54 protein-coding genes and 1 other annotated feature (1 of these 55 only partly in view) are annotated in these 57,671 nt (G+C 55.9%); of the genes, 9 read left to right on the forward strand and 45 right to left on the reverse strand.

The window, feature by feature from the left end; all coding sequences use genetic code 11:
* Positions 1 to 208: 208 nt before the first annotated feature.
* The 3 genes from J4772_RS18160 to gpr form a co-directional block, all read right to left on the reverse strand.
* Positions 209 to 604, reverse strand: a complete 396-nt coding sequence (locus tag J4772_RS18160) for a hypothetical protein (protein WP_116063524.1) — start codon at positions 602 to 604, stop codon at positions 209 to 211.
* Positions 605 to 619: 15 nt separating this feature from the next.
* Positions 620 to 1,864 carry a stage II sporulation protein P gene (locus J4772_RS18165; protein ID WP_116063525.1) on the reverse strand — a complete coding sequence of 415 codons (1,245 nt, stop codon included), beginning with the start codon at positions 1,862 to 1,864 and terminating at the stop codon, positions 620 to 622.
* 346 nt (positions 1,865 to 2,210) lie between these two features.
* Positions 2,211 to 3,215: a GPR endopeptidase gene (gpr, locus tag J4772_RS18170; protein WP_209076516.1), complete on the reverse strand. Its 1,005-nt coding sequence runs from the start codon at positions 3,213 to 3,215 to the stop codon at positions 2,211 to 2,213.
* A gap of 130 nt (positions 3,216 to 3,345) precedes the next feature.
* Between gpr and rpsT the strand changes: the two genes are divergently transcribed.
* Positions 3,346 to 3,618 (forward strand): 30S ribosomal protein S20, encoded by a 273-nt coding sequence (gene rpsT / locus J4772_RS18175; protein ID WP_116063527.1) that lies wholly within the window; start codon positions 3,346 to 3,348, stop codon positions 3,616 to 3,618.
* Between the two features lie 165 nt (positions 3,619 to 3,783).
* On the opposite strand, the gene holA is transcribed toward rpsT, so the two are convergent.
* The 7 genes from holA to J4772_RS18210 all read right to left on the reverse strand — a co-directional run bounded on the left by holA (position 3,784) and on the right by J4772_RS18210 (position 12,105).
* Positions 3,784 to 4,815, reverse strand: a complete 1,032-nt coding sequence (gene holA / locus J4772_RS18180; RefSeq protein WP_209076518.1) for a DNA polymerase III subunit delta — start codon at positions 4,813 to 4,815, stop codon at positions 3,784 to 3,786.
* 258 nt (positions 4,816 to 5,073) lie between these two features.
* On the reverse strand, positions 5,074 to 6,084 hold the full coding sequence (locus tag J4772_RS18185; RefSeq protein ID WP_209076520.1) for an anti-sigma factor family protein: 1,011 nt from the start codon (positions 6,082 to 6,084) through the stop codon (positions 5,074 to 5,076).
* A complete protein-coding gene (locus J4772_RS18190; RefSeq protein WP_116063530.1) occupies positions 6,081 to 6,629 on the reverse strand; it encodes an RNA polymerase sigma factor in 549 nt (182 codons plus the stop codon). The genes J4772_RS18185 and J4772_RS18190 overlap by 4 nt, the downstream gene beginning before the upstream one ends.
* Positions 6,630 to 6,840: 211 nt before the next feature.
* Positions 6,841 to 9,525 carry a ComEC/Rec2 family competence protein gene (locus tag J4772_RS18195; protein ID WP_209076522.1) on the reverse strand — a complete coding sequence of 895 codons (2,685 nt, stop codon included), beginning with the start codon at positions 9,523 to 9,525 and terminating at the stop codon, positions 6,841 to 6,843.
* 95 nt (positions 9,526 to 9,620) lie between these two features.
* Entirely contained in the window at positions 9,621 to 10,133 is a 513-nt protein-coding gene (locus tag J4772_RS18200) for a deoxycytidylate deaminase (protein WP_256442727.1), read from the reverse strand.
* 29 nt (positions 10,134 to 10,162) lie between these two features.
* Complete coding sequence (locus J4772_RS18205) at positions 10,163 to 11,452, reverse strand: homocysteine synthase (protein WP_209076524.1); 1,290 nt, start codon at positions 11,450 to 11,452, stop codon at positions 10,163 to 10,165.
* A gap of 95 nt (positions 11,453 to 11,547) precedes the next feature.
* Positions 11,548 to 12,105: a ComEA family DNA-binding protein gene (locus J4772_RS18210; RefSeq protein ID WP_209076526.1), complete on the reverse strand. Its 558-nt coding sequence runs from the start codon at positions 12,103 to 12,105 to the stop codon at positions 11,548 to 11,550.
* Between the two features lie 180 nt (positions 12,106 to 12,285).
* On the opposite strand from J4772_RS18210, the gene comER reads away from it, so the two are divergent.
* On the forward strand, positions 12,286 to 13,119 hold the full coding sequence (gene comER, locus J4772_RS18215; RefSeq protein ID WP_116063535.1) for a late competence protein ComER: 834 nt from the start codon (positions 12,286 to 12,288) through the stop codon (positions 13,117 to 13,119).
* 141 nt (positions 13,120 to 13,260) lie between these two features.
* Here the strand turns inward: comER and leuS are convergent, their stop codons facing one another.
* The gene (gene leuS, locus J4772_RS18220) at positions 13,261 to 15,696 is read right to left on the reverse strand and encodes a leucine--tRNA ligase (RefSeq protein ID WP_209076528.1); all 2,436 of its coding nucleotides are present in this window, start codon (positions 15,694 to 15,696) and stop codon (positions 13,261 to 13,263) included.
* A 56-nt stretch (positions 15,697 to 15,752) separates the two neighbouring features.
* Positions 15,753 to 16,003 (reverse strand) — a binding site (T-box leader).
* Positions 16,004 to 16,103: 100 nt separating this feature from the next.
* On the reverse strand, positions 16,104 to 16,727 hold the full coding sequence (locus J4772_RS18225; RefSeq protein ID WP_209076529.1) for a TetR/AcrR family transcriptional regulator: 624 nt from the start codon (positions 16,725 to 16,727) through the stop codon (positions 16,104 to 16,106).
* 152 nt (positions 16,728 to 16,879) lie between these two features.
* Here J4772_RS18225 and J4772_RS18230 point away from each other — a divergent pair, with 152 nt between their 5' ends.
* A complete protein-coding gene (locus tag J4772_RS18230) occupies positions 16,880 to 19,102 on the forward strand; it encodes an MMPL family transporter (protein ID WP_209076531.1) in 2,223 nt (740 codons plus the stop codon).
* Between the two features lie 50 nt (positions 19,103 to 19,152).
* On the opposite strand, the gene J4772_RS18235 is transcribed toward J4772_RS18230, so the two are convergent.
* On the reverse strand, positions 19,153 to 20,433 hold the full coding sequence (locus J4772_RS18235; protein WP_209076533.1) for an adenylosuccinate synthase: 1,281 nt from the start codon (positions 20,431 to 20,433) through the stop codon (positions 19,153 to 19,155).
* 110 nt (positions 20,434 to 20,543) lie between these two features.
* On the opposite strand from J4772_RS18235, the gene J4772_RS18240 reads away from it, so the two are divergent.
* Positions 20,544 to 21,470, forward strand: coding sequence for a LysR family transcriptional regulator (locus J4772_RS18240; protein WP_209076534.1), 927 nt, complete (start codon positions 20,544 to 20,546; stop codon positions 21,468 to 21,470).
* 24 nt (positions 21,471 to 21,494) lie between these two features.
* Here J4772_RS18240 and J4772_RS18245 read toward each other — a convergent pair whose 3' ends face one another.
* From J4772_RS18245 to spoVAC, 15 genes are all read right to left on the reverse strand, one after another.
* Complete coding sequence (locus J4772_RS18245) at positions 21,495 to 22,286, reverse strand: class I SAM-dependent DNA methyltransferase (RefSeq protein ID WP_209076536.1); 792 nt, start codon at positions 22,284 to 22,286, stop codon at positions 21,495 to 21,497.
* 63 nt (positions 22,287 to 22,349) lie between these two features.
* Positions 22,350 to 23,273, reverse strand: a complete 924-nt coding sequence (locus J4772_RS18250; RefSeq protein ID WP_209076538.1) for a CvfB family protein — start codon at positions 23,271 to 23,273, stop codon at positions 22,350 to 22,352.
* Positions 23,270 to 23,614, reverse strand: a complete 345-nt coding sequence (rsfS, locus tag J4772_RS18255) for a ribosome silencing factor (RefSeq protein ID WP_116063542.1) — start codon at positions 23,612 to 23,614, stop codon at positions 23,270 to 23,272. Before rsfS ends, J4772_RS18250 begins: the two co-directional genes overlap by 4 nt.
* Positions 23,615 to 23,617: 3 nt before the next feature.
* Positions 23,618 to 24,199 (reverse strand): bis(5'-nucleosyl)-tetraphosphatase (symmetrical) YqeK, encoded by a 582-nt coding sequence (gene yqeK, locus J4772_RS18260; protein ID WP_209076540.1) that lies wholly within the window; start codon positions 24,197 to 24,199, stop codon positions 23,618 to 23,620.
* Complete coding sequence (gene nadD / locus J4772_RS18265; protein WP_209076542.1) at positions 24,189 to 24,776, reverse strand: nicotinate-nucleotide adenylyltransferase; 588 nt, start codon at positions 24,774 to 24,776, stop codon at positions 24,189 to 24,191. Before nadD ends, yqeK begins: the two co-directional genes overlap by 11 nt.
* Positions 24,777 to 24,808: 32 nt before the next feature.
* Positions 24,809 to 25,102 carry a ribosome assembly RNA-binding protein YhbY gene (gene yhbY / locus J4772_RS18270; protein ID WP_116063545.1) on the reverse strand — a complete coding sequence of 98 codons (294 nt, stop codon included), beginning with the start codon at positions 25,100 to 25,102 and terminating at the stop codon, positions 24,809 to 24,811.
* Between the two features lie 23 nt (positions 25,103 to 25,125).
* Complete coding sequence (aroE, locus tag J4772_RS18275) at positions 25,126 to 25,965, reverse strand: shikimate dehydrogenase (protein WP_209077245.1); 840 nt, start codon at positions 25,963 to 25,965, stop codon at positions 25,126 to 25,128.
* Positions 25,966 to 26,023: 58 nt separating this feature from the next.
* Positions 26,024 to 27,145 (reverse strand): ribosome biogenesis GTPase YqeH, encoded by a 1,122-nt coding sequence (gene yqeH / locus J4772_RS18280; protein ID WP_209076544.1) that lies wholly within the window; start codon positions 27,143 to 27,145, stop codon positions 26,024 to 26,026.
* Positions 27,135 to 27,671: a YqeG family HAD IIIA-type phosphatase gene (locus J4772_RS18285; RefSeq protein ID WP_116063548.1), complete on the reverse strand. Its 537-nt coding sequence runs from the start codon at positions 27,669 to 27,671 to the stop codon at positions 27,135 to 27,137. Before J4772_RS18285 ends, yqeH begins: the two co-directional genes overlap by 11 nt.
* 143 nt (positions 27,672 to 27,814) lie before the next feature.
* Entirely contained in the window at positions 27,815 to 30,040 is a 2,226-nt protein-coding gene (locus J4772_RS18290; RefSeq protein WP_209076546.1) for a transglutaminase TgpA family protein, read from the reverse strand.
* A complete protein-coding gene (locus J4772_RS18295) occupies positions 30,037 to 31,278 on the reverse strand; it encodes a DUF58 domain-containing protein (protein ID WP_116063550.1) in 1,242 nt (413 codons plus the stop codon). Before J4772_RS18295 ends, J4772_RS18290 begins: the two co-directional genes overlap by 4 nt.
* 2 nt (positions 31,279 to 31,280) lie before the next feature.
* Complete coding sequence (locus tag J4772_RS18300; protein ID WP_116063551.1) at positions 31,281 to 32,234, reverse strand: AAA family ATPase; 954 nt, start codon at positions 32,232 to 32,234, stop codon at positions 31,281 to 31,283.
* A 225-nt stretch (positions 32,235 to 32,459) separates the two neighbouring features.
* Positions 32,460 to 32,810 (reverse strand): stage V sporulation protein AE, encoded by a 351-nt coding sequence (gene spoVAE / locus J4772_RS18305; RefSeq protein WP_116063576.1) that lies wholly within the window; start codon positions 32,808 to 32,810, stop codon positions 32,460 to 32,462.
* On the reverse strand, positions 32,810 to 33,844 hold the full coding sequence (gene spoVAD / locus J4772_RS18310; RefSeq protein ID WP_209077247.1) for a stage V sporulation protein AD: 1,035 nt from the start codon (positions 33,842 to 33,844) through the stop codon (positions 32,810 to 32,812). The genes spoVAE and spoVAD overlap by 1 nt, the downstream gene beginning before the upstream one ends.
* Positions 33,831 to 34,343: a stage V sporulation protein AC gene (gene spoVAC, locus J4772_RS18315; protein WP_116063553.1), complete on the reverse strand. Its 513-nt coding sequence runs from the start codon at positions 34,341 to 34,343 to the stop codon at positions 33,831 to 33,833. Before spoVAC ends, spoVAD begins: the two co-directional genes overlap by 14 nt.
* A gap of 187 nt (positions 34,344 to 34,530) precedes the next feature.
* On the opposite strand from spoVAC, the gene sigK reads away from it, so the two are divergent.
* Both sigK and J4772_RS18325 read left to right on the forward strand, forming a co-directional pair.
* Positions 34,531 to 35,232: an RNA polymerase sporulation sigma factor SigK gene (gene sigK / locus J4772_RS18320; RefSeq protein WP_116063554.1), complete on the forward strand. Its 702-nt coding sequence runs from the start codon at positions 34,531 to 34,533 to the stop codon at positions 35,230 to 35,232.
* A gap of 224 nt (positions 35,233 to 35,456) precedes the next feature.
* Entirely contained in the window at positions 35,457 to 37,337 is a 1,881-nt protein-coding gene (locus tag J4772_RS18325) for a methyl-accepting chemotaxis protein (RefSeq protein WP_209076548.1), read from the forward strand.
* Positions 37,338 to 37,400: 63 nt separating this feature from the next.
* Here J4772_RS18325 and J4772_RS18330 read toward each other — a convergent pair whose 3' ends face one another.
* The 6 genes from J4772_RS18330 to J4772_RS18350 all read right to left on the reverse strand — a co-directional run bounded on the left by J4772_RS18330 (position 37,401) and on the right by J4772_RS18350 (position 41,403).
* Positions 37,401 to 38,210: an alpha/beta fold hydrolase gene (locus J4772_RS18330; RefSeq protein WP_209076550.1), complete on the reverse strand. Its 810-nt coding sequence runs from the start codon at positions 38,208 to 38,210 to the stop codon at positions 37,401 to 37,403.
* 165 nt (positions 38,211 to 38,375) lie between these two features.
* Positions 38,376 to 38,717: a DUF1801 domain-containing protein gene (locus J4772_RS18335; RefSeq protein WP_209076552.1), complete on the reverse strand. Its 342-nt coding sequence runs from the start codon at positions 38,715 to 38,717 to the stop codon at positions 38,376 to 38,378.
* A 27-nt stretch (positions 38,718 to 38,744) separates the two neighbouring features.
* Entirely contained in the window at positions 38,745 to 40,001 is a 1,257-nt protein-coding gene (locus J4772_RS18340; protein ID WP_209076553.1) for an RNA polymerase sigma factor, read from the reverse strand.
* The gene (locus J4772_RS18345; protein ID WP_209076555.1) at positions 39,998 to 40,432 is read right to left on the reverse strand and encodes a YciI family protein; all 435 of its coding nucleotides are present in this window, start codon (positions 40,430 to 40,432) and stop codon (positions 39,998 to 40,000) included. Before J4772_RS18345 ends, J4772_RS18340 begins: the two co-directional genes overlap by 4 nt.
* 229 nt (positions 40,433 to 40,661) lie before the next feature.
* Positions 40,662 to 40,790: a hypothetical protein gene (locus J4772_RS37355; RefSeq protein WP_256442728.1), complete on the reverse strand. Its 129-nt coding sequence runs from the start codon at positions 40,788 to 40,790 to the stop codon at positions 40,662 to 40,664.
* A 166-nt stretch (positions 40,791 to 40,956) separates the two neighbouring features.
* Complete coding sequence (locus J4772_RS18350; RefSeq protein WP_116063560.1) at positions 40,957 to 41,403, reverse strand: tellurite resistance TerB family protein; 447 nt, start codon at positions 41,401 to 41,403, stop codon at positions 40,957 to 40,959.
* Positions 41,404 to 41,597: 194 nt separating this feature from the next.
* On the opposite strand from J4772_RS18350, the gene J4772_RS18355 reads away from it, so the two are divergent.
* Both J4772_RS18355 and ilvD read left to right on the forward strand, forming a co-directional pair.
* The gene (locus tag J4772_RS18355) at positions 41,598 to 42,260 is read left to right on the forward strand and encodes a 3'-5' exonuclease (protein ID WP_209076556.1); all 663 of its coding nucleotides are present in this window, start codon (positions 41,598 to 41,600) and stop codon (positions 42,258 to 42,260) included.
* 169 nt (positions 42,261 to 42,429) lie between these two features.
* Positions 42,430 to 44,100 (forward strand): dihydroxy-acid dehydratase, encoded by a 1,671-nt coding sequence (gene ilvD, locus J4772_RS18360; RefSeq protein WP_116063577.1) that lies wholly within the window; start codon positions 42,430 to 42,432, stop codon positions 44,098 to 44,100.
* A 353-nt stretch (positions 44,101 to 44,453) separates the two neighbouring features.
* Here ilvD and J4772_RS18365 read toward each other — a convergent pair whose 3' ends face one another.
* A complete protein-coding gene (locus tag J4772_RS18365) occupies positions 44,454 to 45,926 on the reverse strand; it encodes a polysaccharide deacetylase family protein (protein ID WP_209076558.1) in 1,473 nt (490 codons plus the stop codon).
* Between the two features lie 183 nt (positions 45,927 to 46,109).
* Between J4772_RS18365 and J4772_RS18370 the strand changes: the two genes are divergently transcribed.
* Positions 46,110 to 47,255 carry an AI-2E family transporter gene (locus tag J4772_RS18370; RefSeq protein ID WP_116060518.1) on the forward strand — a complete coding sequence of 382 codons (1,146 nt, stop codon included), beginning with the start codon at positions 46,110 to 46,112 and terminating at the stop codon, positions 47,253 to 47,255.
* Here J4772_RS18370 and J4772_RS18375 read toward each other — a convergent pair.
* The 10 genes from J4772_RS18375 to alaS form a co-directional block, all read right to left on the reverse strand.
* Positions 47,188 to 49,023: a peptidoglycan D,D-transpeptidase FtsI family protein gene (locus J4772_RS18375; RefSeq protein WP_209076560.1), complete on the reverse strand. Its 1,836-nt coding sequence runs from the start codon at positions 49,021 to 49,023 to the stop codon at positions 47,188 to 47,190. The genes J4772_RS18370 and J4772_RS18375 overlap by 68 nt on opposite strands.
* A 124-nt stretch (positions 49,024 to 49,147) precedes the next feature.
* Entirely contained in the window at positions 49,148 to 51,259 is a 2,112-nt protein-coding gene (locus J4772_RS18380) for a methyl-accepting chemotaxis protein (protein ID WP_247741136.1), read from the reverse strand.
* Between the two features lie 266 nt (positions 51,260 to 51,525).
* A complete protein-coding gene (locus J4772_RS18385) occupies positions 51,526 to 52,788 on the reverse strand; it encodes a peptidase U32 family protein (RefSeq protein ID WP_371822875.1) in 1,263 nt (420 codons plus the stop codon).
* 18 nt (positions 52,789 to 52,806) lie between these two features.
* Positions 52,807 to 53,721, reverse strand: coding sequence for a peptidase U32 family protein (locus tag J4772_RS18390; protein WP_209076563.1), 915 nt, complete (start codon positions 53,719 to 53,721; stop codon positions 52,807 to 52,809).
* A 130-nt stretch (positions 53,722 to 53,851) separates the two neighbouring features.
* Positions 53,852 to 55,174: an endolytic transglycosylase MltG gene (gene mltG / locus J4772_RS18395; RefSeq protein WP_209076564.1), complete on the reverse strand. Its 1,323-nt coding sequence runs from the start codon at positions 55,172 to 55,174 to the stop codon at positions 53,852 to 53,854.
* Between the two features lie 71 nt (positions 55,175 to 55,245).
* A complete protein-coding gene (locus J4772_RS18400; protein ID WP_209076566.1) occupies positions 55,246 to 55,557 on the reverse strand; it encodes a DUF1292 domain-containing protein in 312 nt (103 codons plus the stop codon).
* Positions 55,550 to 55,855: a DUF1292 domain-containing protein gene (locus tag J4772_RS18405; protein WP_116060512.1), complete on the reverse strand. Its 306-nt coding sequence runs from the start codon at positions 55,853 to 55,855 to the stop codon at positions 55,550 to 55,552. Before J4772_RS18405 ends, J4772_RS18400 begins: the two co-directional genes overlap by 8 nt.
* Positions 55,836 to 56,282, reverse strand: coding sequence for a Holliday junction resolvase RuvX (gene ruvX, locus J4772_RS18410; protein WP_116060511.1), 447 nt, complete (start codon positions 56,280 to 56,282; stop codon positions 55,836 to 55,838). Before ruvX ends, J4772_RS18405 begins: the two co-directional genes overlap by 20 nt.
* A 2-nt stretch (positions 56,283 to 56,284) precedes the next feature.
* Positions 56,285 to 56,560 (reverse strand): IreB family regulatory phosphoprotein, encoded by a 276-nt coding sequence (locus J4772_RS18415; RefSeq protein ID WP_116060510.1) that lies wholly within the window; start codon positions 56,558 to 56,560, stop codon positions 56,285 to 56,287.
* 81 nt (positions 56,561 to 56,641) lie between these two features.
* Positions 56,642 to 57,671 carry the 3' portion of an alanine--tRNA ligase gene (alaS, locus tag J4772_RS18420; protein ID WP_305827881.1) on the reverse strand. Its footprint extends 1,598 nt past the window's final position, so only the last 1,030 of its 2,628 coding nucleotides appear in the window; the start codon falls outside the window, past its right edge; it ends in the stop codon at positions 56,642 to 56,644.

Genomic DNA, 57,671 nt, shown 5'->3' on the forward strand with positions numbered 1-57,671 from the left:
TTCCTCACTGGTTATCCCGGTCGCACGCGCCATCCGTCAACAAACAAACCTTCGTCATTCAAGGCTCGTTGCTTCTTGTATGGACCGTTAGCGACCTATTGAATAATTCAGTTCAGAACCAATACCAACATTAAAATTTCCCCTTTGAAACGGAATTACTTTTATCATAGTCTACAGTCTGCTCCGAGTCAACCCGTGCGCCGAAGCCTTATCCGAGCACTTTGTCAAACAAGGAAACGACCATGCGAATGCCGTTGCGGGACAGGTCGTGCAGCACCTCGGCCGTTCTGCCCGACATCCGGTCGACGATGGGCTCGCGATCCGCTCGCGGGATGCCGGACTGTGCTCCGTCTTCCCCCTCTGCCTGTCCCTCATTGGCCGCCGAAGACGGGGTGCTTTGCTCCCGGGATTTCTCGCCTTGCCGAGGCTCCTTCACGGGCAGCGTCCAGTCTTCGTCGCCGACAGGCTGCTCGACCGTTGCGCCCTCCGTCTCCCACGGGCCCTTGACATTCTCGATCCCTTTGGACGACAGCTCCATGCCGTACAGAACGGCGAATCCGAGAATTCCGGCCAAAATCAGCAATCTGAAAAAATCTCTGCGCATCCAGGCGCCCTCCTTTTATTTTTGCGGCTTGTCCGCTTTAATTGCCTTCTCGTCGTTCCAATACATTTCCGCAATGATTTTCGCCAGCGCATCCGCGGTGCGGTAGCACTCCTCAAGCGTATTGTCTACGCCGCCAATCTCGATCAGGACGCTGCCGGGAGACACGGATTGGTTGTATTCGCCGTTGCCGTTGGCCGCCGTCTTGCCCCACACCCCCCTGGACAAGCCCGGGTACTGCTTCTCCAGCCGTTCGTGAATGCGATTGGCGAAGTCTTCGTTCTCGCGCCAATTCGAATTGCGGTGTCCGATAATAAAGTACACCTGAGCGTAATCCTTGCCTTTGATCGTCGCCGTCGTCTTCGAGCGCCTCTGCGAATCGCGGTGGATGTCGAAGAAAAATTGCAGGCTGTCATTATCCGCCATCGCCTGACGCACGGTCTGCAAAGAATATTTATACGAATAATTCCAATTATAGCCCTGAATCGAGGTCGGATAATCCTTCGGCGAGTGAACCGCTCCGATTCCGCGCTTTTCCAGCTGGCTAGTAAGCCGTTTGCCGACCAAAGTGACGTTGATTTTCCCCGAGTTCGGATCCTTCGTCCCTTTCTTAAGCTCCGGGTAATAGGATTCGCGGTTATGAGAATGGTAGATGAAGGCGATTTTGCGCCCATCCGTCGTTGGCGCTCCTTCCTCCGGCGGCTTACTCTCGGTCGGCTGGGGAGAAGCCGTGGGCTCCTGATCGGGAACCGTCTCCGGAAAATTGTCGGGATCGTGCGGATCGGTGGCCGGCTCTCCATGCTCCCCGTCCGGCTCTTCCTCTCCAAGCGGGCCGTGATCCTCCGGCGCTTCCGGCACTCCCGAGCCCGGTCGAAGCAGCACGGAGCGATCTCTGTCCATGCCCGGAAGCTCCAATGAAAGCAAGCTCTTCGGATTGTCGGGATTGATGTCGGTCATGAATCGCAGCAGGAACGAGGCCATTCGTCCACTCTCGAACGGCGAATCCGCCGTAGTTTCCATATGGGGCAACTCCATTGCAATCAACGATTGAAAAAATTGTCCAGACAACGAAGCCGCCATACCCTTCATCGATTGCAGCGGCGAGACGGCGAGCTTGTTTTGCAACATGCCCCCGAGTCCCAATAAAATAAACAACACCATTGAGCTTGCACTCAGCAAAATAAAAGCGCGTCCCGTGATCAGAATTTTGCGCCACTTCGCGCGCAGAAGCGACCAATCCGTCGCTGCGTTCATCCGTTTCATGTTGCTCTACCTCCCGGTGCCTTCGTCTTGCGAAAACGCCTTCTCTTTTTTCCCAGGTACCTTATCCTATGAGATAGCCGGGAATGCTAGAACCGGGAGATTGATAGAGACTGGTAGAATAAGAGAAGAGGCTGTCCCCTAAGCAGAGTTGTACAAGATGATCGATCAGAAAAAGTGCATGCATCTCCTGAGACTGCCTCATACGTTCCTGAAATGACCTCTTAACGGGTTTACCCATTCCCATTTCGGGCTCGTATAGCATCGGAAGGAGATACATGCACGGCAACATTCTCAAACGATCATCTTTTCGTACGACTCTTTTTACTTATGGGACAGCCTCTGGCTGTCAGTGCGTATAAGCGGCCACATTGTCGGTGTCGACAGCTTCGTGAAGGGCGGCGTTCAGCCCGCTGGCGATGACATTGGCGATATCCTCGATAAACTTGTCGATCTCCTTGGGCGTCACGAGCAAATCGTGACCAAGCGGATGAAGTACCTCCCGCACGAGCTGCAGCCGTTCATTATCGGCCATCTTGCCGAAAATGCCGAACATCGGATCGGTGTTGTCCGTATGCTGCTTCATATGCTCGAGCACCATGTCCATCGTATTGTTCACAATTGTCGACGCGTACACGACGGTCGGAACGCCGATTCCGATGCAGGGCACGCCGAGAATATCCTTGGTCAACCCTTTGCGCTTGTTGCCGATGCCCGAGCCGGGGTGAATGCCCGTATCGGCAATCTGAATCGTCGTATTGACCCGCTCAAGGGATTTGGAGGCAAGGGCGTCAATGGCGATGACCAGATCGGGCTTCGCCTTCTCCACTATACCCAGCACGATGTCGCTCGATTCGATGCCCGTCGTGCCCAGCACCCCCGGCGCCACGGCGCTGACCGCCCGATAACCCGGACTTACCTGGTCCGGCATCAGCTCGAAAAAGTGCCGCGTCACCATCATATTTTCCACGACGATCGGTCCGAGGGCGTCCGGCGTAACGTTCCAGTTGCCCAACCCGACGACGAGCACGCTATGCTTGGGGGTCACCCCGATTCGCTGCAGAAAAGCTTCGAATTCCTTCGCCATCGAGGTGGCCACCTTATCCTGAAGCTCGGTGTCGCCTTGCCGCATTCCGGGCACTTCCAGCGTGACGTAGTGTCCAACCATTTTGCCGATCCGTTGCGCGGCTTGATTATCCTTGATTTCCATCCGGGTAACGGTGATGCCGTCCCTGCTCTCCGCCTCCGACCACAGGCCCGGAATATCGGGCGTCTCCTGCCCTTGAGCGGCGATTTCCTTCGCTTCCAGCGCCAGATCGGTACGTATGCTGTACATCGATAAATCCTTGTCCATCGGGTGTATCGAAGCCCCTTTCGTTTGCGGATTGTGGTGGGAAAACAGCCTTGCTTTTTACCCCCTTGCATGATAGAATGTTACAAGTTGTGTGGAGAAATACTTTCTGTTTGATCTGGAGGTGAAAAGAATGCCAAACATCAAATCCGCAATCAAACGTACCAAAACGAACGAAGCTCGCCGCCTGCGCAACGCTTCGGCTAAATCCGCTCTTCGTACGGCTGTTAAACAAGCCGACGCAGCGGTAATTGGAACGGACGTGAACGCTGCTCAAGCAGCATACGGCGCGGCTCAGAAGAAGCTGGACAAAGCGGCAACCAAAGGCCTCATTCACAAAAATGCAGCCGCTCGCAAAAAGTCCCGTCTCGCCAAAAAGCTCAACGCATTGTCCGCGCAAGCTTAAGGCTGCGCCTGACGCATATGCGGCCGGCCGCCCCTCGGCGGCAGCCATGAAGAAGCCATCCTCGGCAGGTTTGTCCTGCTTATAGGATGGCTTTTTTGGTTTGATTTCATGTTATGTCCGGATGTGGAACGCAACAACGGCAATCAGGCAGAGATTGGAAAGTACTCAGCTCGCTCCACGCGAACCGGTACGCAGCAGAAACAGTTCGAGGCCCAGCGTCTTATCGATTTTGCCCGACTTCATCGCATAGTCCAAATCCGCAAGCTCGCCGAGCAGCGCAGCCAACCGCTCCATGCTGAACTTGCGCGCCTGCTCGGCCGTAATTTTCGCTGCATACGGATGCAGGCCGATCTGGGAGGCCATCTGCTGCGAGGAGTAGCCTTGGCCACCCAGCTCCTTCACGTAGAGCATGTTGCGGAATTGGCGGACGAGCAGCGCCATTAGCTTAATCGGCTCCTCCCGCTGCTTCAGCAGTTCGTGATACAGCGAGATCGCCTCAGCGGTTCGGAGCGCGGCCAACTCCTCCGTCAGCTTAAACACATTCTGCTCCGTCGCCATCGGCACGAGCTCCCGGATCGCCGAGGATGAGACTGTCCCTCCCTGTCCCGCATGCAGACACAGCTTGTCCGTCTCCGCCGCCAGTGCGCGCATATCGGTGCCTACGCGGCGCAGAAGCTCGTCTGCGGCGTCAGCTTCCATTGTGCGCCCTTGACTAGCCGCCCGCTTGACAATCCAGCGCAGAAGCTCTTCAGGCTGCAGCGCGGCGAACGGAACGACGCAATCTTTCGCCTTGGCCGTCTTGACCGTTTTTTTGCGTTCGTCCAGCTTCTCCAGCGGCACGGTAAAAACAAGCACCGTCGATTCTAACGGCTGCTCCATATAAGCGATAAGCCGCTCGGGGCGATGCTCGATCTTGGCGGATTCCTTGCCCGCGGCGAACAGAACCTGATCCCGTACGAGCACGATTTTGCTCGGTACGAGAAACGGCAGCGTCTCGGCCTCGTCGATCACCGTATCGACGGGTGTCTCCCCGGTATCGAAGCGAACGATCGCCATCTCCCTATGCTCCGGCTGTACGAGCTTCTCCTGCAGACGTTCGATAAATTCGTTCATAATATAGGATTCGGTTCCGTAACAAACGTACACCGACGAAATTTGGCCCTGATTAATCGCGCGAAAAGCTTGCTTGGCGTCCATGCTGCCGCTCCTTGCTTCTTTGTTTCCTCTCATTGTACTACAAAGGCGCGGGAGTTCACACCTCGTCGTCGCAAGACAAGGGGACAGTGCCTTATGCAGGCGCGATCCCCTTGTTCTCGGACATCTATATCAACGTCCGCCGGCCGGCCCATGGTACCGGCGCGAACGAGCGTGACGATAGTCCGGAGACGATCGTCGGCTTCTACCGTATACTATACGCGGCCGCACCCTAAAGGGTGACAGCCGCGCAGCCGATCGTTATTTTTGGGATTCCGTTAACGTCTCCGTGTCGAACTGCCATTCCGTCGCATTGCCGTCGGCATCGATCACCGTAAAGCTCAGAACGGTCCCTTCCTCGTTCCAGGTCAGTTGACCGATGCTGCCTTCTCTGGGCTCCGAGTGGTATAGCAATTCGCCGTTCTCGATTTTGTATACCTCGAACGTCCCGCTTCCCGTTACGGAGACGGCCTTCCACTTGGCGTCCGGGGAATCGGCCTGTTCCGCAGGAATGGCCGCCAGCCCCGCCATCTCGGGATCTTCTTCTCCCGTTAAGGTTTGCCGCTGTGTCACTTCAACCTCCACGGGCTCTTTATCTTGCACATTCCCAGAGCCTCCCGTAACGTCCTCATCGTTCGACATGTTGTTGTTACGCATCTCTGCCGACGGTTGCGGAACATCTTCCTTGGACGAGGGCGATATGCTCTTAGGCTGGATCTCGGCGCCGTACTGGTCCTGTGCCTGTGCGCCGCCCGACGTTTCCGACATGGAATATAAACCGGCCTCCGGCGCGGAAGCCGCTTCCTGACGCGCTTCCGGAGCCGACGCCAAATCCGGCATTGCAGCTTGGTCCTGACTGCCTCCGGACTTCAGCCACTCTCCTGGAGAGCTGAATAGAAGAAAGCCTACGACAATCCCCGCGGCGACGACGCCCGATATTTTGCGATAAAAATTCCGGCTTGGCCGTTGCGAACGGGCAGACGTCGGCGCCGGCGATGCGGCGGCTGGATCAACTGCAGCTTCGTTCGCTCCGGATGTCGCGCCCTCCGCATGGAGTCGCTCAAGCTCGGGAAGAATCGAATCCACGATGCTGAACTTCGGCACGACGCGTGGCAGCTGCTCAAGCTCGCTGGATAGTTTGCGGAGCCTGGACAGCATGGCGGCGCAGTCCGAGCAGCGATCGGCATGATCGATCATGAGCGATATTTCATGCTGCTCCAGATCGCCGTCAATGTGGCGCTGCATGAGTTCCATCACCTCTTCGCATTTCATCCCCGGACACCACCTTTCTGATAATCATGGAGTAAAATTTGCAATTGCTGCCGGGCTCTAAATAAGTAGGATTTAACAGTATTAAGCGGCAAATTCAAAGAATCGGCAATTTCGTTATAAGAAAAATCTTGAAGATACCTGAGAACGACAACGGTACGATGGTGCTCGGGAAGTTTACCGATGGCTTCTCTGATTTCTTCCGCGGCATAGGCGGACAGCACTTCAGTCTCCACGTTATCCCCCGCCTGGAAAACCATCTCGTGTTCCTCGATGGATACGGACGGCTTTTTGCGCCGAAACTTGTCGATGCAGATATTCGTAACGATTCGCTGCACCCAGGTGCGAAACTGCGCCTTTTCCTCATAGGATCCGATTTTCGTATATATTCGAATCAACGCATCCTGCGACGCATCAAGCGCATCCTGCTCGTTATTCAGCAAATAATAGGCGGTGCGATACACTTGATTCTCGATTTCGCGGAGTAGCGTAACGAGAGCTTCCCGGTCGCCCGCTTGTGCGGCTTTGATCAGAGCCGGCTCCACCACAGAAGATCCTCCTCCCCTGCACCTCTACAGACGCAAGCGTCCGAATAAAGGTTGCAATCCCTCAATGGAAATTTTCAGCAAATAATGATACATACTCTCTAAGTCTAGCAAAAATACGTGGAAAGTCACAATGTTTTATGTTGGATAAATGGAACTTGCGTGCAAATCGATCGGTCTAATAGGGTGGAGGCGATCCCACGAGGCTCGATAGCTAGCGTTCGGGTGCAGAGGAGACCATCATTCTTCGCCGCATCGCTCCGTCCGAAGAGATTCGATACTGAACCTCTCCGTCGGTATCGGTTCTCCAGATCAGGCTTCCCGCGCTTTCAAGGCGCTGCAGCACCGCCGGACTCGGATGCCCGTAAAAATTGTTGCGTCCGACGGAAATGACCGTCTCCCTCGGCTTCCAGTAATCGACCCACAAGCCGGTCGTCGAGGTTTTGCTTCCGTGATGACCGGCTTTGAGCACGTCGATGGCGATACGACGACGGCCTTGAGCGTTTACGGCCTTCTGCCCGGCGGCATGGCCCGCTTTCATGATCGGGCTCCCGTTGGCGGCCCCCTCCGAATCTACGATCGCACTGCCTAGGGCAGCGTACTCCGCATCCACGATCGCCATCTCTCCCCCCGCCTCTAGATCCCCGGGAAGCAGAAATTGACGTCCGTACAGCGTTGCCAGAATAACGACACTCCGGTCATTCTGTTCGTCTCTAATCTCTACCCAAGCGTCAGAGTCGGCGTCCCTAGACTCAGAGGAAAGAATTCGAAGGACGGCGGAAGCATCGATCTGCCATTCGCCCGGTTTATTGGCGGCATAGACGGGAATGCTCTTGTTTGCCGCCATTTGCATAAGCGCCAAAGCGCCGGGCGAATCTTTCAACGTACCGTTGAACAGTAGCCCGCGTACCGGAATATTGTCAAGCACCGCAGTCGCGCCTCCGATATGGTCCGCATCCATATGAGTGAGCACAAGCGCGTCGAGCTGTCCGACTCCTCTGCGAAGCAGCAGCGGAACGAGCAGTTTCCTTCCGACCTCATACGGATCGCTCCGTTCCCGCCATTCCTCTCCGGGCTTGCGGAAGCTGACCGTTCCTCCGGCGTCGATCAGAATATGCTTGCCGTAGCCCGTCCGAATAAGAATACTGTCGCCCTGCCCAACGTTAAGGAAAGACACTTGAGCTTCGCGGTCCAGCCAGGCCGGTTGCGCTCCCCATACGAGCCATGCGGCGAGAGCCGCTCCAAACCCGGCGCGCCTTAGCAAGGATCGGACTTTTTCCGCGCGATTCGCGCCAGGCAAAGAACGATCCAGCGGTATAGTTGCCTCCCCCTCCGACAATCTCTCCTGCCCGCTCCACCACTCGCGCTCCCGAAGTCGACGAGAACGGCGCCTCATCCCCGCAAGGGCAACTCCCATTAGCGCGTATGCGCATACGACCCAAGCCAGCGAGGGCTGCGGCCATACCGTCCTCCATCTGGAAAAGCCGCTTAGCCAGTCCACGGCCACAAACGTCAAATCGTTGCCCAGCGTCGCCAGCTTAGCCGGCCATATTCCGAGCGGATACCAGATCGCGCCTAATACGATTGAGGCCATACCCAAGGGCATTACGATAACGCTTATAAAAGGAACTAACGCAAAGTTAGCCGGAAGAGACAGCAAATGCATCGAGTGGAAATAGTAGACCGAAACCGGAAAGGAAACGATTTGCGCCGTCACGGTAACGGAAATCGCTCCCTTCAGCCAGCCCCAATTAATCGAAATTAGCTCGGATACCGCCGGCACGAACAAGATCAATCCCCCCGTAACGATAAAGGACAGCTGAAAGCTTACGTCTTCGATCAGCAGCGGATTCCAGATCAGCATGACCATCGCCGCGGCGAACAGCAGATGAAGACCGTCCTTCAATGCGTTGCGTCGAGCCAGAGTAAGCGCGATCATCGCCATCAGACAGGCACGTACGACAGACGGCGACGCTCCTGTCAGCAGCATGTAAACCGGAATCATCGCAATGGTCAATTCAAGCGACCGTTCGCGAGTCAGTCTCAACAAGCCGCCGATTTGCAGCAGCAAATAAACAATAACAGCTACATGCAGCCCTGATATAGCGAGAATATGCGTCAGCCCGAGCCGCGCGAATTGATCGAACTGGATCGGATCAAGATCGGAGCGGATGCCAACGACCAGGCCCTTCATATATCCCGCATCCCCGTTAGGAAATAGGCGATCGGTCAGTTTGCCGATCTGTTCTCTCACGTCGTCCAGCAGACGCAGCGGCTTTATCCAGAGGGGAGGCGGCCCGTTGTCGATCTCGACCCTATCGGCACCTTTAACGGAAAGCTGCCAGAAGACGCCTTGTTTCATTAGATAACGGCGATAATCGAATGCTCCGAAATTGCCGGCCTCTCCGGGAAGCTCCATTATACCGGACACTTGAACGCTGTCTCCCCGCTTCCATGCGGCTGCCGTTTGCTGCTCCGACAGTGCGGCCAGCTTCACTCGGACGATGACTTCCAGTTTCACTCGTCTCTCCTCAAACCCGTCTCCTTTGATCGTTGCAGCTTTTAATCTGAATGTCGCCAAATCGCCGTCCACTTCCACAACGGAGACGAGCCTGCCCGCAAGCTCGACCGCTCCGCCGCTTTTCGCAACCTCGTTATCAACTCGAACGTCCGGAAGCAAACGCTGATCCGTCCACGCGCGCTCTCCATAAGCAAGCACCAATGCCGCTGCGCAAATAAGCGCAAGCTTGGGCGTCGCCATCCCGGCAACAGCCAGACCCAGCAAGGCTATCAGCAGCGCTGCCAATGCCCATACGGCCTCTTTTTCGGAGAACAAGGATAGTAGCGCAGTTCCTGCGATCCAACAGCTGGCGACCGCAATCAACGGCCTTTGATTCATTTTCGCACCTCCTCCTTGAACACAAAAAACACCTCCCCGCAGAGCATTACGCTCGGCGAAGAGGTGCTTCCTCTCCTGCTGTTCGCTATTGTAAACTATGAACCGTCTTGAACCTCGGTGTCCGCTGGAGGAGTGTAGTTGTCCAGCTTGCGGAAAATCAGCCCCCGCTGCTCCATCAGCGCGGCGACCTTGTCATAATCCTTCGGATACGGCCTGTAGTAGACGATTTCCGCAATGCCGCTGTTCGCGAGCATGTTCGCGCACGTCCAGCAAGGCTGATCCGTCACGTATACGACGGAGCCTTCCCGATCGACGCGGTCGGTGAACAACAGCAGGTTTTGCTCCGCATGAATCGTCCGAATGCAGCGCTGCTTCTTGATCATTTCCGTGGAGCCCGCCGGAGCGGGCTCGAACTCTTCCACGATCATGCAGCCTGCTTCCGAGCAATCCTGCACGCCCATCGGAGCGCCGTTGTAAGCTGTACCCAGCAGCTTTTTGCCCTGCACGAGCACCGTGCCCACATGGCGTCTTGGACAGCGCGAACGGGTCGAAACCATAAAAGCGATGTCCATAAAATACGTATCCCAGTCTTTGCGCAAGTCTGTCACCTTCCTGCTTGCGCTCCGGCGCTTGCCAATTATTGCTGACTTGCAGCCAGAGCCTGTTCCAGATCGTTAATAATGTCTTTGATTCCTTCCGTACCGACCGACAAGCGGATCATTCCCGGCTGTACGCCGGCCGCAAGTTGCTCATCCTCGCTCAGCTGCTGGTGAGTCGTGCTCGCCGGGTGAATGATCAGCGACTTGGAATCGCCCACGTTTGCCAGATGCGAGAACAGCTTCACTGCGTTGATTACTTTTTTGCCCGCTTCGATGCCACCTTTGATGCCGAAGGTCATAATCGCGCCTTGGCCGTTAGGCAGGTAGCGTTTAGCCAGCTCATAAGAGGCATGGCTTTCCAAACCTGCGTAGTTTACCCATTCCACTGCAGGGTGGGCTTCGAGGAACTTCGCAACGGCGAGCGTATTGCTGCTGTGGCGCTCCATACGAAGATGCAAAGTTTCCAAGCCTTGAAGAAGCAGGAAGGAGTTGAACGGCGACAGCGCCGCCCCCATGTCTCGCAGCAGTTGTACGCGCATTTTGATAATATATGCAATCGGACCTACCGCATCCGCATATACGACGCCATGGTAGCTCGGATCCGGCTCGGTCAAGCCGGGAAACTTCCCGCTGGCCTTCCAGTCGAACTTGCCGCCGTCGACGACGATACCGCCGATCGAGGTGCCATGGCCGCCCATAAACTTCGTAGCGGAGTGAAGCACGATATCCGCGCCATGATCAAGCGGACGAAGCAGGAAAGGCGTAGTGAACGTGCTGTCGATAATCAGCGGAACGCCGTTCTCGTGCGCGATATCCGCAACTGCCGCGATATCCAGAACGTCTCCCCGCGGGTTGCCGATCGTCTCGGCAAATACCGCTTTGGTTTTCGACGTGATGGCTGCACGGAAATTTTCCGGATTAGACGGATCTACGAACTTGACTGTAATGCCCAGCTTCGGCAGCGTGATCGCGAACAGGTTGTACGTGCCGCCGTACAGGCTGGCCGACGAGACGATCTCGTCTCCGGCACCGGCGATATTCAAGATGGAATACGTGATCGCAGCTTGTCCGGAGCTTACTGCAAGCGCCGCCGCGCCGCCTTCCAATGCGGCTACCCGCTGCTCGAACACGTCGGAAGTCGGATTCATGATTCGGGTATAAATATTTCCGAATTCTTTCAACGCGAACAAGTTCGCGGCATGGTCCGTATCGCGAAATCCGTAGGATGTCGTTTGATAGATCGGAACCGCGCGGGACATCGTGGCCGGGTCGATCTGTTGTCCTGCATGTACCGCGAGCGTTTCCAGAGAGTACGATTCATTGCTCATTCGGGTTGAACCTCCCAATTAATTTGAATGATTTGATAGATTTCCCTCCCATTCTCTCATAAATTATGGTCAAAGTAAAAGCTATCCTCGGGTTTTTATTTTGCTGCTGCGACATGGACGAGACCTGACAGATGTTCGAAAACTTTGGGGCCGATTCCCTTAACGTCCAGAAGCTGCTCCACCCTGCGGAAACCGCCGATTTTATCCCGATGCGCGAGGATGGCCTTCGCCTTCGAGGGACCGATGCCCGGCAGCGCATCCAAATCGGCCTCCGTCGCTCTGTTCAAGTCCAACGTTCCTGGACTGGCTTCGCGAGGAGCTTCTTCGCCGGCTTCGGCAGCGGGACTAGAGGATGCAGGGCTGGGCGTTTGGCTGGAAATCGGGTTCGGCGGCTGGCTCGGTTGGTCAGTCGATTGGTCAGTTCCTTGTCCCGCCGTCAAATCGGCCGCTGCCTGCCTCTCCTCGCCCTCGACTCCCGAAGGAGAGGCAAGCGAGCCAATCGCTTCCTGCAAAGCTTCGTTGACCGGTGTCCAGCCCTCAATCCCCTGCTCCCTAGACTCGCGGAACAAGACAAAGCACAGAAGCGCAACCGCAATGGCAAACAGAGCGGCGGCCCATGTTTTCCGCATGCGAAACATGTTATTTTTATGCATATTTTTGTATCCTCCTTTGCTTTTTTCGCATAAATATATGAAAAATCGTTCATGACGGCCAAGCACGCTTTCATACAATGAAATGCGGATGCGAATGCCGACGCCTTCTATACGATGGCGGGAGCGATTGTTCCCGAAAGCTTGACGGATTGCCAAAACCTTGCTGTAGGAGGGACCAGGATGAAGATCGGCTTCATCGGGGCCGGTAGCATGGGAAGCTTACTGGTGGGAGCCTTCGTACGCTCCGGCGCGATGCGGCCGGACGATATCGTCGTCAGCTCCCGTACGCCATCCAAGCTGTCCGCTCTGGCCGAGCAGTATCCCGGCCTTCATATCGCCGCTTCGAACAGGGAAGCCGCGATTGGGGCCGATTATTTGTTTTTGTGCGTAAAGCCGTTGGATTTCCGAAGGGTGCTGGAAGAGATCGCACCCGTATTGACCGCGAGGCAAATCGTCGTCTCGATCACAAGCCCCGTGAAAGTCGCCTCATTGGAAGAGCTGACGCCCAGCAAAGTGGCCAAAATTATCCCCAGCGTCGTGAACGCCGTCGGCAGCGGAGCCTCGCTCGTCATGTGGGGCACCCGACTGACGGAGGACGATAAACAGGAGCTCTGGCAATTGTTCTCCTCCATCAGCCGTCCGATTTGCGTCCCGGAAGACGAAGTTCGCGTCGCATCGGACTTGTCCAGCTGCGGGCCGGCTTTTATGGCATGCCTGCTGGAACAGTTTATCGATGCCGCCGTTCTATCTGCGGGAATGGAACGGGAGACGGCAACCGCCCTCGCCTGCGAAATGATGCTGGGAACCGCCCGTCTGATGCTGGAGCTTCCCTGTACCCCGGCAGAACTTCAAGCGCGAGTGTCTGTACCGGGCGGCATAACGGCCGTCGCGCTGGAGTCGCTGCGCAAGTCGACGCGAGGAGCGTTCTTGCAAGTGTTGTATACGACGCACGAGAAGTTTGCCGAAGATCTCGACCGCGTCGATTCCTCCCTTTTTCCCCGCGAGCGCACGTAGCCGCGGGGTCGGAGGGCTGCCTTCACGCTCCCCTCTCCACCGTTATATAGGCTAAAATAAAAACGCCGCCTGCTCCGTCATAATGACGGAGTCAAGCGGCGTGTGCTTCACGCTGCAATCGTTCTATTGTTTGTTTCGAGGTTAATTGGCGACAATGTTGACGAGCTTGCCTTTGACCGCGATCACCTTGCGAATCGTCTTGCCGGCAATCGCCTCTTGCACCTTCTCGGCTTCCAGCGCCTGCGCCTGCATGCCCGCTTCGTCCAGATCGGCGGCGATCTTCAGACGTTCGGCGATTTTGCCGTTTACCTGCACGACGATCTCGACTTCCGCATCCACCGTAAGCGCTGCGTCGTACTGCGGCCAAGAAGCGTAAGTGACGGACTCGGAATGGCCAAGCTTCTCCCACAGCTCTTCCGTAATATGCGGCGCGATCGGGGACAGCATTTGCACGAAGTCCTCCATCGCTTTTTTCGGCAGCACTTCCGTTTTGTAAGCTTCGTTGACGAAAATCATCATCTGGCTAATCGCCGTGTTAAAGCGCAAGCCCTCGTAATCCTCGCCGACCTTCTTCAGGCTCTTGTGCCAAATCCGACGGAACGCATCGTCTCCGTCGACTTCCTGAATCTTGGCGTTCAAGTTGCCGTTATCGTCGACGAACAGACGCCATACGCGAGCGAGGAAGCGGAACACGCCTTCCACGCCGTTGGTATTCCAAGGCTTTGTCGCTTCCAGAGGTCCCATGAACATCTCGTACATCCGCAGCGTATCTGCGCCGAATTCGCCGACGATGTCGTCCGGGTTGATGACGTTGCCGCGGGATTTGGACATTTTCTCGTTGTTCGTGCCAAGAATCATCCCTTGGTTAACGAGCTTGTGGAACGGCTCCTTCGTGCTCACGACGCCGAGATCGTACAGCACCTTATGCCAGAAACGCGCATACAGCAAATGAAGAACCGCATGCTCCGCGCCGCCGATGTACAGATCGACCGGCAGCCACTCGCGCTGCTTCTCCGGCGAGCAGATTTCCTTGTCGTTCTTCGGATCGATGAAGCGCAGATAATACCAGCAGCTTCCCGCCCATTGCGGCATCGTATTCGTCTCGCGGCGGGCTTGGCGGCCGTTGCGCGGATCGACGACGTTGACCCATTCCGTCACATTGGCAAGCGGAGACTCGCCTGTACCGGAAGGCTGGATCGCGTCCACGTCCGGCAGCAGCAGCGGCAAATCCTCTTCCGGAACGGTGTCCATCGTGCCGTCCTCGTAGTGGAGTACCGGAATCGGCTCGCCCCAATAACGCTGGCGGCTGAACAGCCAGTCGCGCAGACGGTACGTGACTTTGCCTTTCCCCGTGCCCGCCTGTTCCAGGTGGGCGATCATCGCTTGGATCGCTTCCGCAGTTCCCATACCGTTCAGGAACTCGGAATTAACCAGCTTGCCGTCGCCCGAATAGGCCGCTTCCTCTACGTTCCCGCCCGCCACGACTTCCTTGATCGACAGATCGAATTTCTTCGCAAACTCCCAGTCGCGCTCGTCGTGGCCCGGAACGGCCATGATTGCGCCCGTGCCGTAGCCGCCGAGCACGTAGTCGGCGATCCAGATCGGCACCTTGACGCCGTTCACCGGATTGACGGCATAAGCGCCGGTAAATACGCCGCTCTTGTCTTTGGCCAGATCCGTTCGCTCCAAGTCGCTCTTGCGAGCCGCTTGCTCGACGTACGCTTCGACGGCCGCTTGCTGCTCGGTGGTCGTAATCGAACCGACCAGTTCATGCTCGGGAGCGAGCACGCAATACGTCGCTCCGAACAGCGTGTCTGGACGCGTCGTGAATACGGTCAGCGCCGCGCCATGGCCGTCGATGGCGAACGTCACTTCCGCGCCGGTCGACTTGCCGATCCAGTTGCGCTGCATATCCTTGATGCTTTCCGACCAGTCCAGATCTTCCAAATCTTCAAGCAGGCGCTCGGCGTATTCGGTAATTTTGAGCATCCATTGGCGCATAGGCTTGCGGATCACCGGATGGCCGCCGCGCTCGCTCAGCCCGTCAATGACCTCTTCGTTGGCCAGCACCGTGCCGAGCGCCGGACACCAGTTAACCGGCACTTCCGCCACGTAAGCGAGCCCTTTTTTGTACAGTTGGATAAAAATCCACTGCGTCCACTTATAATAGTCCGGGTCCGTCGTGCTAAACTCCCGGTCCCAATCGTAGGAGAAACCGAGCGACTTGATCTGGCGACGGAAATTGTCGATGTTCTCGAACGTAATTTCGCGCGGATGACGCCCCGTCTGCAGCGCGTATTGCTCGGCCGGCAAGCCGAACGCGTCCCAGCCCATCGGGTGCAGCACGTTGAAGCCCTTCATCCTCTTAAAACGGCTGACGATATCGGTCGCCGTATAGCCTTCCGGGTGGCCGACGTGAAGTCCCGCCCCCGATGGATAGGGGAACATGTCAAGCGCGTAGAATTTCGGCTTGCCCGCATCCTCCGTCGTCTTAAACGTCTTGTTCTCGTCCCAATATTTTTGCCACTTCGGTTCGATTTTCTGCGGCTGATAACCTTGACCTTGCTCCTGTGCCATGTCGATTAACTCCCTTTGTCAGAAAAAATAAAAAAGCTCCCGCCCCCAGCGTTGTCGCTAGGGACGAGAGCGTCATCTCCCGTGGTACCACCCTAGTTGACGGCAATCCTGCTTGGATGTCCGCCCACTCTGCCTCGTAACGAGAGGTAACGCCTTGCCTACTTGATCCATATTCGCATAAGCGAAGAGAAATCCGTTCGGTTCGGAGGCTCCAAGGCGAGTTCGTCGCAGTCGCTAACCGGCTCGCACCTTCCGCCAGCTCTCTGAATAACGTCACGCGATTACTGTTCCTTTTCATAGCCAAAGTATGCCATGATTATAGCCATTCGCGCGATCCGTGTCAAGCAGATGCGGATAGACGCCGACGTCTCGACAAAGTCTCTAACTGCGGCTCGATGAAGCAACCGCTATTTGCCCGCCGCTCCGTTCAAGAACAAATCCACGATGGATGCCGCCAGATGCTCTGGGGAGAACACCTCTTCGCCGATTCGTTCGCGGCTGCCGATCATTAGCAGGGAAGAGAACGCGTGGGACAGCAGCATCGGATGACCTTGCGGAATCTCGCCGCTTTCCATCGCTCTCGCGAATTCTGCCGCCAGCACCTCGTGAATCCGATACTCCGCCCGGCGAATTTCGGCGCGCTGCTCCTCGCCGAGCGAAGGATAAGCCTCCCGCATCAAGCTTTCGAATTCAACATGAGCCTGCGATTTCGTCATTTTGGATAGGGCGATCTGCGCAAGACGTTCGCGCAAGCTTCCGCCGGCCTGGATGATCCGTTCGGTAATGGCGCTAATTCGCAGCATCATTTCCGTTACGGCGGCGGTAAACAGCACCGCTTTATTCTCGAAATAATAGTAGACGGACGCCTTCGTAACTCCCGCCCGTTCGGCAATCATATTGACGGAGACCGGCTCATACCCTAATTCCATAAACAGGACAGATGCGGTCAGCAGCACCTTGTCTCTCATCGACGGATGGTCCGCTCCGCTCTTCGGTCTTCCGGGGGCGCGCTTGGCGCGTTTCTCGCTCATCGCTTTCCCCTCCTTCGGTTGAAATTTTCTCGTTGCATAATTAACCTTCCGGTATATATAATTAATTTGCATTCCAATTAAATTATATCCGAAATTCGGAGCGCGCACAGCTTTGAATAGAAGCTGCACCATTCAAAGGAGGATCATTCGTTATGAGCAATAAGAAAAGCGGCTACGGAAATTGGGTCGCCGGCAAGAGAAGCAAGTGGATTACGCTGCTGGTCTGGATTGCCGCAGCCGGCCTGCTGAGCGCGCTGCTCCCGTCCGTAAACAGCCAGGAAATCAACAATTCCCCCAATCTGAATTCCGGAAAGCCTTCCGTGCAGGCGGATGCCGTCGCCGCGCGCGAATTCCCAAGCGGCTCCGACATTCCGGCGCTAGTCGTGCTGTATAAGGGCAGCGGGCTCACAGAAACCGAGTTGGATGTCGTCCGCAAGCTGACGGAGAAGCTAAGCGCCTCGCCCGTGCCGCACCAGACGGCCGTCCCGCCACTTCACACTCTGCCTCCGCAAGCTCTGCAGAGCCAGTTGTCCGAAGATGGGAGCACGTTCGTACTTCCCGTTCTGTTCGCCAAAGACGCGGGCGCGGAGAATTTAAAGGAGGGCGTAACCGAGCTTAAGCGTGAGTTAGTCGCCATCTCCGGAGCCGATCCGTTCGCCGAACCCCGCGACTCCGCGGACAAACTAAGCGCGCGCGTGACCGGACCGGTCGGCATCCAGATCGATGCGACGGGCCTGTTCAAGGACGCAGACGTCAGTCTTCTGATCGGAACCGTGCTGCTCGTGCTTATTTTGCTTTTGCTCATCTATCGGTCGCCGATTCTTGCCCTTCTGCCTCTCGTCGCGGTAGGCTTCGCATACGGAGTCATCAGTCCGCTGCTCGGTTGGATGGCTAGCAAAGGTTGGATCGTCGTCGACGGCCAAGCGATCTCGATTATGACCGTTCTATTGTTCGGAGCCGGTACGGATTATTGTTTGTTTCTGATTTCCCGCTTCCGCCAGCTGCTGAGGACCGAGACGAGCAAAACCAGAGCGCTGCTCGCTGCCGTCACCGACTCGTCGGGCGCGATTGCAATGAGCGGCTTAACCGTCGTCATTGCGCTTTTGACGCTTCTCGTGGCGGAATACGGAGCTTATCAGCGGTTCGCAATACCGTTCAGCTTGGCCATTCTGATTATGGGTATCGCCAGCCTGACGCTCGTTCCGGCAATGCTCGCCATTCTCGGCCGGGCCTCCTTCTACCCATTCGTGCCTAGAACGCCGGAGATGCAGCGGGAACGCGCCGCACGCAAGGGCAAACCGGCTCCCGCCGCTCCCAAAGTGCCTCGCAATTGGGCCGGTCGAATCGTAACGGGCAAGCCTTGGACCGTGCTGTTCGTCTGCCTTCTGTTTCTCGGCGGGTTGGCGGCCGTTACGCCGCAAATCAAATTCACCTACGATCTGCTGTCGTCTTTTCCGAAGGATATGGAGTCCAGGGAAGGGTTTGCCGTAATCGGCGAGCAGTTCTCTCCGGGCGAGCTGGCGCCGGCGAAGATCATCGTCGATACGCAAGGCAAACCAGTCGCCCTGGGTGAGAAGCTGGCCGACCTGCCCTACGTCGATGTCGTATCTGAGCCGCAGACGGGCAAGTCCGATCCGAACATCGTCGCGTATGAGGTTCAGTTCGATCTGAATCCGTACTCCATTGAGGCGATGAACCATATTCCCGAGCTGCGGAAGGTTGCGGAGCAAGCATTGGCGGAGTCCGGCGTCGCAAATCCGCAGGACGGCGTCTGGATCGGCGGTCAGACGGCGGAGCAGTACGACAACAAAACGACGGGAGAACGGGACACGAGGCTTGTCATTCCGATCGTTATCGGGCTGATCTCTTTGCTCCTGCTGCTGTATTTGCGCTCGGTCGTCGCAACCGTCTATCTCGTGCTCACCGTCATCGTTTCCTTTTTCTCCGCGCTGGGGCTCGGTTGGCTGGTCGTTCACTACGGGATGGGGGCCGAGGCGATACAGGGGGCGATTCCGCTGTACTCGTTCGTTTTCCTGGTCGCGCTGGGCGAGGACTACAACATCTTCATGATCTCGAGCATCTGGCAAAAAAGAAAACGGATGCCGCTTAAGCAGGCGATCAAGGAAGGCGTTGGCGAGACGGGTTCCGTCATCACATCTGCGGGGCTTATTCTCGCCGGAACGTTCGCCGTGCTGGCCACGCTGCCGATTCAGGTGCTCGTTCAATTCGGCACGATTACCGCAATCGGGGTGCTGCTGGACACGTTCGTCGTGCGCCCGTTCCTCGTACCGGCCATTACGCTGCTACTCGGGCGCTGGGCGTTCTGGCCGGGCAAGCTGGAGCCGGTTGGGGAAAAGGATTCCGCCTTGAAGTGAACCGACGCCGGGCGGAAGATAGTATTGCCAAAACGATGATCTAGTCGACTTCATAACCGCCGTATCGTTTGGTTCCGGTGAGGACCGACCGATACGGCGGTTATTTTTACGCCGACAGCCGACTCGATGTAGGCAACGTAGCTTCTGGCTTCCTCGGGCAGCTCGTCAAACGAGCGGCAAGTGGAAATGTCGCTTTGCCACCCCGGCAGCCTCCAGAGAACCGGCTTCGCTTTCTGCAGCTGCGGCAACGTCGGGAAATCCTCGCCGACTGTTCCATCAATCTCGTATCCGACGCATACCGGAATTTCCTCCAAGTAGCCCAGCACGTCCAGGTTCGTAAGCGCAACCTCCGTCGCTCCCTGTATGGCGCAGCCGTAACGCGTCGCCACGACGTCGAACCATCCCACCCGTCTCGGACGGCCGGTGACCGCTCCATATTCTCCCGCGTCTCCTCCTCTGCCCCGAAGTTCTTCGGCTTCCTCCGCAGCCAGCTCGGAGACGAACGGCCCTGCTCCTACGCAAGAAGAGTAGGCTTTGACAACGGCCATTACATTGGAAATCGCATAAGGCGGCAAGCCTGCTCCGACCGCGCCATGACCGGCAAGAGTCGAGGAGGACGTCGAATAGGGATAAATGCCGTGATCCGGGTCTCGCAGCGCTCCGAGCTGTCCTTCAAGCAAGATCGACTCCCCGTTCGCGTACGCGCGTTGGAGCAGCTTCGTCGTGTCGCATACATACGGAACCAGTTTTTCTCCGAGTTCGACAAGCTGATCGACCAAGTCGCCCACTTCCAAGGCCGATCGGCTGTACAAATGCTCAAGCAGTACGTTTTTGGCTGCGAAAGTCCGTTCCAGCTTGCCTCGCACAATATCCGCTTGAAGCAAATCGGCAACCTGGATGCCAAGCTTGGCGTATTTATCCGCGTAAAACGGGGCGATGCCATTCCTGGTCGAACCGAAGCTTTGCGCGCCGAGCCTTATCTCCTCCAGCTCATCCAACAGCCGATGCACGGGAAGCACGATTTGGGCCCGCTCCGACAAGCGGACCGTCGGTCTGGCCACTCCTCGCTCCTCCAACCGCTCAAGCTCGGACAGCATGCGCTCGGCGTCCAGCGCGACTCCGGGTCCGATGACATTAACGGTCTGCGGATGGAATACGCCGGAAGGAAGCATTCGCAGAGCAAACTTCCCGTAATCGTTAATGATCGTGTGTCCGGCGTTGCTTCCTCCTTGATATCTGACCACGTAAGATGCCTTCTCTGCGCAAAGATCGGTCATTTTCCCCTTGCCCTCGTCTCCCCAATTCGCTCCTACAATTGCCGTAACCGTCATTTTCCTCGGCCTCCACTTTTGTTTTCTCTGTACAAGGCTTATTATAGAGGCAGCATTATTATAAAAATAATTGATATTCCTAATACCCGATATAAATGGAGATTATGCCTATGGATATGAATACGGAATGGTATCGCGTTTTTTACCGAACTGCGCTTTGCGGCAGCTTGTCCAAGGCGGCGGAAACGCTGCACATTACGCAGCCGGCAGTCAGCCACACGATCAAGCAGCTTGAGCGTCAGCTCGGGACGCCCTTGTTCTTTCGCACGCCGAAAGGCGTTGTGCTGACCCATGAAGGAAAAGCGCTGTTTGCCTATGTCGAACAAGCGTTTAGAATGATGGAAGCCGGGGAGAAGAAGCTCGCGGAAATGCGCGACCTCGAAAGCGGGGAGATCCATATCGGAGCGAGCGACACGCTGTGCAAGCACTATCTGCTGCCCTACCTGAGAAAATATCGCGCAGCTTATCCTAAAGTGCGGATACACGTCACCAACCGGACTACCTACGAGACGCTCGGATTGCTGAAAAACGGCCACATCGACTTCGGACTCGTGAACCTTCCGGTCGACGACGACAAAATCGAGATCAGGGAAAGCTTGACCTTGCATGAATGTTTGATCGGGGACGTCGGCTTCTCGCCGGACGGAGGAAAATCTCTGGCGCTTGCGGAGCTGCAAAACTATTCGCTTATTCTACTGGAATCCGGCGGCAGCATCCGGCGGTTCCTCGACCGGTATGCCTTGTCCCACGGGGTCGTATTGAATCCAGAGCTTGAGCTGGGCAGCATCGATCTGATCGTGCAATTCGTTCGCAACGGGTTCGGACTCGCCTTCGCGGCGCGGGAATTTATCGAGGAGGAATTGGCGTCCGGACAGATTGCCGAAATCCCGCTGCTCCCTCCTCCGCCGCCCCGACGGATCGGCATCGTAACGCTGAAGGGAACTCCGCTGTCCGCCGCTTCGAAGCGATTTATTTCGCTGCTTCCATACGAAAAGGCTGCTTCCAAGTCCGGCGGAACCTCATTTCCGACCGATTAGACTTGAAAGCAGCCTTATCATATGCTATTCCGGCTTGCGAGCGACGTAAAACAATCTTTCCGCTTCCATATTCGGCTTGTCCCATTTGAAATCGGCGACGCGATGCAGCAGCTCGAAGCCGGCTTGCTCCAGTTCCCTGGCAATCCAATCCGGATCGTACGCCCTCTGCACATGGGACTCCTCGAAGCGGCTGTATAGCGCGCCCGTGCCTGGAGCCGTCGCGTCTTCGCGAATAAAAAACGTCAGCGAATGCTCAATCTCCATCCGCTCCTCGTCGTAGTCGCTCGTCCACAAGTACGCCACATCCGGCTCATCGTAGACAAACGGCTGCTCCTCCGCATACCGTTCCAGTTGACGCGGAGAATGAACGTCGAACAGGAACAGTCCGCCCGGCGCAAGCCCCTGGTAAGTCTGCCGAATCGTCGCCGAGACGTCCTCCGGCTCCGTCAGGTAGTTCAGACAGTCGCAGAAGCTGATAACCGCGTCCGCCGGATGGGGCAGCTCCCAATCTCGCATATCCTGCTGCAGCCAGCGAATCGTTCCGGGCTCATCCCGATAGCCGCTGCGGCTTGGCGGCTCATCCCATTTGCTGCGGGCGACCGAGAGCATCTCCGCGGAAATGTCGATGGCGAATACGCTAAAGCCCGAGCGGGCAAGCGGAATCGACAGATTGCCCGTGCCGCAGCCAAGGTCGACGACCGTCTTAGGAATGCCGTAACGATCCCAGCATTTGCGAGCGAAGCTCAGCCAGTCGGAATACGGCATCTCCTCCATCAGACGGTCGTAGACCGCCGCGAATTGACGATAAGTGCGCATTGCTGCAACTCCAGTCCTTAAGTTAAAATTTCCGCTCGCCGGCTAGTTGCCCGCATGCGAAAATTAGTCCTTGTTCTCATCCTCGGTCGAGCCGTCCGCGGACTTCAAGTGCGTCCAGTTGCCCTTCTGCTCAATGAGTCCATCCTTCATCAGCTTGCCAAGCGCCCGCTTAAACGCGGACTTGCTAAGCTGAAAGCGCCGCTGAATATCCTCGGCATTCGTCTGGTCCGAGTAGGGCATTGCGCCGCCGGGACGCTCTTTCAGAAACGCCAAAATCCGGTCCGCATCCTCCAGCCGGCCGACTTCCTTCGTCGCCTTGACGCTGAGCGACACCCGTCCGTCTTCGCGGACTTGCGTGACGCGCGCGCGGAATTTCTGTCCGACGCGCAGCGGATGAATCATGGCGCTCTCGTTGATGTATCCGAGCGCCCCAAAGCCGATAACGCCTCCGTCGACAAGCGCGAAGACGCCGTCGCGGAACACGTCCGTCACCCAGCCTTCCTGCCACTCGTTTTTCCATGACGAAGGAGCGCGGAAGACGAGGGGCGCAAAATCGTCGATTTTGGCCAGGCGTGCCAGCATGCGCCCTTCTTTATCGTGTTTCATAACGACGAACAGCTCGTCTCCCGTCTGCGGCCAACTGTTTTTGCGCTCAACGGGAAACGACTTTACAGGAAGCAGAAGCTGCCGCCCAATGCCCATCTCCAGGAAAAAACCGAAGCTGGGATGGAAGTCGGCCACCTTCAGCCGGGCAAGCTCGCCCAGCCGGATCAACGGTTCGCGCAGCGTAGCGGTAATCCGTTCCTTATCGTCATGAAACAGAAACGCGTCGATCTCGTCCCCGACCTCCGGACGGTTCCCGACTGCCTCCCCATAAGGGAGCAGCACTTCCGGACCGTCTTCGGGCCCAAAGCCGAGAAACCAGCCGTAGGGAGATACCTCTCTGCGAACGCGCAAGCTTTGCACCGTTCCGGCGGTCAGATTCATACGTTCTCCACTGCCTTCGCGTCGGACCACAGACGCTCCAGATGATAGTACTCCCGCTCGTCGCGATGGAACACGTGAGCTACGACGTCCCCCATATCCACAAGGACCCAGCGGGCCGAATCCAAACCTTCTACGCGTACGCGATGACCGGTCATTTCCGCGTTTTTGCGAATTTCCGATGCGATCGATAGCACCTGCGTATCCGAGTTGCCGTGGCAAATGACGAAATAGTCCGCCACGAGGGAAATTCCTTGCAAATTCAAGGCGACAAGGTCGTGCGCCTTCTTCTCTTCCGCAGCGTGAACGACCGTCTTGAGTAATTGTTCCGAACTTACCGCCATGTCTCAGCCTCCGTTATTGTTTTGTTTCATTTGCATTATCAAATCGTTGCGCGCCAGAACGGTAAGCGGAAAAATTCGCTTGCCCCGCTCGACAAGCACGGCGATGGTGGAACCGAAAGCCGCTATAAGAGCTTCCTCCATACTATGTTCAGCCAGCTGGCGAATCCGTTCGACTCCGGGATAATTTCTTCCCGGCTCGATGTAATCCGCCAAACAAACGATTTTGTCCAGCTTTGTCATGCCTTCGCGGCCCGAAGTATGGTAACGGATCGCGTCCAACACTTCTTCGTCTTCGATACCGTGCTCGGTCTGAACCGCCCAAGCGCCAACGTGCGCATGCCATAGGTCCTTGTCGCTGTCCAGCAGTTCGGCGGACAAGCCATGCTCCCGAATGACAGCCTCCATTCGATCGATGGGCCATGCCTTGGAATAGTCGTGCAGCAATGCCGCCAGCTCCGCTTGCGCCGGGTCGCCGTCGTATCGCTCGGCCAGCTTGATCGCCGTCTCCACGACGCCAAGCGTATGCCGCCATCTTTTGTCCGGCATCTGCGCGCGGGTCGCTTCCTTGAGCTTGTCAAGATTCATATAAGCCATCCCTTTGAATATATTCGATCACCGGATCGGGCAGCATGTAACGAACGGATCGCCCTTCCCTAATTCTGCGGCGAATGTCGGTCGACGAAATGCCCAATAGCGGCATCGACGCCCGAACCAGCTTGCTTCGGATATATTCCGGCAGCAAGGCGTCGTCGCTTGGCTGATCCGGCCGCTCCAACCCGATGAAATCGACCGCTTCGGCCAATTCCTCGGCTCTGCGCCAATTGGGGAGATCGCGAATCATATCCGAGCCGACGATCCAGTGAAACTGCGCAGCCGGATATCTTCGCCGCAATTCGGCAACGGTCTCGATCGTGTAAGAGGTCCCTTCCTTACGCAGCTCGATATCCTCGACTCGGAACGCGGAATTGTTCGCGAGCGCAGCTTCCAACATGTCGCGTCTGCGCACTCCGTCCGTTCCCGGCTGAGGTTTGTGCGGCGGCACCAAGGTCGGAATAAACCAGACCTCGTCCAGACCCAACGCATCCCGCGCGGTCTCGGCCGCAAGCAGATGCCCGTTGTGGACCGGATCGAACGTGCCCCCCAGCAAACCGACCTTACGCATATCGTTCAGCCGCCTTCCTGGCTTCCTGTCCGTTACTTGGGAAGCACGATTTCTTTGTGGTCGACGGATTCCTTGTACAGGACGATCGTCTTGCCGATCACCTGCACCAGCTCGCAGCCGGATTTCTCGGCAAGCTCCGCGCCGATCTCGCGCGGGTCCTCGTCGTTGTTATTAAGCACAGACACCTTGATCAGCTCACGCACTTCGATCGCTTCCTGAATGTGTCGAATCAGATTGTCATTCGTGCCGCCCTTGCCGACCTGGAAGATCGGAGTAAGATGATGCGCGAGCGCGCGAAGATGACGTTTTTGTTTACCTGTCAGCATTTGGTTTCCCGCTTTCATTAAGATTACACGAACGAAGCCAGCACAACTTCGCGCATGGCCGCGATCGGCGCCGGTTTGCCGGTCCAATATTCGAAGGCATATGCGCCTTGGTATACAAACATGCCAAGACCGCCGTGAATGCGGCAGCCCCGCTCCTCCGCCCGACTGAGGAAAGCCGTTTTCAGCGGATTGTAGATCAGATCGCTGGCGACGGCTCCCGGCTTCAGCCATGCCGGATCGATCGGCAGCGCATCCACGTTCGGCGACATGCCGACCGAAGTCGTATTGACGACGACGTCCGCCTCCGCGACAACGCTTTGCAGCCCGTTCCCCGGAACCGCGGATATGCGCATTGCGGACGGGAACGATCCGGCCAGCTCCACCGCCTTCGCTTCGGTCCGATTCGCGACGAAGATCGCAGCCGGTCCCTCTTGCGCGAGCGCCCACAGGATACCCCTGGCCGCTCCTCCCGCTCCGAGCACGACGATCGTTTTACCGGACAGATCGGGCTCGGCTTCCTCCTTCAGCGATCGGACGTAGCCGATTCCGTCGGTGTTGTAGCCGATCAGCCTGCCGTTCTCGTTGACAATCGTATTCACCGCGCCGATCGCTTGCGCGCCTTCGCTGATCTCGTCGAGGAACTGCATGACTTCGACTTTATGCGGGATTGTCACGTTTAAGCCCCGGAACCCGAGGCCGCGCACGCCCGCGATCGCCTGCTCGAGTCGCTCCGGCGTAACGTGAAAAGCGGCGTAAACGCCGTTGACTCCGGTTTCCCGGAAAGCGCGGTTTAACATGATCGGCGATTTCGAATGGCGAATCGGGTCGCCGATCACTCCGAACAGTGCGGTATGGCTATCCATCAATCGAAAATTCCTCCTTGCCCGAGGCGGCGTTCCGGCCGTCCCGGGAATCCACCCTCTACAAAATGCTGTCGCGCAGCATCACTTTAATTCCCTTCGGAGCGTGCACGTCGACGACGGCCCCGGTTTTGCCATTGACTTGAATCCAGCCGAGTCCGGAAACGAATACGTCCTGCTCGGCGTTCGGCGGAATGCGCAGCCGATGCCGGGTCCAGGTCGGGAACGAATCGAGATCCTCCCGGGAAGGCGGGGTTAGCATTTCTCCGCGGTGCTGAGCGAACAGCTCGTCGGCGCGTTCCAGCTTGGTCCTATGAATCGTCAGCCCCCCGGATACCTGCGCCGTGAAAGATTGACGCTCCCCTTCAATGAAATCGAATCGCGCCAACGCGCCGAAAAACAGCGTCTGACCGGGATTAAGCTGGTACGTCATCGGCTTAAGCGGCTTGTCCGGAAGCAGCGCGGCCAAATCCTTGCGCGGGATGATCTCCGACATGCGCCAATCGTAGACGATCCCCGGCGTGTCGACGATGCTCTTGCCGTCGTCCAGCGGAATGTGCACGGCATCGAGCGTTGTGCCCGGGTAGCGGGATACGGTCAGCTCCCGCTTCAAGTCGCTGTAGTCGGAGATCAGCCGGTTGATCAACGTGCTCTTGCCGACGTTGGTCGCGCCGACGACGTAGACGTCACGGCCTTTGCGGTGGTCGTTGACCGCTTCAACGACGCGGTCAAACCCGATGTTGCGACGGGCGCTGCACAGCACGACGTCCGCCACCTTCAGCCCCTCCTCGCGGGCCTGCTTCTGAACCCAGTTGCGCAGCCGGTTCCAATTGGTCACCGGAGGCAGCAGGTCGATCTTGTTCACCACGAGCAGCACCGGATTGTGGCCGACAAAACGCTGCAGGCCGGAAATGAGGCTGCCCTGGAAATCGAACAGGTCGACGATATGGACGACAAGGCTGTCCGTGCCGGCGATACCGCCAAGCAGCTTCAGAAATTCGTCCTGATTGACGGTGACGGAGGATGCTTCATTATAATTTTTAATACGGAAGCAGCGCTGACATACGGCGCCTTCCTTGCTTAGCGAAGAGGCGGGAACGTAGCCCGGCTTCCTCTGGTCTTCGTTATGCAGCGTAATGCCGCAGCCTGCGCAGCGCGGAGGCCGATGCAGATCACTTGCCATGCTGAGGTCCTCCCTTGTCCGGCCATAGCCCTTTCTTACGCAGTCGGGCCAACGCGATCTTCTCGATACGGCGATTGATCCGAGTCGCCCAGCCTTCTTCGGCAATCGCGATCGGCGACACCAGAATCGTATGCAAGCCCGCGCGTCTTCCGCCCAGCACGTCCGTGAGCATCTGGTCGCCGATGACGACCGCCTGGTCCGCCGGCAGCCCCATCAACTGCAGAGCGCGTCTAAACGCCGCTCCCGCAGGCTTGCGGGCTGCAGGGATATACGGAATGCCGAGCGGCGCTGCAAACTTGCCGACGCGCGAATCGTTGTTGTTGGAAAGAATAACAACCTTAAATCCCCGCTCCTTGACCAGATCCAGCCAGCCGATCAGCTGCGGGGTCGCAAGCGGAGTTTTGGCGCTAACTAGCGTATTGTCAAGGTCCGTAATAATGCCCCGGATTCCTTGGGCGTGCAATTCATGCAAATCGATATCGTAGACGGCGGTCACGATCCGATCGGGAAGCAAACGCTTGAACATCTTGAATAATGGCTCCTGTCTGTGAACGGCTAATCTTCCTCAAAATATACCATACCCCATGCGGCCTTGCAAAAAGAACCTGCCTCGAAAGTCATAACCAAGATGACCGAGGCAGGCTCTTTATCGTTCTTGAATTCAGCCGACTACAGCGCTTTGCGAATTTTCTCCGAAACCTCGTTAAATTCGGCAAGCAATCGGCCATCCCCTTGATCGTGTCCGTATCTCGCCTGCTCGAACAGCTTCACCGCTCCTTCGAACTCTCCGTTTAACGACGGGAATTTGCGGCTCCAGCGGCCGAAGGTTTCGCGGATCGTCTCATGAGATTCCCTACGCAGCCCTTGACGATGGAGGAAGATGAGCAAACGTTCCAATTCGCGCACGACCCGTTGATTCGGCGTCGCTCCGCGGTGGCGCAGAAGGTTCCATACTTTTCTCGTCCGGCGGCTCTTGACGACGAACACCGCCGCGGCGGCAAGCAGTAAAGCGCCCGCTGCGATTCCGGCAATCAGCGGCCAGTTGCTCTTGGCGACGACCTCTTCAGGCTCCACAGGCGTCGCATCTACAGGCGCGCTCGATTCGATCGGCTCCGGCGCTCCCGCCGCACGAGGCTGCGGAACCGAGAAGCCTGACGTCGGCTCGAACGGAATCCAGCCGTAGCCTTCGAAATACACCTCCGCCCACGAATGGGCGTCCGCATTTCGAACCGTATACGTCCCCGCCCCAAGCGGATCGGGCTCCATATCCGGTCCGCCGAAACGATTTCTTTCCTGCGCCGACTGGTCGTATCCGGCTGCATAGCCCTTTACCCATCTGGCCGGCAGCCCGATCGAACGAGCCATAACGACGAATGAGGTCGAGAAGTAATCGCAATAGCCTTCCTGAATTTCGAACAGAAACGCATCGACAATGTCGCCGCCCGCCCGGTCGGATTGACGGGATAGATCCGGCGCGTTCGTATAAGGGTACGTTTGCTTCAAATATTGCTCCAGCTTCTTGGCGCGGTCGTAGTTGTTGGACTCTCCGCTCGTCTGCTCCGCCGCCAGATCGCGAACCCGCTGCGGCAGATCGTCGGGCAGCTGCAAATACGGCTTCAAGTCCAAGCTGCTCGGCGCGGACGCATCCAGATTGCGGAGCGCGTCCTCGTCCAGCACCGCGACTTCGGACACGACCGAATACGTCTGTACGCGCGACGTTTTGTCCCAGCGCAGCTCCCAATCGCGCGAATCCCATTTGAGACCGGCATTGTTGTCGCTCTTGAGCGCGGTTACCGCTGCGGCCGATCCCGCCACGAACAAAACCGGCAGTTTGTCCCGGCGTTCGATCTTTACGGTCTGAACGACTTTGACCGTCTCCACGCCCTCGGCGCGTGGCGGATCGAGTTCGTAGTTGGAAACTTCATTTCCGATTTGCGCTTTGACCAGTTTGGGATTTTTGACATCCTCCCAACCTTTGCCCGTATATACCGATTTGCTCTCGCCGCGCCAATAGCTGCGTTGGGAGGTCGTCACGGTCATCACCGGAGAGTAGTCGAACTGGAACCCTCCGCCGATTTTACGGTCATCCCGACTATAGCCGGACAAGGAGGAGCCGCTGTTCCCCGACGCGTTCGTTCGCTGCACTCCCCCTTCTCCAGAGAAGGACGGAACTTCGCGCCCTTGGGCTTCCGTCCAAATCGTATAAGGGTCCTCCAGAAGAATCGGCGCCCTCGGCATAATAATGCCGCTGACCAATACGATCGCAATGACCAGAACGGCCGGAAGCGCGATATCGAGCGGCCGCTCGGCCATCGCCTCCCAGCTGTCGGGGTGACGCAGCTGAAGCTGCTTGAGATGGAGCACGACTAACCAGGCCAGCCCTGCCGTTACAATCCACGCGATGTTGCGCCATAGCTCCAGCGGGAAGAACGAATCGACGATTGCCATCGTCGTAATGGACAACACGATGACCGCGACCGCTCCGATTCTTCGGGAGCCGAGCCAAGCCAATACGTGAACCGCCAGCAGCACTCCGACGGACAATTCAAAGAACGGATGGAACTGAGCAAGATGGAACGAAAAGAAATCGCTGACTTGCTCTCCTGCCTTCCAGCTTACCGGCCATCCCGCCCAGACGATCGGCATTTTCCATAAAATCATGCCGACGACGGCTGCGAGCTGAACGGTCAACCTGACCCACAACAGGCGGGTAAACAGCAATTCCGTAACCGCCGTAACGGCCAGCATGCCGTAAATAATCGAGTAAGTTTCCTCCCACCAATAATCCGAGAAAACTTGAATCAACTGAATCACGATGATAAGAGCCAAAAGACGGTGAAACCGCTCCAGCACGAGCTGTCTCCAAAACCGCCCCGACCCTAGAAGCTGTTTCAAGCCGATACACCCCCCAGAGCAAGGGGCAGCTTGTCCAGCTCGTCCACGGAAATAAACTCCCACTGTTTGGACTGACATAAAAGCTGCCAATTGCGAACTTTGGCGGCAGCCTCAGCGGGCATGCGCTTGTGGCCGATATGGATAATGCTCGGTACCATTCTTTTGCCTTCAAGCGCGCTCATCGCCGCCGACAATTGCTCGTCTGCCGCTGCTCCGATCACGACAATGTGAACGCCAGGCTCGTATCGTTCCGCCACCTGGCATAACAATTGCCCGATCGGTAGGCTGCCGTCCGCTTCAACGTCGACCAAATGTCCGAACACCTCGTCTTTGGATACCGGCGCCCGCCCTTCTCCGTACCAGCATTCCGTCTCCCCCGCCGACACGAAGCCGATCGGCATGCCGCGCGCTATCGTCAGCTCCAACAGCGAGGCGGCCACCGATACGGCCAGCTCGAACTGTTCCGCGTTCGGATAGCTGCGGCTGTTCCGGTCCAGTACGAATACGACCCGAGGCAGCGCTTCCCTCTCGAATTCCTTCGATTTCCATTGCCCCGTCTTCGCCGTCGCGTTCCAGTGAATGCGCGACAGCCGATCTCCGTGGATGTATTCCCTGACCCCGTCGATCTGGGTCGTCTCTCTTGCCCACAGAGAGGTGAACGTATGATGGAACACTCCCCGCTGCGAACGGCGGAACAGCCGCCAATCCCTCAATGGAACGGTGCGGGGGAGAACCTGCACGTACATTGGCTGGTGAAACGAACCGCGATGCTCGAACAACCCGAAAATATCGCGCGTCGAGCACCCGGTGTGCTGAAAATGATAACGGCCTCGGCGCAGCGGGGCGGTCTCGAATTGAACCTCTCCCCGTCGCTTGTAATCCGGCACAAAGGACATCTCGTACAGTTGAGCGTCGCCTCCGGTCGTGCGCACCAGCTTCTCCCGAACGATGACGTACGGGAGCGGCCAGAATCCCGGAATCTGCATGCGAAGCTTAACCTGCAGACGCATGCCCGCGGTCAACAAGGCGGATTGCCCGTCTCCGGTTTCCGTCAGCCTTACGCCCTGCACTCCGCCTATGCCGCTCCATCGCCCGAGCATTAAGTACGCGCAGAGCGCGTTCAAAATGACAAAGAGCATAAGCGACGTTTTGCCGCCTTGAAAGAGCAGGTAACAAAGAGAGGTGACGTATAAAACCGCGCTCAGCCACCACACGCGGGGCAGATGCAAGCGCGCCATGATCAGCGCTCCATCCCGACAGGCACGGGCAGCAAGCGCAGCACGTCTTGCAGCACTTGAGCGGTCGTGACGCCCTGCATGCGCGCCTCCGAACGCAGGTGAATCCGGTGGCCCAGTACAAGTGGGGCCATCGCCTTCACATCGTCCGGAAGAACGAACGCCCGATGGTTCAGGAACGCATAAGCTTTAGCCGCGCTCGTCAGCGCGACGGCCGCGCGCGGGCTGGCGCCGAGCAGTACGGAAGCGTGCTGGCGCGTGCCTCGAATAAAGGCGATCAGGTAATCGGCGACCGTCGACTCCAGATGGATTCCCTCAGCCAGCTTCTGCATGCGGGCGATGTCCTCGACCGTTGCCACCGCTTGAAGAGATTCCGCCGCCCGGCTGGCCCCCGGCTCCATTACAAGTCTTTTCTCGGAGGCTTCGTCCGGATAACCTAGCTTGATTTTCATTAGAAAACGATCTAATTGCGCTTCGGGCAAACTGTAAGTTCCCTCGAATTCGATCGGGTTTTGCGTAGCAAACAGCATAAACGGATGGGGAAGGCTGTAAGTCTCCCCGTCGACGGACACCCGCTTCTCTTCCATCGCTTCCAGCAAGGCGGATTGGGTTTTCGTCGTGGCGCGGTTGATCTCGTCGGCTAGCAGCAGGTTTGCCATAACCGGACCGGGCCTGAACACGAATTGCTCTTGCTTCGGATGATAGATCGAAACGCCGGTAATATCGGTAGGCAATAAGTCCGGGTTACATTGAATTCGATGAAAAATGCCGCCGATCGACAAGGCCAGCGCCTTAACCATCTGCGTTTTGCCGGTTCCCGGCACATCCTCGATCAGTACGTGCCCTCCCGCGAGCAGCGCCGTCAACATGAAAGCGATTTCGTCTTTTTTTCCATAAATACAAGATTCCATATTCTGTTTAATTTTATCCAGTAGTTGCATCGCGCCATGGTGATCCATTTCTCGCTCCTCCTATGGATTCTACTTTGATGAGGTTGTGAACTTTGAAGTTTTTTTTAGGGTCATTTTTCATTATACCGGAATTTGGATAGCATCGTAAATTTTAGTTTCTTCCAAAAATGCATATAAAAACAGCCAAACCCGGATCGGGCCTGGCTGCTGTGAAACATAATCGATGTTAAAGGGGCAAGGGGATGTCCCCCCTTACAGAGCAACCGCTTCGTTTCAGCCCTTGGGCTTGACGACCAATGCGGCGAGAAAAGAAAACACGATGGCGGCCGAAATGCCCGCGCTCGTCACGCTGAAAATCCCGGTAATGACGCCGATCCAGCCGACCTCCTGCAGCTCGGTCAATGCGCCGTGAACCAGCGCGTTGCCGAAGCTCGTGATCGGTACGGTGGCTCCGGCTCCGGCGAAATCCACGAGCGGATCGTACCAGCCTACCGCGTCCAGCACAGCGCCCGTCACGACGAGAAGCGACATCGTATGCGCAGGGGTCAGCTTAACGACGTCGAACAGCAGCTGGCCAACGACGCAGATCGCTCCTCCGACCACGAACGCCCACACGTAAGTCATCATCCGTTTGCACCTCCTTGTCCCGGATTGGCGGCTTCTATGGCGACGGCATGCGCGACGCAGGGAATGCTCTCCCCTTGCTGGTAGGACAGCGGGCTGAGCAGCGCTCCCGTAGCGACGACAAGAACCCGTTTCAGATCTCCGCTGCCGATTCGCTTGAGCAAATGCCCGTACGTGACGACGGCCGAGCAAGCGCAGCCGCTGCCGCCCGCTTGCACCTTCTGCTTCTCCACGTCGAAGATCATCAGCCCGCAATCGTTAAATTTCGTACGCTCCATCGGAACCCCGTTGCGCTGCAGCATTTCGCTGGCGAGCGGATGCCCGACGCCGGCCAAATCGCCGGTGACGATCAGATCGTAGTAGCCGGGCTCCCGCCCCGTCTCTTGAAAATGTCCCTGAATCGTATCGACGGCGGCCGGTGCCATTGCCGCTCCCATATTAAACGGATCTTTAATGCCCAGATCCATAATTTTGCCGATTGTGGCGGCCGTGATCATCGGCCCGCTCCCGCTGCGGCCTATGACGGCCGCTCCCGCCCCGGTTACGGTGTATTGCGCGGTCGGCGGCTTCTGCGAGCCGTATTCCGTAGGATACCGGAACTGCTTCTCGACTGTGCAGTTGTGGCTGCAAGTTCCCGCCATGGCATAATCCGCGGCGCCGGAGCTGACGAGCAGCGACGCGACGGCGAGCGATTCCATCGAAGTGGAGCAGGCCCCGAAGACGCCGAGATACGGCGCTTCCAGCTGTCTGACCGCAAACGTCGTGCTGATGATCTGGTTCATCAAGTCTCCGCCCACGAAGAAATTCAGCTTGTCCTTGGAGAGCTTGGCATGCTGCAGCGCGATGTCCGTCGCCTGCTCCATAAGCACTTTCTCTGACTTCTCCCAAGTCGGCTGACCGATCTCCAGATCGGGATGAACGAGATCGAAATCGGCGGCCAGCGGTCCCTGACCTTCATCCGGGCCGACGACGGTTCCTGTGGCGATAATGACGGGCGGCTGTTCGAACACCCATGAGCGTCTACCCTGTAATATCATGCCACGCCCCGATTCCGAACACCCAATACACGATGCCCACGACGAATGCGGCTACGACGCCGAACACGATGACCGAACCGGCCAGCTTGAACATATTGGCGCCTACGCCGAGCACAAGCCCTTCCGCGCGGTGCTCGATCGCCGCCGAACACATCGAGTTGGCGAATCCCGTAACGGGAACGGCGCTGCCCGCGCCCGCCCATTGAGCGATTTTATCGTATACGCCCATGCTTGTCAGAATGACGGCCAGCAAAATCATGACCGCTACAGTCGGATTGCTGGCATCCCTGGACGACATGTGGAACACAGTAATGAAAAATTGAGTAACCCCTTGGCCGATCGTGCAGATGATTCCGCCTACCAGAAATGCTTTCAGGCAGTTGGTCCATACGGACCGGGATGGCTCGCGCACCTTGGCAAAGGCTTGATATTCCTTAGACGACATCGACACGGGTTTGTAAGCTCCGGAGCCTCGTCCGGCGCCTTTCACTGCCATTCGTAACACCTCCATCTATAATCAGTCGCGACTAAGCTCGTCTCGTTCATTATTTCCCATTGCGGGTCCATGTCATTCGACAAACTGACTTTAATCCGGTGGAACAGGCACGGTTGGGCGGCTACCCACATACAATGATAATGCTTCTTTTTCCGCGAGCGATCCCACTTTCGGAGGTGGTCTTCCCGTGCCCGATTTAATGACATCCATTGCTTTGTTTCTGAAACAGCTTTCCCTGCTCGTCTCTTACGTCAAAAATAACGCGTTCCCGCAGCCGCTGACCGACGATGAAGAGGCGCTGCACTTGAGGCGGTTGGCCGAAGGGGATCCCGTGTCCCGCAACCTGCTGATCGAACATAATTTGCGGCTGGTCGCGCACATCGTCAAGAAATTCGACAACACCGGAGAGGATTTGGAGGATTTGATCTCGATCGGAACGATCGGCCTGATCAAAGCGATCGAGAGCTTCCAGCCGAACAAAGGAACGAAGCTCGCGACGTTCGCGGCCCGCTGTATCGAGAACGAGATACTTATGCATTTGCGATCGTTGAAAAAAACGAGGAAAGACGTTTCCCTGCACGACCCGATCGGAACGGATAAGGAAGGCAACGAAATTACGCTCCAAGATATTCTCGGCACGGAGCCCGACGAAGTCGTCGACAAGGTTGAATTGAAAATCGAGAAAAGCAAAATTTACCGCAATCTCGACATTCTGGACGACCGGGAGCAGGAGGTCATTCGCGGCCGGTTCGGACTGGACGGCGGCGGCGACGAGCGTACGCAAAGAGAGATTGCTCGCGAGCTGGGCATTAGCAGAAGCTACGTATCGAGGATAGAAAAGCGCGCGCTCATGAAGCTGTACCATGAATTCTATAAGGCAAAACGTTGAACTTGGCCTTCATATTCGCAACGGACGACAAAAGACGGTATCCCGGTCAGTCGATTGGGGTACCGTCTTTTTGTCATCCAGCAATGCCGCTTCACGGCTGCGCCCATAACGAAAATCTAATACATACCTCACAACATTCCTAACAATTATCATCTAACATGGGACCTAACTCATAAAAAAGACCTGACTAGCAGCTCAAACTATAACAAGCAAGGAGCATGAATATGCGCAAAAAACATCTTTTTCCGACTGTCCGGAAATCTTTTAAGCTCAAACTATTGTTAATCTTGCTAGCCTTATCGTTAATCCCGCTTGTCGGCGCCTCGTTAGCTTTGGTCATGCAATCCAGCTCCGCCTTGAGCTCGGTCAATAAAGACGCCTTCGAAGAAGCCGCCGGTCTGAACGCGAAATATATTAACGACTGGATTTCCCAAAAAATCGAATCGATCCAATCTGTGGTGAAAAGTCATCCGGAATTTATGAATAACGACCCCGATCAAGTGATGCCGGTGCTTAAAGTGATGGCGCAAAGCGATCCTGACGTACGAGCGTTCTCCTATGTGGATACAAAAGGAATCGTCTACGACACGGAAAATCAAAGCTATGACGGAAGCGGGTTCCAAAATGTGCAAAACGCGCTGAACAACAAGCAAACGGCCGTTTCCGATATTCTGAAAGACGTCAACGGAAATATTGACATTATCATTATCGATGTTCCGCTTGTCGACGCCAAAGGCGAGGCTAAGGGTATCGTTCAATCTTTGCTTGAAGTATCCAAAATCACGAAAGTGGTTAAAGACATTCAGGTCGCTAAAACGGGAATCGGGTTTTTGGTCTCAAGCAAAGGCGCCTATCTGATTCATTCCGACGCTTCGAAAATCGGCAAAACGATGACAGAGACTGAAAATAGCGATACCGTCGAACAGATAAACAAGTATGTGTTGGCCGAAAAGAGCGGGTACATCAATTATCGGGACAGCAGCGGTCAAAGCATCATTGCCTCCTTCAAGGAAATCGAGAGAACGGGCTGGAGGCTGCTTATGACTGCTCCTGCGAAGGAAGTTAATGAGCAAGCAATGCAATCGAGGCAAATGGCGATCGGGATTATTATCGTTTCTCTCCTCTGCGTAGCTGTCGTTGCCGTCATGCTCTCGAAAGTGATCGTGAGGCCGATTTTGACGATTTCCGATTCCTTGCAGCAGGCCGCGGCAGGGGATCTAACCGAACGAATGCAGATCAAGCGGGCGGATGAAATCGGACGTCTCGCCGAAAATTTCAATACGATGTCCGAGAACTTGCGCAACTTGATCGCGGAAGTCAAAGGCAATGCCGGATCGATCAACGCGGCGGCGGCCGAAATTTCCGCCAGCACCGAGGAAATCGCCAAGGGCAGCACTTATCAGGCGGAAAACTCGCAGGCGATGACGGAGCTGTTCGGAAATCTGCTGGTCGTCATCGAATCTTCGACGCAGAATGCCGAACAAGCATCCGTGCTTTCGGCTCAAACCGTTCAGATTGCCAAACAAGGCGGAGAGGCGATCGGGCTTTCCATCTCCGGCATGAGCGGCATTAACGAGCAAATGAATTTGCTGGTCAAAAACTCGCAGGAAATCGGAAACATCATATCCGTTATCAAAGAAATCTCCGAGCAGACCAACCTGCTCGCGCTTAACGCGGCTATTGAGGCGGCACGGGCGGGCGAACAAGGCAGAGGCTTTGCCGTTGTCGCCGATGAGGTCCGCAAGCTCGCGGAACGAAGCAGCGATGCAACCAAGCAAGTCAGCCATATTATTACGGGGATTCAAGAAAATACGAAGAAAACGGTCCATTCCGTCTCGGAAGGCGTACGTCAGTCCAAAAAAACGCAGGAAGCGTTCGATAGCATCGTGGCGAAAGTAAATGAAACGTCGCAAATGGTGCTGCAAATCGCCGAGTCGAGCGAAGCCCAGGCGCAGAGCGCATCGGAGTTTAAGCAGTCCATCGAATCGATCGCTTCGACAAGCGAGCAGTCGGCCGCTGCAGCGGAAGAGACGGCAGCGTCCTACCAGTCGCTCACATCGATCGCGAAGCGTCTGGACGGTTCTATTAATGTGTTTAAGATCTAGCGATTTCGGCGCGCAAACGTATGGAAAGAGCCGAAACCGCCCCGCCGATCCACCAGGCTATTGTTATTTTTCCACAAAAAACGCCGCAAGCTCCGCTGAAATGATTTTCGCGTCCAGCTTCTTCGTGTGGCCGAGCCCCTTTTTGCTTCTCAATTGCGAGCGGGGGAGCACCTCGGCCAGCGCCTGAGAGGCGCGACGCAGCGAAGCGGGGCTCTCCGTGCCCTCCAGCACCAGTGTCGGCATTTGGACAGCGCTCCACATAGATGCGGTTAATGGCTTTCCGGCCATATATCCTTCGAGCAATGCCGCATCGTAAGGAAGCGTGTGCGCCACCGCCATCAGCTTGGACCATACGCCCGGCATCAAACGCATCATGCTCACAACAAAGGACGGCGCCCCCATCCCCTCGGTCATAAAATATCTAATCGCTTCGGCGCGACGATTGTCCGCAATCAACCTTGAGACCTGCTTGAGCAGATCTTGCGGCGGCCGGCGATCCGACGGATCTACGATAAACGGAGGCTCATGCAGCGCCAGCTTCGCGATGCCCGCTCCGTTCGCCGCCGCTCGCAGAGCGAGCACCGCGCCGGACGAAAGTCCCCATACATAAGACGAACCGCCCGCCTCATCGATCAAAGCCTGAAGATCCTCGATCTCTCGCTCAATCGAATAGGGCTGCCGGTCGCCGCTTTCTCCGCGACCGCGACGATCGTAGTTAAAGACCGTAAAACGATCCGATAACAGGGAAGCCAGCTTGACCATTGCCGGGAATTTACGGTAGCTGAACGCTCCTCCAACGAGGATAAGCGCCGGTCCTTGACCGATTTTGTCATAAGCAATCTTGGTGCCGTCCTTCGATGCTGCCATGTACATTGTGAAATCTCCTTTGCGGATATTTATCCGAGCTTCTATGAATACGACGAACCGCCAACGGGAAAATCGACACATCGGAAAAAAAGTTTTTGGAGCGGAAAAACTATTTTCGGCACCGGCGGCGCTATAGCAAGAAAGCCGCCCAAATCATGAGCGGCCTTCTTGCTATAGCGTGTTGGAGGCTTGTTTTATCAGACCGGTCAGCATCTCGCCGTCCATCTGTTGTCCGCTGCGGAACTTGATCGTTTTTCGTTCCGCCGGGCCTTCGAACAAGCCTTCGGGCAGATCCAGCTCCGCTGCATTGAAAATCGTGAAGCTCACGGCGTCCTTGGAAGTCGAGATGACCGCAGCATATTTTTTGTTTTTAAGAAAATGAGGTTTATTATATTGAATGCGTTCCTGAACGTCGGGAATCGCGTCGTGAACAACCTGACGCAAATGACGACACAACTCGGCTTGCCACGGCTCTTTGACCTTCTCAATAAATTCGTTAACCTCTTGACTCATCCTAACTTCCCCTCTCGTAATCGCCGCTTATTCCGCGGCGCAATCGGAAGCGCGACTCAAGAGCAAATCGCGTTCCTTGTCATTGCGCGCCAGAGCGGCCGCTCGTTTGAACTCCGTACATGCTTCCTGCTTTCGCCCCAGCTTCATGAGGAAGTCCCCTCGAACGCTAGGCAACAAATGATAATTTTTCAAGGACGGCTCCTGCATCAACGCATCTACAACTTCCAGCCCTACCTCCGGACCGAATGCCATCGACAATGCTACGGCGCGGTTCAGTTCGACGACAGGCGACGGCGCAACTTGCGCAAGAGCGTCGTACAGCGCCGAAATCTTGACCCAATCCGTCTCCGCAGCCGTGCGGGCGCGAGCGTGACATGCCGCGATTGAGGCTTGAATCATGTATGGGCCCAGCGCTTTGCCGAGATGCTCGGCTCTTTCGATTGCGGCCAGCCCCCTCCGAATAAGCAGGTAATCCCATAGCGCCCGATTCTGATCCATAAGCAGAATTGGCTCGCCGCTCGGACCGACGCGCGACTTGAATCTGGACGACTGAATTTCCATCAGCGCTACAAGTCCGTGGACTTCCGGCTCATCGGGAACGATCTCGGCCAAGATTCGACCAAGGCGCAGCGCTTCATTGCAGAGCATGGGCCTGATCCAGCTCCCGCCGGAAGACGCGGCATATCCTTCGTTGAACAGGAGATAGACGACCTCAAGCACGGACGACAACCGGGTCGCCAGCTCAGCTTTCGGCGGTACGTCGAAAGGAACGCGAGCTGCCGCAAGCGTGCGCTTGGCACGGACGATTCGTTGGGCGATCGTCGGTTCGGGAACTAGAAACGCGCTGGCGATTTCCTCGGTCGTCAGCCCCCCTAGCAGCCGCAACGTGAGCGCTACCCGCGCTTCGGCGGAAAGAACGGGATGACATGTCGTAAAGATGAGGCGAAGGAGATCGTCGCGGACAGGGTCGTCGAGCGCCTCGTCCCAATCCGGCTCGTGCTGGCGCTCGATCTCCCAGCCCATCTCCTCGTATTTGCGGTCGCGCAGCTTGTCTCTGCGCAGATGATCGATCGCTCGGCGTTTGGCCGCTGTCATTAGCCAAGCGCCGGGGTTGTCGGGTATGCCCGTCTGCGGCCATCGTTCTAGCGCAATGAGCATCGCATCCTGGGCCAGATCCTCGGCAAGCCCGACATCGCGCACCATCCGTGCGAGACTGGCGATTATTTTAGCCGACTCGATTCTCCAAATTCCGTCGATCGTACGGTGAACGGAAGCTTGCTTCACGCCCCCGGCTTCCTCGTGACTTGAGCCTGTATTTCAATTAGCTTGGCCAACGCTTCCGGGTCCTGGGTGAGCTCGGGCGCCTCGAATACTTGTCGCAGCTCGATCTCCCCTTCGCCCGAGCCATGGGGATCGGGCATTCGCATCGCCCATTCAATCGCCTCTTCCCGCGACTTCACCTCAATCAGCGTAAATCCCGCAATCATTTCCTTCGCTTCCGTGAAAGGGCCGTCCACCACCTTCGGCTTCCCTCCCGGCTCCGGATAAGAAATGCGAATCGCACCCGTGCTCGGGTGAAGGCCATCTGCCGCGACCAGCACTCCGGCTCTCGCCAATTCTTCATTATACCTGGACATGGCCTCCAATAGCTCCTGACTCGGTAGAACTCCCGCCTCGGAATCTTGGGTTGCTTTGACGATCATCATAAATCTCACTGTAATCTCCTCCTTTGAATTTGACTCTATATAAACAACGAACGGGAATCGACGGAATCGACAGCAAAAACACTATCCATAATATAACATTCACTCTCAAATTCACAAATAAATAAACCTGATTCTGCTCGATCCGATCGAACTGTTGAAGAAGGCAGCTACATACGAAAAAGAGCCCTCGCTCCCGGGGACTCTTCGTTGCAATTTGCTCCTATCTCTATACTGCGTACTAGCGGTCGCTCCTTGCCCTCGCTTGCTCCTCCTCAAGCTGCTTCAATATCTCATTCACTTCATCCGGCGTAAAAATTCCCTCGTCATTCGCATCCGGCGTGACTCGATCATGATCTGCTGGCAGCATGAAATTCCTCTCCCCCGACCGATTCTTTAAGAATCTTGACTTCTAAATTTCTATATCTATTGTACTAGTCGGCTCTCAACAGATTCTGAACAAATTAAAAACAAATAACGCCGGTTCGAATGAACCGGCGCCATTACAACAAAACGAGGGCATCGCGCGATAGGTCTTACAGTCCGAAATCCGAAGGGTTCAGGTTCACCGCGCGGCAAATTTCGCGGACGACGTTCTTCTCCTGCTCGTCGAAGTCTCCGTCGGCGGCGCCGATCGCGCAGCACACGCTGACGACGATGCGGGCGATATCCGGCTTGTCCTTGAACTTGATAATCGGCTTCATCGCCTCGGCTTTGCCGATCATCCCGTCGAAGTCGAAGTTGCCCGTGTAGAAATTGAATCTTTCGATCACTTTAGGCGTTTCAAACACTTTAAGCTCTTCGTTATGTTGAATGTAGCCGATCATTTTTTGCTTTTCCGCAGCGCTGATCTGACCGTCGGCCGCGGCGACGATCGCGCAGCCCGCTACGACAGCGTCCATAAAGTCCTTGTTTTTGAATTTGGTTACTTGGTCCTTCAAACCTTGCTTCATAGAAGCCAATCTCTGGGCAAACGTGCTCATCGCAATGATCCTCCCGATTGATATCGATTAATTAAATGGATAAGCTTATTGTACCTTAACGCCATCGTTCGATCAAATTCGACCTCCTCATCGCTCTCGTCGCGAATTTTTTTCCACACTGACAAATGGCCCAAGGAAGTCTATAATAACAGAGGTACGAAATTCATCTTCGGAACATTCTAGAGGTGCATGAAGTGGTTATTATCGTCTACGACCTGGAAATGACAGTGCGGCGCAAAAAAGGGCAAATCGCCGAAATTATAGAGATCGGAGCGGCCAAAGTCGGAACGGTCGACGGACAGCCTCGGATCGTCGATACGTTTCAAGCGTTTGTTAAACCGACCGTCGTCCCTCAGCTGTCCCCTGATACGACCGAATTCACGGGCATCTCGCAGGAGAACGTCGACGGTGCAGAGGCTTTGCCGCAGGTAGCTCGGGAGTTTATCGAATGGATGGGACAGGAGGAATACTTCCTCTGCGCGTGGGGACCGGACGATCAGCGCCAGCTTATCCAAGAATGCCGCCGGCATCAGATGTCGACGGACTGGATCGTCAACCATAACAATTTGCAGAAAATGCTGTCCAAAGTATATAAGCTCGAGAAACACCAGCAGATGGGTCTGAAGCCTGCGCTTGAAATGCTGGAAATCCCGTTCAGCGGCTCTCATCATCGCGCGATGGACGATGCGGTCAATACGGCGCATATTCTCGTCAAGCTTTACGACAAGTTCCAGTTCCGCCGCAACAAGCCGAGCGACGAGACGAAATTCGAGAGCGAGGTCGTCTATAAAACCGAACATTACGAAAATTTGCCATTCGCGGGACTCGCCAACCTGTTCACCGATCCGGCCAAATGAAGAGCGATTCCGAGTCGTCTTAAGGACGCGGGGGGATCGCTCTTCCCTGCCTATCGACAGCTTTTGCGCCGCAACCCGTTCTGGTCAAGCTGTCGGCTTGTGTGATAGAATCAAGGATAGACATTCCGGTTAATCCGAAAGAGAGGGAATACTGTTGGCTAACAAAAAAATGCGCTCAGACATGATCACCAAAGGTTTCGACCGCGCTCCGCACCGCAGTTTGCTTCGGGCAGCCGGCGTTAAGGAAGAGGATTTCGGCAAACCGTTTATTGCCGTCTGCAATTCTTATATCGATATCGTGCCCGGTCACGTTCACCTGCAGGAATTCGGCAAAATCGTTAAGGAAGCCATTCGCGAAGCGGGCGGCGTGCCGTTCGAATTCAATACGATCGGCGTCGACGACGGCATCGCCATGGGTCACATCGGCATGCGCTACTCCCTTGCCAGCCGCGAGATTATCGCCGACTCGGTCGAGACGGTCGTTAACGCGCACTGGTTCGACGGCATGGTCTGTATCCCGAACTGCGACAAAATTACGCCGGGAATGATGATGGCTGCGCTGCGCGTCAACATTCCGACGATCTTCGTCAGCGGCGGACCGATGAAAGCCGGACGCACGAGCGACGGCCGCGCCATCTCCCTGACGTCGGTATTCGAAGGCGTCGGCGCCTATATGACCGGCAAAATCGACGAGAAAAGCTTGACCGAGCTTGAGCAATTCGGTTGTCCGACTTGCGGCTCCTGCTCCGGCATGTTCACCGCCAACTCGATGAACTGTCTGGCGGAGGTGCTTGGCCTTGCCCTACCGGGCAACGGTACGATTCTTGCCGTCGCTCCAGAGCGTCGCGAGTTTGTCAAGCAGTCGGCAACGCAGCTCATGGAACTGATCAAACAAGATATTAAACCGCGCGACATCGTCACGCTCGATTCGATCGACAATGCGTTTGCGCTCGATATGGCGATGGGCGGTTCGACGAACACGGTATTGCACACGCTCGCTCTCGCTCACGAAGCCGGCATCGAATACCCAATCGAGCGCATCAACGAAGTGGCCAAGCGCGTTCCCTATTTGTCCAAGCTCGCTCCCGCTTCCGACCACCATATCGAAGACCTGCACAATGCGGGCGGCGTAAGCGCGATTATTAACGAGCTCTTCAAAAAAGAAGGCGCGTTGCAAGGCGATGTGCTGACCGTCTCGGCCAAAACGCTGCGAGAGAACGTCGAAGGCGCGGAAATTACCGATCACTCGGTTATTCGTCCGATCGACGACCCGCATACCAAAGAAGGCGGATTGTCCGTTCTGTTCGGCAACTTGGCGCCGGGCGGCTCGATTATTAAAGTCGGCGCAGTAGACAAATCGGTCGGCGGCTATCACCGCGGACCTGCCATCTGCTTCGATTCCCAGGAAGAAGTATTGAAAGGTCTTGCCGAAGGCAAGGTCAAAGAAGGACATGTCGTCGTCATCCGCTACGAAGGGCCTAAAGGCGGCCCGGGCATGCCGGAAATGCTTGCTCCGACTTCCCAGATCGTCGGCATGGGACTCGGAACGAAAGTCGGTCTCATCACCGACGGACGATTCTCCGGCGCATCGCGCGGCATCGCTATCGGCCACATCTCCCCGGAAGCGGCAGAGGGCGGTCCGATCGCGTTCGTTCATGACGGAGACATTATCGAGCTGGACATGAACAACCGCACCATCACGCTGGAAGTGAGCGACGAAGAGCTCGAACGCCGCCGTTCCGAATGGAAAGGCTTTGAGCCGAAAATCAAGCGCGGCTACCTGGCTCGCTATTCCGCAATGGTTACCAACGCTAGCCAAGGCGGCGTCATGAAACTATAATATTTGCAGCAAGAGGCTGTCCCATAAGTAAAAAAGTCGTACAAAAAGATAATCGATAGAGAATGTTATCGTGCATATATCTCCTTCCGATGCTATACGATCCTGAAACCTGAATGGGTAAACCCGTTAAGAGGTGATTTCAGGACCGTATGAGGCAGTCTCCAGGAGATATATGCACTTTTTTCTTGATCGATTATCTTGCACAACCTTACTTGTGGGACAGCCCCTCATACGAAAGGCGGGTTGGATCAACCGTATAGGCAACACATTTTTATACTCTTGAAAAAAAGGCTTCCCTCCAATCACCTCACGATGACTGAAGGAAAGCCTTTTTTATTCATTAGGATTATAGATTACACCAGCTTGCCCACCGTAGTCTCATCAAATGGTCCAGAGACGTTTTCCGATAACTCTGGTTCCGCAGCCCGCTTGCCGGCGGACGTGTCGCTCGTCTTGGCGGCGGCGCGCTCCCGTCCGACGCGACGAACCTTCTTCGACTCGTCTGCCCATCTCAGCAGCGTATCCCGCTCCATGATCAACATCCGAGGATTCAAGGATTCGCTATGCTCGCGCACCCGTTCGTTGCCGGCAGGGTGAACGACCCTAATCATAAACCGCAAATAAAGGTTTGTCGACCACGAGAATAGTCCTTTGGGCAGATCGAACATTTCGAAGCCCAAGCTCTCGCCTCCGCGGTGAATCATCGATACTCCATAAAGCGCCTTAACTTCGTCGCCTTTCGGGATGACAGCCAGCTCTCTAGCCATATCCGGCAGCACCTTTTCGATCTCGCGAATGATTCTGATCGCCACCTGCAGCGACGTCTTCGACTTCATCCCGGCTTCGACAAGCATACGGTTTTCGAAATGGATTTCCATGATCAGGTCTCCCGGTTTAAGCTCCCTGCCGTTCTGCAGCTTAAGCTCATAGCCGGAATACTTGCGAATGCGGTAATTGAAAAATCCGGCGCTGCCGATAGGACGAAGCCTGAATACGACGTGAAACAGCTTCTCCCATAGCATCCACAAGCCAATGACCAGTTTCTTGAGCGGGCCGACGGAGGCTTTCCGTTCCGCGCTTGCTCCCTCGGCAGCTCGACCTGCCTTTCTCTTCTTCGCAGCCCGCTCTGTCACCTCGATCATCTCGTCGATGCCGATAAAACGATAGCCCAGCTTCTCTCCATCGTTCAAAATTCTCTCCACCGCAGCAAGTGTATTCTCGGGCGCATCCCGGTCCGCGCCGAACGTGCTTCCGCAATCATGAAGCAGGAACACCTGCCCGGGCTTAAGCTTCCTCTTCATTCGGCGATACAACCTGTCTGCTCCGATCCGTTTCTTCCAGTCCCCGAACAACGACGTCCAGAGCACAATCTGAAGATGTCCGAGCCGGGCGTAATCGAACACGTTGACGATTCCCCACGGCGGACGATAATACATCGGCTTCTTTCCGGTAATCCGCTCAATCACGTCCGACGTCTGACGGATTTGCCGCTTTACCGTGCCTGGGCGCATAAACCAGTTCATATGATGGACGTAGTTATGTATGCCCAGAATATGTCCTTCTTCGTGTATTCTCGCCACGATGTCCGGATACTTCTCCGCATTTTCCCCGACAACGAAAAAAGTTCCCTTTGCTCCGTGTTGCTTCAACAGATCAAGCAGCTTAGGCGTATATTCGGGATCAGGGCCGTCGTCGAACGTCAAGGAAATCCCGTCGGACGATTTCCCGTTCATAAACACTCTGTAGCCGAAAATCCGGCTGATCAACGCCGGCAAAAAAGCATAAAAAGTCAAAAAATAAAAACCGATCCAGAGGATGATTTCCATGCCTTCCCCACCATCTTGATTGCCATATTAGTTGTGCGCGCGGTTGTTAGCCCACCATATATTTTAACATATGCTCAGACAAAATAGGCATGCCAGTATGCATCTTTTTTGTTATCGTGTACAATAAACAATAAATGGATCGGCCAAGCTGCCCATAACGAATCGGTAAAGGAAGGCTGACAGATGCTATCACTGTACCAAAAATATTGGAGAACCGCTTTCGATCTAGGTGTAGTCGCGCTCACCGTATGGCTGACGATGTACATATTCAGCTACTTATACAATCTTGCGACGCCTGTATTTCTCTCCTTTCTCATCTTCTGGATCATCGAACCGCTTGCAAAACGGCTTAACCGCATCGGGCTCCCGAAATCGATCGCCACCGGCATCAGCATGTTGTTTTTTACGCTGATCATCCTTGCCGTTTTCTTCGGGCTCGGATATATATTTACGATTCAGCTTACACAGCTCGCGGACGATTTGCCGAAATATCAGAAGCTGCTTCAAGGCCAGGTCAGCTCCATCGCGGAACGGCTGCAGAACGAAGCCGAGGCGCTGCCGCCGGATATCGCTAAAAGGCTAAGCGATGCGGCCGCCTACGTGACCGATCTGGGAGCGAATTGGGCCGGCAAATTTCTGAAATGGCTCGTTGGCTTCCTTAGCTCTTTCTCCTCGTTTATTTTGAACATTTCGATCGCTATCGTCCTTGCTTATTTCCTCAGCTTGGAGATCGAAAGCTGGAAGAAGGTTTCGGCGGACAGAGCGCCCAAAACGTTAAAAGTGGCGTTTGAGTTTCTGCGCAACAACGTGTTCAAGGGCATCGGCGCGTATCTGAAAGCGCAAGGAAAGCTGATCAGCATTACGTTCCTCGTCATTTTCGTAACATTGCTGGCGCTCGGCGTGAACAATGCGTTTTCCATCGCTTTGCTTGCGGGCATTTTCGACGTGCTCCCGCTGCTGGGCGTCAATACGCTGTTCATTCCATGGATCGCTTATCTGTTCATTGTCGGCGATACAACGCTGGCCATCTGCCTTACCGTGCTGCTGCTCGTCGTTACGCTGACCCGGCAATTTCTGGAGCCGAGAATTACCGGTCAGACCGTCGGCGTATCCGCCTTTACGATGCTTGCCTTCATGATGATTTCCTTATCTCTGTTTGGCGTGGCAGGTTTGATCCTGGCTCCGATTCTGATGATTTTGCTTAAAGCCCTGTACGATCAAGGCTACTTCCATAGTTGGATCCGGTTTCCGAGAGACGAATTTAATGTTCCCCCGCTTGCGCCGCAGCCTGCTTCCGATGAAGCTCCAAGCGCCGAAGCCCGTCCATAACATTGCCGAACACTGTCGCGCCGCGGTTGCGCAGGCCTGCCGGCTGATCCTCGATCAGCACGGCGACTGCGTACCGCGGTTTTTGGCCTACGGGACCGTATCCGACGAACCAATGATCGTTTCTCCCCTTCTGCTTGCCCGCAAGCTCGGCCGTGCCCGATTTGCCGGACAACGGCCACGCGGCTTCCCTCAGAGCGCTTGCAGCCGTTCCCTCCCGTACGACCGCAAGCATGCCTCTGCGCAGCGCTGCAGCCGTCTCCGGCTCGATTCCTCCGTACTTCGAGGGCGCGGTTTGCACGCCTAGCGAAGCCATCAGTCCACCGTCCGCATAACGTACCTCCTTCACCAGCCTTGGAGCAAATGCGCGGCCGTCGTTCAGAATCGTCACGATCATATTCGCCGCCTGCAGCGGAGTAACCCTCACGTCCCGCTGACCGATGCCCGTTCCCGTCCTCGCTCCTCCATCCTTTGCAATTTGCTTGCTTAAGAACACCGATCCGGCTTCTTCTTCGTCCAGCAGCCGCAGAGGTGCGCCATCGGCAAAACGATCGGTATGCCAGCCGATTTGTCTGGCAAAGCCCAACCTCTCCGCCGTAATTTGCAGCCAAGCCGGGTCCAGCCGCTCCGCCAGCGTCGCAAAAGCGACATTGCATGACTGCGCATAGGCTTGCTCAAGCGTCAGTCGGCCATGTCCGCCCTTTTTCCAACACTTGAGCCCGTATTTCCCGTAATGGCCGTTGCAGATGAACGTTTCGTGCCATCCCGTCACTCCCGCTTCAAGCGCCGCTGCCAGCGTCACCGTCTTGAACACGGAGCCCGGCGGCACGGCGGTGACTGCGTGATTGCGCTCATCCGTACCGTTGGCGCCAATATGATACGGGTCCAGCTGCGGAAGAGACACCATGGCGAGAATGTCGGCATTTGCAGCATCCAGTACGACTATCGCGCCTTTGCCGATTCCGTATTCTTTCATTGCAGATTCGGCTATGCGCTGAACGTCCAAATCCAGCGTAGTCGTAACCTGCAATGGAAAATGAGGATTGTCGTCGACGTTCAAGCGCAAGCCTAATCCATCCAACGGTCTTCTCGCGGCATCCGTTACCTGCTTTACCGTTGTCTCCGCTCTTCCTTGCAGCAGGCGGTCCAACGATTGTTCAAGCCCGGATCCGCCGAGGGGCGCCGTCAGCTTCATTCTTTTCTTGGCAATTTGGTCCCCGTACAGCTGCAGCGCGTGCTCGGGATGCTGTGAGATATATCCGATCGCATGAAGAGGCGTTATCCCTGAAGGGTATCGATTCGAGTATGGCAAAACGGCAACACCAAGCAGATGCGCCCGTTCCACCAGATGAATCTGCTTCGAAGTCAAATCGACGGCTTGTCCAGAGCCTGGAATCCGCCAGACGGCAGGCTCTCGCAGTCTGCTCCACCAAGCTGACAGCTCAGCCGGCTCAACGCCCAAGCTGGATGCCAGCTCGCGAATGTCCCGCTCGGCCCCTCTCGGCTGTCCGTTGTTCGGAAATGCCGCCAGACTTTGTACTGTATTGCCTGTCAGCAACCGCCCTCGGCGATCGCGAAACTGTCCCCGCCCGCTGTCAAGAAGCAGCGCGTCGGAATGCTGAAGAACGGCGTTGGCCTTCAGAGAGCCGCTTGCTCCCCTCGGCTCTCCGCCCCAAATTTGCAGCCATGCCAATCTTGCTCCCAGCACGCCGAACAGCGCCGCCAGCAGCACAAGTATCCGAAAAGCTCTTACGGCGATTTCCCGTCTCATCGCATTTGCCCCTTCTCTTTTTCTCCTTTCCCTAGCATTGCCATAATCGATATAGGTTGAACCTCAATCTAATGCGAAAAAAAGCCTCCTCCCCGTAAGCGGGAGAAGGCTTCTTCAGTGTGACTTAGGATACGGTAAACCGGCTTAGCGATTCGCGCAGCTTGCCCGATACCGCCTCCAGATTGCTCGACAGTTGCACCAAACCGTCGCTGATGCTTAATTGCTCGTTGCTCAAGGAAGCAACTTCCTCGGAAGTAGCCGAGGCTTCTTCGGCAACCGCGCTGACATTGCTCATCGCAAGCGCAAGCGTACTCTGCGCGCCTTCGAGCTGACGTACGGAATCGGTACCTGAAGAAAGTCTGTTTATAAAACCGCTCATATTGTCCTGAACCGTCACGAAAATCTGATTGGCTTCGCGAACCGAATCGATCTGCTCCTGAAAGATCGGATACGCTTCGGACAATACGCTGACCGTTTCTTCAATCTCGCTGGAAATCTTTTCGACAATTCCGCCGACAACGCTGATCGATTCGCGAGACTGATCGGCAAGCTTGCGAATTTCGTCGGCAACGACCATGAAGCCTTTGCCCGCCGCTCCGGCACGAGCCGCTTCAATCGTCGCATTCAAGGACAAAATATTCGTCTGCTTCGTAATATTGCCTAGCACATCGAGAATTTTGCGAATCGAACCGGTGCTTTCCTGCAGCTTGTCGACCTTCTCGACCATAGAACGAGTCATTTCTTCCGTCTGTCCCGTCTTCTGAATCAAATTGTCCATGTAGACTGAGCCCGTACGGCCTGCTTCCTCTACTTCGTTAGCCGACTGCCCCATCTCGACGTTGGAATCGATGACGGATTGAACTTGCGTGCCGATCTGAACGGTCAAATCCGAGCCCTTCTCTGCTTCCACCGCGAGATTCGTCGCGCCGTTGGCGATCTCTTCGGTTGCGACGGCGATCTCCTTGGCCGCTCCGGCCGTTTTGCGCGACGCATCGGACAGCGATGCGGCGGTCGCAAGCACCTCCTGCGCAGACAGGTTCGTCTGGCGGACAAGTCCGGTAATCTCTTCCATCATCCGGTTAAAGCTGTCGGATACTTGGCCGATTTCGTCCTTCTTGCGGATCGTGGAGCGAACGGTCAAGTTGCCGCGTTCGCCTTCGTTCATCAGCGTGCGCAATTGAGACAGCGGGCGCCCGACCGACAGCATGACGATCGCTCCGATTCCGCCCGCGATCAGAGCCGCGATCAGCGACATCAACCAAGTCAGATTGCTGATGGCTTTAGCATCTTTAACAAGGAAGGAAACCGGAATGTTGCCGACCAGCTGCCAGCCGTTCATGAAATTCCCTGCCGACGACAGCACCTTCGTTCCGTCGACCGTAATCGTTGCGGAAGAATCCGCCTCCGGCAATTCGAATTCGTAAGGCGTTCCCATCTTCGCGGCATCGGGACCGTACACGATCGTCTTATCGCCGGCAACGATGAACGCCGAGCTGCCCTCTCCGAAGTTAACCGACTCCATCTGGGCTTCAAGCGTTTTGATTTTGATTTCCAGCATTAGCAGGTAGGGCTTACCTTGGTTCAAAAGACGACCTAGGACGAAGGTTGGCGTGCCGCGAGAATTGTCCAGGCCTTTGGTCAGGGTTGAAACCCAGACTGCCCTGCCGTTCGCTTCGGAGATCGTCTTCAGAAACTCCTGTCCCCGAACTCCTTCCTGATTCAGCATCGACCCGGTGGAGATAAACTGTCCGCCTTCATCCAACGGGATTAAGGAAATGCTCTCGTAGTTGGAATCGGCCATCGCTACGCTGTTCAATTTCTCCGTCAGCTGACGGGCCGTATCGAACATTTCGTAATCGTCTTTCGTAACAGCGAGAGTGCCAAGCAAACTGGTAAACTTAGAATCGGTAATAAACTGTAGCGATTGCCGCTCGTAGCCTTCAAGCATCAAACTGATTTTGCCGGCAGTCTGCATAGCGGTCTGACTGCTCGAATCGGCAACTTTCTGTTGAATAATCGAACTCGATTTGGAGTAAGAGAACCACCCCAGAATCAGAACGCAAGCCAAAATGCTGCAAAAGATAAGCAGAAAAAGCTTCATTCCGACGGAACGTATCGGATTTTCGAATCTCGTCTCCTTCAGCTGACCGCCAACCTTTTTGGATAAACCGCTCACAGAATCGGAAACTTTTTTCCAATCCTTCGCTCCCATTTTCTCACGCCACGATTGCTTCATCTGCTTTAACCCTCCAACTATGTAGTGACGACTGACTAGCGGCACAAAAAAATAGACTTGCAGAAACACAACAAAGTATATATCGGCCGCTTGTGTGGGTAAGTTTACCTATGTTTGACACATTCGACAAACCTATTTCTATTTCCTCTTATTTCTTTGGAATTTTCTCGAAAAATTTACCTTCTGTTAACTTTTTAGTGCAAGTTTGAAAAGCCCGGTTCTCAGCACCTAATAGGCGGAATGAACCGGACTTGTGAATAAGTTTTTTACAGTCGTTTGCGCATAATGTCGAGAGGAGCGACAGGCTGTTCGGTTTTGACAAGAATTTTCTGAAGGGGATGGCGGGCAACCGTCAACGCATTTCCTTCTTCGTCCGCAAGCTCGCCCAGACGCTGAACGAACTGCCGGCCTCCCGGGCCGAAAAATTCGACTTCCATTCCCGGGCGAAACGGACTTCGCTGCTGAACGGTGGCGATCCCCGACGCTTCGTCATAGTCGGTAACGACGGCCGCGAAGTCGTAGGGAGCAGGCTTCTCCTCCGGCTCGTAAATATGTTCCTCCGTTCCCGGCGTCGTATAGAAAAATCCCGTATTAAGCGGCCGATTCGCCGCCTTGCCGATCTCGTCTACCCATTCCTGCCGCAGCTCATAGCGCTCCGGATCGGCCATGTAGGCGTCGATCGCCTGACGATAGGCGTTCACGACCGAAGCGACGTAGTGGATACTTTTCATCCGACCTTCGATTTTGAAGCTGTCTACGCCCGCATCGATCAAATCGGGAATATGCCGAATCATGCACAGATCTTTGGAGCCCATCGTAAAGCTATTTTCTCCCGGCTCCATAACCGATTGCTCGTCCGCATGCAGGTCGTATTTCCAGCGGCACGACTGGCAACAGCCGCCTCTGTTCGAATCCCGGTCTGTGAAATGGTTGGAGAGCACACAGCGCCCCGATACGGAGGAGCACATCGCGCCGTGGATAAAAACTTCAAGCTCGATATCTACCTTGGCTTTCATCTCGGCGATTTCATCCATCGTCGTTTCCCTTGCAAGCACGACGCGCGGCAGCCCTTCCTCTTTCCAGTAGCGCACAGCCTGCCAATTCATCGTCGACTGCTGCGTACTCAGATGGACCTCCAGCTTGGGTGCGACCTGTTGCGCCATTTCCACAATGGCGGGGTCGGCGGCGATAATGGCGGCGATTCCAGCGCTCTCAAGCTGGCGCAAATAATCGGCGATCCCGTCCAAATCCTCTTGATGTGCGTAAATATTAGTGGCGACGAATACTTTGGCTCCGTATTTGGCCGCGAATTCAACGCCTTCGCGCATCTCTTCGAAACTGAAGTTATCGGCGTTGGATCTGAGACCGTATTTCTGGCCGCCGATATAGACGGCATCCGCTCCGTAATGAACGGCAAACTTCAACTTCTCCAAGCTGCCGGCCGGCGCCAGCAGCTCGGGCTTGTCCAGACGCGTCCTCTTGCCCGCGTAACGAGGCTTAACGCCCGCTGCGACATGACTCATCGTCATTCCTCCTGATCTTAATCGTCAATATACCTGTTCTTTATATAAAAATCCGAAGCCCAGCTCTCTGTCCGGACTTTGCAGCCGCTGAATGCTCTCCAACGCCTCTTCATTTAATGTATACGCTTCGGGCTCTCTCTGCCAGCGATCAAGAGCTTCTCGATAGCCTTTCAACACCGTTTCGTTATATTCGGCTGATTTGAGCAACGGCTCGATATACAAGCTGTCGACGCCCGCGTTAATGATTTCGGGCAGCGCCTCAAGCAAACAAATGTCGTCGGGACTCATCACATGCGTGCCGTTCTCGTCCTCGTATACCGGAAATTTCTCGTCCGGACGCTCCGCTTCGACGAGGAAAAGCCCTTGGTCCGGCCCTTTGCGGATCAGAGTCGCTTCCCGACCGAGATGCTGCATGTAGCTTTCCAGAAGATTGCGGTGAGAATGATAAATGTTCGTCATCCCGTGCACTTGAACCTGTATTTCGATCTTTGTCTTCGTCTTCAGATCGACGATCTCCTCTTCGTTCAGCTCGCGGGCGATCACGGCGCGCGCGGCGCCTCTTCTTCCCCAATAAGCTGCGGAAGAAGAATTCGTTCCCGTCATCTCGGCATTCCAGAAAAGCTGCAGATCGGAAGCATGCTCTCGTGCGTACATCAGTATCGCAGGATCGCCGAAGACGACCGCATCCGCTCCGGCCTCTCGAACCGCTCGCAAATAACCGGGCAGTTCGTCCAGCTCGTGGTTGCGGAACAACTTGTTCATATTAACGTACAATTTGGCGCCGAGCCGATGAGCGAGCAGAACCGCTTCCTTAAGATCGTCCCGTCCAATGTCTCCCGGCTGCCGCATGCCGTATTTGGATTCGCCGATAAGAACCGCAGAAGCTCCGGCACGAATATATCGCTCGATCTGGTCGATGGAGCCGGCGGATATGAGCAATTCAGGAATAGCTGTCGTAATGGTGATGCACCTCCGGGAAATCTTCGACCCGGCAAGCTTTACCGCAGCATCTCAAAAATGCTGTGGAACGGCTGGCCGGGTCGGTGCGCATTTCTTCGAATGCGAATGATTATTGAACGGCGTTTTTCTCGCTCAGCTTAATATTCTTCTGATGCTGCGAGTAAGTTTCCGCGAAGAGATGGGTATTGGTCCCGTCCTTCTTCGTTACGTAGTACAAATAATCCGTTTGATCCGGATACAGGGCGGCTTCGATCGATTTAAGGCTCGGAGCCGCGATCGGTCCCGGCGGAAGTCCTTGATTCAAATACGTATTGTAAGGACTCTTCACCTTAAGATCCACTTCAAGCAGCCGCTCCTTCTGCTTATCGAGCAAATACTGGATCGTCGCATCGATCTGCAGCGGCATCTTCTTCTTAAGCCGATTCTGAATGACGCTTGCCACGATCGGACGCTCCTCGTCGACGACGACTTCTCGTTCCACTAAGGAGGCGATCGTTAACAGCTGATGCACCGTTAATCCGCGATCCTCCATCACGCTGAGCCAGTCCTCCGGCAGCTGATCGAGCTTGCGGTCGAGTTCGGCCAACATGCGGTTAATGACTTCTGTCTCCGTGCTGCCCGCCTTCATCTCGTAAGTGTCCGGGAACAAGTAGCCCTCAAGCGGATAACGAAGATCTGCGTTCGTCGGAAGCCCCTTGGTCCAGATCGATCCGGTCCACAGCTCCGGCTTATTCGCCGCCTCCATGAACTTCTCCTTGTCCACGCCTGCCTTCTCCGCAAGCCGCTCGGCGATCTGCGGCACGGTGAAGCCTTCGGGAATCGTGAACTTGATCGTCTGGGCGGCGACAGTATCTCCCTCGTTCAGCTTGGCGACAATCTCCTCGCGCGTCATCCCCGGAGTCAGCTCATACTCTCCCGCCTGAAACCGCGAGCCCTCGCCCTCTAGCTTCAGCCAGCCGCTAAACAGAAAAGCGTTACGAATAAGTCCTTGTTCCTCCAACAACTCAATGACTTTCTGAGCTCGCATGCCGGAAGTAATCGTGAATTTTACCGGTGAGGAAGCCGCCGCCGTCGGTCTCAGGCCGTTCCAAACATAGAACAGCGCCCCTCCGACCATGACCAGCACCAAGCTCAGTGCAATCAGGAACGACCAGAGCAGTACTTTGGGCTTGCGGCGCCGCACGGCCGGAACCGACGTCGTCGTCGCATTGGGCTCTTGCCCGGCAGGCTCGGCGGACGCGGAGCGATCCGCCGTCCTTCCTCGGCCGGGTCCCTCCGAACGCAAAGATGCGGAGCGGGACAATTGAGGCAAGCTGCCGCTCTCTGTCGCCGCAGCCGCCTCGCTTCTGTCGGCTTGCCTGCTTTTCTCGTCCGTTATCCTGTCACCGTATACGGATCTCCATCCCGTTGTCGGTTCATCGTCTCTATTCAAGCTGTTTCCCCTCCAGCACACCTGTCGTCACCGAGAAAAAGAGCGGTCGCCCGCTCTTCGATCGATGGACTTTACGGCCGCTCGTCGCTGCCGAACTGCATATCGTCGAAAGCTTCGGCGACAAGCTCCCACTCTTCCTCGTCCGCGACGGATTCGAGTTCAAGCTCGCCGTCGGAATTCGAGACAACTTTGAACACTTCGATCTCGTCGTCCCGCTGCATTTCCTTCGTTTGCAGGATCGCATAGCGCGTATCGGCCACAATTAGCTCGGCGGCAATCCGATAGGTCAGAACCGCTCCGCTGTCGGCCAACAATTCGACGCTGTCTCCATAACGTCGGCTCAGCTCCGACAGCGATGAATCACTGCCGCCGCTCTCAGTCATCGGCTTCTCCAAACTCGCCGACCAACGTGTTGAACGTCTCTTCGACCATTTCCCATTCCGCAGGATCTTCAATCGGATAAAGCTTGATTTCGCCCTCATTATCCTCGTCGTAGCGGAAAGCGAACACTTCCTGCTCTTCGTCTTCGTCCTCGTCAGCCGGCACGACCATCATATACTTCCGGTCCGTGCCGTCATCGAGCTCAAAGCGCATAACGACTTCGAAAGGCTCGTCATTGCCTTCGTCGTCCGTAATATAGATCAATTCCGCTTCTTCTTCGTTATGATTCAAATCCGTCATGGACGATCCCTCGTTTCGATACCGAATCAAGATAGTTCTGCAGCAAAATCGCCGCCGCCATCTTGTCGATGACTTGTTTGCGCTTGCTTCGACTTACGTCGGCTTCGAGGAGCGTCCGCTCCGCGGATACCGTTGTCAGCCTTTCATCCCATAACTGCACCGGTAAATCTAGCTTCTGCCGAAGCTGCTCGGCAAATGCGATGCAATTTTCCCCACTTGGCCCGATCGTGCCGTTCATGTTCTTAGGCAATCCGACTACGATCGTTCCGACCTCGTACTCGGCGATCAGCTCCGCGATGCGAGCCTCCGGATCGGCGACGACTTTCTTATCGATCACTTCCAGCCCTTGCGCGGTCCAGCCGAATAAATCGCCCATCGCCACGCCGATCCGTCTCTCTCCGTAATCCAATCCCATCGTGCGGCGCATCGTCAACGGTTTTGCTGAAGATAGAAGCGAACGAGCTCTTCGATCAATTCGTCCCGCTCCTTCTTGCGAATCAGGCTGCGCGCGTTGTTATGTCTCGGAATAAAAGCAGGGTCTCCGGACAGCAGATAGCCGACGATCTGGTTGATCGGATTGTACTCCTTCTCAACTAACGCGTCGTGCACCGTGAACAGAATGTCTCGCGGCGAAACCTCGCGAGGGTCGGCCACAACATCAAATTTCATGGTTTGGTCGAAATGATTTTTATCCGACGTGCTCATCTCCAGCACCTCGCTTTCAATGACTGACTCTAACACCTAAATCCATCATAACATAATCTCCGTTCGACAGGAAATTAGTGGTTACGAAATCTGGGCCGAAACCAAAGACTCCGCAGCCTTCAACGCTTCAGCCAGCTTCGCTGGCTCTTTGCCGCCGGCTTGGGCCAGCTCCGGCTTGCCTCCGCCTCCGCCTCCGCAGATCGCGGCGATCTCCTTGATCAGCTTGCCGGCATGCAAGCCTCGCTTTACCAAATCCGGCGTCACCGCTACGATCAGGTTTACCTTCTCGCCGTCAACCGCCCCCAACACGAGAACCGCCGATTCAAGCTTGGTCTTCAGTTCGTCGGCAACTCCGCGCAGCGCGTCCATGCCGCCGGCATTCACTTGAGCGGCGAGCAGCGTCGCTTCGCCGACCTTCTTCGCCGAGGAGACGAGCTCCGCCGCTTCCAACCGACTGAGTTTGCCCTGCAGCGACTCGTTGTCTCGTTGTGCCTGCCGCAGTTCGCCTTGCAGCGCTTCGACACGTCTCGGCACATCGGCTACGCTGCTCTTCAGCAGAGCGGCGGCATCTTTCAGCAAACCAAGCTGGTCGTCAAGATAGCCGTATGCATAGCGGCCCGTTACCGCCTCGATCCGGCGTACGCCGGAGCCGATGCCTCCCTCGCTCACGAGCTTGAACAGCCCGATCTGCGACGTGTTGCGTACGTGGCAGCCGCCGCACAGCTCGAGGCTGTAGTCGCCGACGCGAACAACGCGGACGATATCGCCGTATTTCTCGCCGAACAGCGCCATCGCGCCCATCGCCTTCGCTTCGGCGATCGGCTTCAGACTGATATCCAGCTCGGTTCCAAGCCAGATCTGCTCGTTGACGCGGCGCTCGATATCGGCCAGTTCCTCGGCGGTTACAGCGCCGAAATGCGAGAAGTCAAAGCGCAGTCGTTCAGGCTCGACCAGCGAGCCCGCTTGGTTGACATGGCCGCCCAGCACATCCTTGAGCGCCCTGTGCAGCAGATGTGTGGCCGTATGGTTGCGAATCGTATCGCTGCGCTCCGATGAGTTGACGGAAGCCGTTACCGTATCTCCAACCTTCAGAAGGCCTCCGGTCACGACA

The sequence above is a fragment of the Cohnella sp. LGH genome, from assembly GCF_017671885.1.
GTDB lineage: Bacteria > Bacillota > Bacilli > Paenibacillales > Paenibacillaceae > Cohnella > Cohnella phaseoli.

Bases quoted from the DNA above. Each gene is read 5' to 3' on its own strand.
- J4772_RS18160 (WP_116063524.1), bottom strand. From the start codon at position 604: ATGCGCAGAGATTTTTTCAGATTGCTGATTTTGGCCGGAATTCTCGGA.
- J4772_RS18165 (WP_116063525.1), bottom strand. From the start codon at position 1,864: ATGAAACGGATGAACGCAGCGACGGATTGGTCGCTTCTGCGCGCGAAG.
- gpr (WP_209076516.1), bottom strand. From the start codon at position 3,215: ATGGACAAGGATTTATCGATGTACAGCATACGTACCGATCTGGCGCTG.
- rpsT (WP_116063527.1), top strand. From the start codon at position 3,346: ATGCCAAACATCAAATCCGCAATCAAACGTACCAAAACGAACGAAGCT.
- holA (WP_209076518.1), bottom strand. From the start codon at position 4,815: ATGGACGCCAAGCAAGCTTTTCGCGCGATTAATCAGGGCCAAATTTCG.
- J4772_RS18185 (WP_209076520.1), bottom strand. From the start codon at position 6,084: ATGAAATGCGAAGAGGTGATGGAACTCATGCAGCGCCACATTGACGGC.
- J4772_RS18195 (WP_209076522.1), bottom strand. From the start codon at position 9,525: ATGAATCAAAGGCCGTTGATTGCGGTCGCCAGCTGTTGGATCGCAGGA.
- J4772_RS18205 (WP_209076524.1), bottom strand. From the start codon at position 11,452: ATGAGCAATGAATCGTACTCTCTGGAAACGCTCGCGGTACATGCAGGA.
- J4772_RS18210 (WP_209076526.1), bottom strand. From the start codon at position 12,105: ATGCATAAAAATAACATGTTTCGCATGCGGAAAACATGGGCCGCCGCT.
- comER (WP_116063535.1), top strand. From the start codon at position 12,286: ATGAAGATCGGCTTCATCGGGGCCGGTAGCATGGGAAGCTTACTGGTG.
- leuS (WP_209076528.1), bottom strand. From the start codon at position 15,696: ATGGCACAGGAGCAAGGTCAAGGTTATCAGCCGCAGAAAATCGAACCG.
- J4772_RS18225 (WP_209076529.1), bottom strand. From the start codon at position 16,727: ATGAGCGAGAAACGCGCCAAGCGCGCCCCCGGAAGACCGAAGAGCGGA.
- J4772_RS18230 (WP_209076531.1), top strand. From the start codon at position 16,880: ATGAGCAATAAGAAAAGCGGCTACGGAAATTGGGTCGCCGGCAAGAGA.
- J4772_RS18235 (WP_209076533.1), bottom strand. From the start codon at position 20,433: ATGACGGTTACGGCAATTGTAGGAGCGAATTGGGGAGACGAGGGCAAG.
- J4772_RS18240 (WP_209076534.1), top strand. From the start codon at position 20,544: ATGGATATGAATACGGAATGGTATCGCGTTTTTTACCGAACTGCGCTT.
- J4772_RS18245 (WP_209076536.1), bottom strand. From the start codon at position 22,286: ATGCGCACTTATCGTCAATTCGCGGCGGTCTACGACCGTCTGATGGAG.
- J4772_RS18250 (WP_209076538.1), bottom strand. From the start codon at position 23,273: ATGAATCTGACCGCCGGAACGGTGCAAAGCTTGCGCGTTCGCAGAGAG.
- rsfS (WP_116063542.1), bottom strand. From the start codon at position 23,614: ATGGCGGTAAGTTCGGAACAATTACTCAAGACGGTCGTTCACGCTGCG.
- yqeK (WP_209076540.1), bottom strand. From the start codon at position 24,199: ATGAATCTTGACAAGCTCAAGGAAGCGACCCGCGCGCAGATGCCGGAC.
- nadD (WP_209076542.1), bottom strand. From the start codon at position 24,776: ATGCGTAAGGTCGGTTTGCTGGGGGGCACGTTCGATCCGGTCCACAAC.
- yhbY (WP_116063545.1), bottom strand. From the start codon at position 25,102: ATGCTGACAGGTAAACAAAAACGTCATCTTCGCGCGCTCGCGCATCAT.
- aroE (WP_209077245.1), bottom strand. From the start codon at position 25,965: ATGGATAGCCATACCGCACTGTTCGGAGTGATCGGCGACCCGATTCGC.
- yqeH (WP_209076544.1), bottom strand. From the start codon at position 27,145: ATGGCAAGTGATCTGCATCGGCCTCCGCGCTGCGCAGGCTGCGGCATT.
- J4772_RS18285 (WP_116063548.1), bottom strand. From the start codon at position 27,671: ATGTTCAAGCGTTTGCTTCCCGATCGGATCGTGACCGCCGTCTACGAT.
- J4772_RS18295 (WP_116063550.1), bottom strand. From the start codon at position 31,278: ATGGCGCGCTTGCATCTGCCCCGCGTGTGGTGGCTGAGCGCGGTTTTA.
- J4772_RS18300 (WP_116063551.1), bottom strand. From the start codon at position 32,234: ATGGATCACCATGGCGCGATGCAACTACTGGATAAAATTAAACAGAAT.
- spoVAE (WP_116063576.1), bottom strand. From the start codon at position 32,810: ATGACTTACGTGTGGGCGTTCGTGGTCGGAGGAGCGATCTGCGTCGTT.
- spoVAC (WP_116063553.1), bottom strand. From the start codon at position 34,343: ATGGCAGTGAAAGGCGCCGGACGAGGCTCCGGAGCTTACAAACCCGTG.
- J4772_RS18325 (WP_209076548.1), top strand. From the start codon at position 35,457: ATGCGCAAAAAACATCTTTTTCCGACTGTCCGGAAATCTTTTAAGCTC.
- J4772_RS18330 (WP_209076550.1), bottom strand. From the start codon at position 38,210: ATGTACATGGCAGCATCGAAGGACGGCACCAAGATTGCTTATGACAAA.
- J4772_RS18335 (WP_209076552.1), bottom strand. From the start codon at position 38,717: ATGAGTCAAGAGGTTAACGAATTTATTGAGAAGGTCAAAGAGCCGTGG.
- J4772_RS37355 (WP_256442728.1), bottom strand. From the start codon at position 40,790: ATGCTGCCAGCAGATCATGATCGAGTCACGCCGGATGCGAATGACGAG.
- J4772_RS18350 (WP_116063560.1), bottom strand. From the start codon at position 41,403: ATGAGCACGTTTGCCCAGAGATTGGCTTCTATGAAGCAAGGTTTGAAG.
- ilvD (WP_116063577.1), top strand. From the start codon at position 42,430: ATGCGCTCAGACATGATCACCAAAGGTTTCGACCGCGCTCCGCACCGC.
- J4772_RS18365 (WP_209076558.1), bottom strand. From the start codon at position 45,926: ATGGAAATCATCCTCTGGATCGGTTTTTATTTTTTGACTTTTTATGCT.
- J4772_RS18370 (WP_116060518.1), top strand. From the start codon at position 46,110: ATGCTATCACTGTACCAAAAATATTGGAGAACCGCTTTCGATCTAGGT.
- J4772_RS18375 (WP_209076560.1), bottom strand. From the start codon at position 49,023: ATGAGACGGGAAATCGCCGTAAGAGCTTTTCGGATACTTGTGCTGCTG.
- J4772_RS18380 (WP_247741136.1), bottom strand. From the start codon at position 51,259: ATGAAGCAATCGTGGCGTGAGAAAATGGGAGCGAAGGATTGGAAAAAA.
- J4772_RS18385 (WP_371822875.1), bottom strand. From the start codon at position 52,788: ATGACGATGAGTCATGTCGCAGCGGGCGTTAAGCCTCGTTACGCGGGC.
- J4772_RS18400 (WP_209076566.1), bottom strand. From the start codon at position 55,557: ATGACTGAGAGCGGCGGCAGTGATTCATCGCTGTCGGAGCTGAGCCGA.
- J4772_RS18405 (WP_116060512.1), bottom strand. From the start codon at position 55,855: ATGACGGATTTGAATCATAACGAAGAAGAAGCGGAATTGATCTATATT.
- ruvX (WP_116060511.1), bottom strand. From the start codon at position 56,282: ATGCGCCGCACGATGGGATTGGATTACGGAGAGAGACGGATCGGCGTG.
- J4772_RS18415 (WP_116060510.1), bottom strand. From the start codon at position 56,560: ATGAGCACGTCGGATAAAAATCATTTCGACCAAACCATGAAATTTGAT.